This window comes from Paraburkholderia sp. 35.1 (assembly GCF_050436525.1).
Lineage (GTDB): Bacteria > Pseudomonadota > Gammaproteobacteria > Burkholderiales > Burkholderiaceae > Paraburkholderia > Paraburkholderia tuberum.
The window spans coordinates 568,807-626,477 of sequence record NZ_JBNDMJ010000001.1 but is presented as its reverse complement, the minus strand read 5'-3'; the positions used below and the strand labels follow the sequence as shown (position 1 = coordinate 626,477).

Annotated in this window: 50 protein-coding genes and 5 pseudogenes (2 of these 55 only partly in view); 25 read left to right on the top strand and 30 right to left on the bottom strand. The window is 61.2% G+C overall.

Going from position 1 to position 57,671, the window contains the following annotated elements; translation table 11 throughout:
* Together OKW27_RS03145 and OKW27_RS03140 are read left to right on the top strand one after the other, a co-directional pair.
* On the top strand, positions 1-571 hold the final stretch of the coding sequence (locus tag OKW27_RS03145; RefSeq protein ID WP_429332511.1) for a c-type cytochrome. The gene continues 791 nt to the left of window position 1, outside the view; only the last 571 of its 1,362 coding nucleotides appear in the window; the start codon falls outside the window, past its left edge; the stop codon is at positions 569-571.
* A 105-nt stretch (positions 572-676) separates the two neighbouring features.
* Complete coding sequence (locus OKW27_RS03140) at positions 677-955, top strand: DUF2934 domain-containing protein (RefSeq protein WP_090811720.1); 279 nt, start codon at positions 677-679, stop codon at positions 953-955.
* A gap of 15 nt (positions 956-970) precedes the next feature.
* Here OKW27_RS03140 and nadE read toward each other — a convergent pair whose 3' ends face one another.
* Both nadE and OKW27_RS03130 read right to left on the bottom strand, forming a co-directional pair.
* The gene (gene nadE, locus OKW27_RS03135; RefSeq protein ID WP_429332510.1) at positions 971-1,831 is read right to left on the bottom strand and encodes an ammonia-dependent NAD(+) synthetase; all 861 of its coding nucleotides are present in this window, start codon (positions 1,829-1,831) and stop codon (positions 971-973) included.
* A gap of 14 nt (positions 1,832-1,845) precedes the next feature.
* Positions 1,846-2,373 (bottom strand): CinA family protein, encoded by a 528-nt coding sequence (locus tag OKW27_RS03130; protein WP_429332509.1) that lies wholly within the window; start codon positions 2,371-2,373, stop codon positions 1,846-1,848.
* 255 nt (positions 2,374-2,628) lie between these two features.
* Here OKW27_RS03130 and OKW27_RS03125 point away from each other — a divergent pair, with 255 nt between their 5' ends.
* The 3 genes from OKW27_RS03125 to OKW27_RS03115 all read left to right on the top strand — a co-directional run bounded on the left by OKW27_RS03125 (position 2,629) and on the right by OKW27_RS03115 (position 6,965).
* On the top strand, positions 2,629-4,680 hold the full coding sequence (locus tag OKW27_RS03125) for a protein-L-isoaspartate(D-aspartate) O-methyltransferase (protein WP_429332508.1): 2,052 nt from the start codon (positions 2,629-2,631) through the stop codon (positions 4,678-4,680).
* Between the two features lie 330 nt (positions 4,681-5,010).
* The gene (locus tag OKW27_RS03120) at positions 5,011-6,315 is read left to right on the top strand and encodes a cation:proton antiporter (protein WP_429332507.1); all 1,305 of its coding nucleotides are present in this window, start codon (positions 5,011-5,013) and stop codon (positions 6,313-6,315) included.
* A 233-nt stretch (positions 6,316-6,548) separates the two neighbouring features.
* Positions 6,549-6,965, top strand: a complete 417-nt coding sequence (locus tag OKW27_RS03115) for an organic hydroperoxide resistance protein (RefSeq protein WP_429332506.1) — start codon at positions 6,549-6,551, stop codon at positions 6,963-6,965.
* A gap of 107 nt (positions 6,966-7,072) precedes the next feature.
* On the opposite strand, the gene OKW27_RS03110 is transcribed toward OKW27_RS03115, so the two are convergent.
* From OKW27_RS03110 to OKW27_RS03090, 5 genes are all read right to left on the bottom strand, one after another.
* Entirely contained in the window at positions 7,073-7,807 is a 735-nt protein-coding gene (locus OKW27_RS03110) for an ABC transporter substrate-binding protein (protein WP_429332505.1), read from the bottom strand.
* Positions 7,808-7,846: 39 nt separating this feature from the next.
* Entirely contained in the window at positions 7,847-7,969 is a 123-nt protein-coding gene (locus OKW27_RS03105) for a hypothetical protein (protein ID WP_409259271.1), read from the bottom strand.
* A gap of 66 nt (positions 7,970-8,035) precedes the next feature.
* A complete protein-coding gene (locus tag OKW27_RS03100; protein WP_429332504.1) occupies positions 8,036-9,325 on the bottom strand; it encodes an MFS transporter in 1,290 nt (429 codons plus the stop codon).
* Between the two features lie 52 nt (positions 9,326-9,377).
* Complete coding sequence (locus tag OKW27_RS03095; RefSeq protein ID WP_429332503.1) at positions 9,378-10,706, bottom strand: MFS transporter; 1,329 nt, start codon at positions 10,704-10,706, stop codon at positions 9,378-9,380.
* Between the two features lie 71 nt (positions 10,707-10,777).
* Positions 10,778-12,052, bottom strand: a complete 1,275-nt coding sequence (locus OKW27_RS03090; protein WP_429332502.1) for a glucarate dehydratase family protein — start codon at positions 12,050-12,052, stop codon at positions 10,778-10,780.
* 205 nt (positions 12,053-12,257) lie between these two features.
* On the opposite strand from OKW27_RS03090, the gene OKW27_RS03085 reads away from it, so the two are divergent.
* The 3 genes from OKW27_RS03085 (at position 12,258) to OKW27_RS03075 (ending at position 13,964) form a co-directional block, all read left to right on the top strand.
* Entirely contained in the window at positions 12,258-12,962 is a 705-nt protein-coding gene (locus OKW27_RS03085; protein ID WP_184023359.1) for a GntR family transcriptional regulator, read from the top strand.
* A 257-nt stretch (positions 12,963-13,219) separates the two neighbouring features.
* Entirely contained in the window at positions 13,220-13,477 is a 258-nt protein-coding gene (locus tag OKW27_RS03080; protein WP_429332501.1) for a hypothetical protein, read from the top strand.
* 139 nt (positions 13,478-13,616) lie between these two features.
* Positions 13,617-13,964, top strand: a complete 348-nt coding sequence (locus OKW27_RS03075) for a hypothetical protein (RefSeq protein WP_090811698.1) — start codon at positions 13,617-13,619, stop codon at positions 13,962-13,964.
* Positions 13,965-14,061: 97 nt separating this feature from the next.
* Here OKW27_RS03075 and OKW27_RS03070 read toward each other — a convergent pair whose 3' ends face one another.
* Positions 14,062-15,075 carry a Gfo/Idh/MocA family protein gene (locus OKW27_RS03070; RefSeq protein ID WP_429332500.1) on the bottom strand — a complete coding sequence of 338 codons (1,014 nt, stop codon included), beginning with the start codon at positions 15,073-15,075 and terminating at the stop codon, positions 14,062-14,064.
* A 425-nt stretch (positions 15,076-15,500) separates the two neighbouring features.
* A complete protein-coding gene (locus OKW27_RS03065; protein ID WP_429332499.1) occupies positions 15,501-16,358 on the bottom strand; it encodes a helix-turn-helix transcriptional regulator in 858 nt (285 codons plus the stop codon).
* Between the two features lie 104 nt (positions 16,359-16,462).
* Between OKW27_RS03065 and OKW27_RS03060 the strand changes: the two genes are divergently transcribed.
* The gene (locus OKW27_RS03060; protein WP_429332498.1) at positions 16,463-17,362 is read left to right on the top strand and encodes an SDR family oxidoreductase; all 900 of its coding nucleotides are present in this window, start codon (positions 16,463-16,465) and stop codon (positions 17,360-17,362) included.
* 62 nt (positions 17,363-17,424) lie between these two features.
* Here the strand turns inward: OKW27_RS03060 and OKW27_RS03055 are convergent.
* Positions 17,425-17,769, bottom strand: a pseudogene (locus tag OKW27_RS03055) (phosphatase PAP2 family protein); the annotation flags it as partial.
* Positions 17,770-17,904: 135 nt separating this feature from the next.
* Between OKW27_RS03055 and OKW27_RS03050 the strand changes: the two are divergent.
* The 3 genes from OKW27_RS03050 to OKW27_RS03040 all read left to right on the top strand — a co-directional run bounded on the left by OKW27_RS03050 (position 17,905) and on the right by OKW27_RS03040 (position 19,991).
* Positions 17,905-18,777 (top strand): endonuclease/exonuclease/phosphatase family protein, encoded by an 873-nt coding sequence (locus tag OKW27_RS03050; protein ID WP_429332497.1) that lies wholly within the window; start codon positions 17,905-17,907, stop codon positions 18,775-18,777.
* Between the two features lie 139 nt (positions 18,778-18,916).
* Positions 18,917-19,702, top strand: coding sequence for a COG4705 family protein (locus OKW27_RS03045; RefSeq protein WP_429332496.1), 786 nt, complete (start codon positions 18,917-18,919; stop codon positions 19,700-19,702).
* Between the two features lie 136 nt (positions 19,703-19,838).
* Positions 19,839-19,991: a hypothetical protein gene (locus OKW27_RS03040; protein ID WP_429332495.1), complete on the top strand. Its 153-nt coding sequence runs from the start codon at positions 19,839-19,841 to the stop codon at positions 19,989-19,991.
* Positions 19,992-20,316: 325 nt separating this feature from the next.
* Here the strand turns inward: OKW27_RS03040 and OKW27_RS03035 are convergent, their stop codons facing one another.
* Positions 20,317-21,501 carry a glycosyl hydrolase gene (locus OKW27_RS03035; protein ID WP_429332494.1) on the bottom strand — a complete coding sequence of 395 codons (1,185 nt, stop codon included), beginning with the start codon at positions 21,499-21,501 and terminating at the stop codon, positions 20,317-20,319.
* A gap of 1,882 nt (positions 21,502-23,383) precedes the next feature.
* Here OKW27_RS03035 and OKW27_RS03030 point away from each other — a divergent pair.
* From OKW27_RS03030 to OKW27_RS03005, 6 genes are all read left to right on the top strand, one after another.
* Complete coding sequence (locus OKW27_RS03030) at positions 23,384-24,028, top strand: SCO family protein (RefSeq protein WP_429332837.1); 645 nt, start codon at positions 23,384-23,386, stop codon at positions 24,026-24,028.
* A gap of 17 nt (positions 24,029-24,045) precedes the next feature.
* Positions 24,046-26,004 carry an RICIN domain-containing protein gene (locus tag OKW27_RS03025; protein ID WP_429332836.1) on the top strand — a complete coding sequence of 653 codons (1,959 nt, stop codon included), beginning with the start codon at positions 24,046-24,048 and terminating at the stop codon, positions 26,002-26,004.
* Positions 26,004-26,438, top strand: coding sequence for a hypothetical protein (locus OKW27_RS03020; protein WP_090811682.1), 435 nt, complete (start codon positions 26,004-26,006; stop codon positions 26,436-26,438). The genes OKW27_RS03025 and OKW27_RS03020 overlap by 1 nt, the downstream gene beginning before the upstream one ends.
* A gap of 461 nt (positions 26,439-26,899) precedes the next feature.
* On the top strand, positions 26,900-29,161 hold the full coding sequence (locus OKW27_RS03015) for a polysaccharide biosynthesis tyrosine autokinase (protein WP_429332493.1): 2,262 nt from the start codon (positions 26,900-26,902) through the stop codon (positions 29,159-29,161).
* 228 nt (positions 29,162-29,389) lie between these two features.
* A complete protein-coding gene (locus tag OKW27_RS03010) occupies positions 29,390-29,569 on the top strand; it encodes a hypothetical protein (protein ID WP_429332492.1) in 180 nt (59 codons plus the stop codon).
* Between the two features lie 80 nt (positions 29,570-29,649).
* The gene (locus OKW27_RS03005; RefSeq protein ID WP_244145196.1) at positions 29,650-29,814 is read left to right on the top strand and encodes a hypothetical protein; all 165 of its coding nucleotides are present in this window, start codon (positions 29,650-29,652) and stop codon (positions 29,812-29,814) included.
* A gap of 461 nt (positions 29,815-30,275) precedes the next feature.
* On the opposite strand, the gene OKW27_RS03000 is transcribed toward OKW27_RS03005, so the two are convergent.
* A complete protein-coding gene (locus tag OKW27_RS03000; RefSeq protein WP_429332491.1) occupies positions 30,276-31,274 on the bottom strand; it encodes a glycosyl hydrolase in 999 nt (332 codons plus the stop codon).
* Positions 31,275-32,576: 1,302 nt separating this feature from the next.
* Here OKW27_RS03000 and OKW27_RS02995 point away from each other — a divergent pair.
* Together OKW27_RS02995 and OKW27_RS02990 are read left to right on the top strand one after the other, a co-directional pair.
* Positions 32,577-33,173 (top strand): annotated as a pseudogene (locus tag OKW27_RS02995) (sugar transferase); the annotation flags it as partial.
* A 105-nt stretch (positions 33,174-33,278) separates the two neighbouring features.
* Positions 33,279-34,403, top strand: coding sequence for a glycosyltransferase (locus tag OKW27_RS02990; RefSeq protein WP_429332490.1), 1,125 nt, complete (start codon positions 33,279-33,281; stop codon positions 34,401-34,403).
* Positions 34,404-34,761: 358 nt separating this feature from the next.
* Here OKW27_RS02990 and OKW27_RS02985 read toward each other — a convergent pair whose 3' ends face one another.
* From OKW27_RS02985 to OKW27_RS02975, 3 genes are all read right to left on the bottom strand, one after another.
* Entirely contained in the window at positions 34,762-35,682 is a 921-nt protein-coding gene (locus OKW27_RS02985; RefSeq protein WP_090811675.1) for a glycosyltransferase, read from the bottom strand.
* 99 nt (positions 35,683-35,781) lie between these two features.
* Complete coding sequence (locus OKW27_RS02980) at positions 35,782-36,723, bottom strand: glycosyltransferase (RefSeq protein WP_429332489.1); 942 nt, start codon at positions 36,721-36,723, stop codon at positions 35,782-35,784.
* 257 nt (positions 36,724-36,980) lie between these two features.
* The gene (locus OKW27_RS02975) at positions 36,981-37,892 is read right to left on the bottom strand and encodes a polysaccharide deacetylase family protein (protein WP_429332488.1); all 912 of its coding nucleotides are present in this window, start codon (positions 37,890-37,892) and stop codon (positions 36,981-36,983) included.
* Between the two features lie 402 nt (positions 37,893-38,294).
* Between OKW27_RS02975 and OKW27_RS02970 the strand changes: the two genes are divergently transcribed.
* The 4 genes from OKW27_RS02970 (at position 38,295) to OKW27_RS02955 (ending at position 43,315) form a co-directional block, all read left to right on the top strand.
* Positions 38,295-40,556 (top strand): polysaccharide biosynthesis tyrosine autokinase, encoded by a 2,262-nt coding sequence (locus OKW27_RS02970; RefSeq protein WP_429332487.1) that lies wholly within the window; start codon positions 38,295-38,297, stop codon positions 40,554-40,556.
* A 68-nt stretch (positions 40,557-40,624) separates the two neighbouring features.
* On the top strand, positions 40,625-41,863 hold the full coding sequence (locus OKW27_RS02965) for a lipopolysaccharide biosynthesis protein (RefSeq protein ID WP_429332486.1): 1,239 nt from the start codon (positions 40,625-40,627) through the stop codon (positions 41,861-41,863).
* A gap of 82 nt (positions 41,864-41,945) precedes the next feature.
* Positions 41,946-43,094 (top strand): hypothetical protein, encoded by a 1,149-nt coding sequence (locus tag OKW27_RS02960; RefSeq protein ID WP_429332485.1) that lies wholly within the window; start codon positions 41,946-41,948, stop codon positions 43,092-43,094.
* Positions 43,095-43,192: 98 nt separating this feature from the next.
* Positions 43,193-43,315: a hypothetical protein gene (locus OKW27_RS02955; protein ID WP_429332484.1), complete on the top strand. Its 123-nt coding sequence runs from the start codon at positions 43,193-43,195 to the stop codon at positions 43,313-43,315.
* A gap of 34 nt (positions 43,316-43,349) precedes the next feature.
* On the opposite strand, the gene OKW27_RS02950 is transcribed toward OKW27_RS02955, so the two are convergent.
* The 5 genes and pseudogenes from OKW27_RS02950 to OKW27_RS02930 form a co-directional block, all read right to left on the bottom strand.
* Positions 43,350-44,180, bottom strand: coding sequence for an ATP-binding cassette domain-containing protein (locus OKW27_RS02950; RefSeq protein WP_018422193.1), 831 nt, complete (start codon positions 44,178-44,180; stop codon positions 43,350-43,352).
* Positions 44,180-45,184 (bottom strand): ABC transporter permease, encoded by a 1,005-nt coding sequence (locus tag OKW27_RS02945; RefSeq protein WP_090811666.1) that lies wholly within the window; start codon positions 45,182-45,184, stop codon positions 44,180-44,182. Before OKW27_RS02945 ends, OKW27_RS02950 begins: the two co-directional genes overlap by 1 nt.
* Positions 45,184-46,293 (bottom strand): sugar ABC transporter substrate-binding protein, encoded by a 1,110-nt coding sequence (locus OKW27_RS02940; protein ID WP_429332483.1) that lies wholly within the window; start codon positions 46,291-46,293, stop codon positions 45,184-45,186. The genes OKW27_RS02945 and OKW27_RS02940 overlap by 1 nt, the downstream gene beginning before the upstream one ends.
* 291 nt (positions 46,294-46,584) lie before the next feature.
* Positions 46,585-46,695: pseudogene (locus OKW27_RS02935) on the bottom strand (uracil-DNA glycosylase family protein); the annotation flags it as partial.
* Positions 46,696-46,788: 93 nt separating this feature from the next.
* Positions 46,789-47,337, bottom strand: coding sequence for a DUF488 family protein (locus OKW27_RS02930; RefSeq protein ID WP_429332482.1), 549 nt, complete (start codon positions 47,335-47,337; stop codon positions 46,789-46,791).
* 174 nt (positions 47,338-47,511) lie between these two features.
* On the opposite strand from OKW27_RS02930, the gene OKW27_RS02925 reads away from it, so the two are divergent.
* A complete protein-coding gene (locus tag OKW27_RS02925) occupies positions 47,512-48,912 on the top strand; it encodes an MFS transporter (protein WP_090811661.1) in 1,401 nt (466 codons plus the stop codon).
* A 33-nt stretch (positions 48,913-48,945) separates the two neighbouring features.
* Here the strand turns inward: OKW27_RS02925 and OKW27_RS02920 are convergent, their stop codons facing one another.
* From OKW27_RS02920 to OKW27_RS02875, 10 genes and pseudogenes are all read right to left on the bottom strand, one after another.
* A complete protein-coding gene (locus tag OKW27_RS02920; protein WP_429332481.1) occupies positions 48,946-49,911 on the bottom strand; it encodes a sulfonate ABC transporter substrate-binding protein in 966 nt (321 codons plus the stop codon).
* A 568-nt stretch (positions 49,912-50,479) separates the two neighbouring features.
* Entirely contained in the window at positions 50,480-50,920 is a 441-nt protein-coding gene (locus tag OKW27_RS02915) for a MarR family winged helix-turn-helix transcriptional regulator (RefSeq protein ID WP_018422184.1), read from the bottom strand.
* Between the two features lie 27 nt (positions 50,921-50,947).
* A complete protein-coding gene (locus tag OKW27_RS02910) occupies positions 50,948-52,843 on the bottom strand; it encodes an FAD-binding monooxygenase (protein WP_429332480.1) in 1,896 nt (631 codons plus the stop codon).
* A 137-nt stretch (positions 52,844-52,980) separates the two neighbouring features.
* The gene (locus OKW27_RS02905; protein ID WP_090811655.1) at positions 52,981-53,187 is read right to left on the bottom strand and encodes a hypothetical protein; all 207 of its coding nucleotides are present in this window, start codon (positions 53,185-53,187) and stop codon (positions 52,981-52,983) included.
* 16 nt (positions 53,188-53,203) lie between these two features.
* Positions 53,204-53,575: pseudogene (locus OKW27_RS02900) on the bottom strand (ABC transporter substrate-binding protein); the annotation flags it as partial.
* A gap of 144 nt (positions 53,576-53,719) precedes the next feature.
* The gene (locus OKW27_RS02895; RefSeq protein WP_090811654.1) at positions 53,720-55,039 is read right to left on the bottom strand and encodes a PQQ-dependent sugar dehydrogenase; all 1,320 of its coding nucleotides are present in this window, start codon (positions 55,037-55,039) and stop codon (positions 53,720-53,722) included.
* A complete protein-coding gene (locus tag OKW27_RS02890) occupies positions 55,032-55,418 on the bottom strand; it encodes a DUF2231 domain-containing protein (protein WP_244144947.1) in 387 nt (128 codons plus the stop codon). Before OKW27_RS02890 ends, OKW27_RS02895 begins: the two co-directional genes overlap by 8 nt.
* Positions 55,419-55,974: 556 nt before the next feature.
* Positions 55,975-56,053: pseudogene (locus OKW27_RS02885) on the bottom strand (ShlB/FhaC/HecB family hemolysin secretion/activation protein); the annotation flags it as partial.
* Between the two features lie 2 nt (positions 56,054-56,055).
* Positions 56,056-57,510: a TolC family protein gene (locus OKW27_RS02880; protein WP_244144946.1), complete on the bottom strand. Its 1,455-nt coding sequence runs from the start codon at positions 57,508-57,510 to the stop codon at positions 56,056-56,058.
* Positions 57,500-57,671: the 3' end of an HlyD family type I secretion periplasmic adaptor subunit gene (locus OKW27_RS02875; protein ID WP_429332479.1), read on the bottom strand. 1,253 nt of this gene lie beyond the right edge of the window; the window shows 172 of its 1,425 coding nt (coding positions 1,254-1,425); its start codon lies beyond the right edge, outside the window; it ends in the stop codon at positions 57,500-57,502. The genes OKW27_RS02880 and OKW27_RS02875 overlap by 11 nt, the downstream gene beginning before the upstream one ends.

Here is a 57,671-nt window from a genome sequence, read left to right as displayed (position 1 = left end):
CCGGCTCACCGCCGCGGACATCGCCGCGTTCCTGAAGACCGGCCACGGCGCGGGCGTCGTCGCGTACGGCAGCATGGTCGAACAGGTCGAGGACAGCACGCAGTATCTGACCGACGACGATCTGCATGCGATCGCGCATTACCTGAAGTCGCTGCCCCCGCAACAGCCGTCGGGCACCTATACGCACGGCGCCGATCCAGCGCGTTCTAGCGTGAACGGCAGCCGCGTGCCCGACTCGCTGAGCGTCGGCTTCAACGTCTACCAGTCTTTCTGCGCAAGCTGCCATCGCGCGGATGGGCGCGGCGTGCCGAACGTGTTCCCGGCGCTCGCGGGCAACCCTTCGGTGATCGCGGAAGACACCACGTCGCTGATCCGGCTGCTCGTCGAAGGCGGCAACAGTCCGGCAACGCGAAGCGGTCCGTCACGTCAGTCGATGCCGCCGTTCGCGGCGACCCTCGCCGTCGTCGAGATCGCGCAGGTCTTGACGTATATCCGCAGCGCCTGGGGCAACAACGCGCAGTCCGTCACCGCCAACGACGTCGCGACGCTGCGAAACGAGCTGCACAAATAGCAGCACACGCCGCGCGGAACAACGCTTGCTCGCCTGTCGCTCGCCGTCATTCGGGCACGGCGCGCATGGCGCCGTATTGCATCGCTCACGTTCACGGAGAGACACATGGACAAGGAACTCGAAGCCCGCATTCGCACGCGGGCGTATCAAATCTGGGAAAACGATCCGTCGCCGGAAGGCAGGGCCGACGACCATTGGGAAGAAGCGCGCCGGCAGATCGAGGCGGAAGGCGCGATCGATGGGGCTGCCGCGCCGCAGGAGCCGACCGATCAGTCCGCCGATCGCGACCGCGGCTCGCGCATCGCGCCCGAACAGCAACTGCAGGAAATGCCCGGCGAGGACATCGAACAGCCGAAGCGCGCCCAACGTCCGCGCGCCGGATAAGCGGGCGCCGCGCTTTCAGACCGACGCCGACGATGGCGTCGGAGCCACCGGCAGCGCGCGCTTGTGGCGCGTCGCCATGTAAAAGCGGCGGATCGTGGTCAAGACTTCTTCACTGACGGGCTTGCCTTCGAGGAAGTCGTCGATGTCCTGGTAGCTGATGCCGTAGCTGTCCTCGTCCGGCTTCTGCGGCGTCAGCGATTCGAGGTCCACGGTCGGCACCTTGTTGACGAGCCGCTCCGATGCGCCGAGCGCATGCGCGAGCGCGCGCACGCGGCGCTTCGTCAGACCGGCGAGCGGCAGGATATCGGCGCCGCCGTCGCCGAACTTCGTGAAGAAGCCCATCAGCGATTCGGCCGCGTGGTCGGTGCCTATCACCACGCCGACGCGCGCGCCCGCAATCGCGTACTGCGCGATCATGCGTTGCCGCGCCTTGATGTTGCCGAGCACGAAGTCTTCCTGAAAGTCGTCGACGTACTGCACGTTGCCGCGTTTGAGCGAAGACAGCATTGCGTCGGCGGGCTCCTTGATATTGACCGTCAGCGTTTCGTCCGGACGGATGAACGCGAGTGCGGCCGCGGCGTCCTCTTCGTCGCGCTGGCTGCCGAACGGCAGACGCACCGCGACGAAACGGGCTTCATAGCCGCCGGCGCGCAGACGTTCGACGGCAAGCTGCGCGAGGCGCCCCGCGGTCGACGAATCGACGCCGCCGCTAATGCCCAGCACGTAGGTGCGCAGGCCTTGCGACGCCAGGTAGTCGCCGAGGAACGCGACACGCCGCTCGCGTTCGCGGGCCACGTCGAAATCACGCTCGACGCCGAGTTCGTCAATCACTGCCTGTTGCCAGGCGTTGGCGTCGAAGGAAGATTGCAGATTCATCGTTCGGTCTCTCTTCAATGATGGTCCCGCTGGATGCGCGGGAGTTGATCGAAGTAATGCTCGACGCGCGACAGCGCATACAGCGCGGCGGCCGAACGCACGTCGTTGCGGTCGCCCGAAAAGCGCCGCGTCTCGGCGAACGTGACGAACTGATCGCCCGGCCGCCGGAACGCCCACGCGAAGCATTGCGTGCCCTGTGGCGGATCGTCATCCGAGCCGCCATGCGCGCCGCCATCGGCGAGCCCCGTGTTCGATACCGCGATGTCCGCGCAGCAGCCTTCCTGGCGCAACGCGCCCTCGGCCATTTCGCGCGCGACCGCTTCGCTGGTGAGTCCGTATTGCTTCATCGTGCTTTGCCGCACACCGAGAAACCCTGCTTTGCCCGATGGCGAGTAGCTGACGAAGCCGACGTCGAGACATGCGCCGCTGCCCGGCACGCTCGCGAGATAGGACGCGATCTGGCCGCCGGTGCAGGATTCGGCGGTCGCGAGCTTCAGACCTCGCGAGCTGAGGAAGGATACGACCTGCATGGGAATGCTCATGATTTTCGCCCTTGTCGTGCGACGCAATCGGACCGGCGTTTTGTTCGCTCAAGCGCTCGCGCCGGAACCGCAGCAAATATCGGTCCGCGCTCGCGGACCGCGGGCGCGTGACGGCGGCTTCACGTTTCGCGCATCGCCACCGGTCCCCGCTGGCGGTATGCTCGTTGCTGAAGCGTGGAACAGCAGTGCGCTCGCGCGCGGCCCCGTGGCAAGTGCGGAGCGCGCGCAGCGCTGCGCATTCGCGAGGAGGCGGCGATGAGCGATTTCGACGAAGCGCGCGCATGGATGGTCGAACGGCAGATCGTGCAACGCGGCGTGCGCGACGACTACGTGATCGAAGCGATGCGGCGCGTGCCGCGCGAGGCGTTCGTGCCCTCCGATCTGCGCGAATTCGCGTATGACGATACGCCGCTGCCGATCGGCGGCGAGCAGTCGATCTCGCAGCCGTACATCGTCGCGAAGATGCTCGCGGCCGCCGAGTTGCAGCCCGGCGATCGCGTGCTCGACATCGGCACGGGCTCCGGCTATGCGGCCGCGATCGCCGCGGAGATCGCGGGCCGGGTGGATTCCATAGAACGCGACGCGAGCCTCGCCGAGGGCGCGCGCGAGCGCTTGCAGCGGCTCGGCTACGAGAACGTCGAAGTGCATGTCGGCGACGGCACCGCAGGTCTTGCCGCGCATGCGCCCTATAACGCGATCATCGCGGCGGCGGGCGGACCGCGTGTGCCGCGAGCGCTGCGCATGCAACTCGCCGTGGGCGGACGGCTCGTGATGCCGGTCGGCAGCAGTCAGAGCCGTCAGCGGCTCGTGAAGATCGTGCGGCGCGACGAACACGACTACGACGAAGATGCGTTCGGCGACGTGCGCTTCGTGCCGCTCGTCGGCGACGATGGCTGGCCGGAGCCAGGCGGCGCGGCGCGCGCGGATTTGCGGCCTGCATCCACGTCCACGCCCATCCCGCTCACGCCTACGCCGGCCGCACCTATGCCGGTCGCGCCTAGGCCGGCCGCGCTCGAACTCGCGATTCGCGACGCGGCCGAACCGTTGCCCGACATCGATTCCGCGGAATTCGCGGCATTTTTCGACCGCTTCGCCGGGCATCGCGTCGTGCTGCTCGGCGAGGCCAGTCACGGCACGTCGGAGTTCTACCGTGCGCGCGCGGCGATCACGCGGCGCCTCGTCGAGCAGCACGGCTTTTCGATGATCGCGGTCGAGGCCGACTGGCCCGACGCCGCGATCGTCGACCGGCATGTGCGCGATCGGCCGATGCCCGGCGGGCGGTCCCGACCGTTTCGGCGCTTTCCGACCTGGATGTGGCGCAACACCGACTTCATGGGCTTGGTCACGTGGCTGCGCTCGCACAACGCCGCGCACCCCGAGCGCGAAACGCGCTTTTACGGGCTCGATATCTACAGCCTTTCCGAATCGATCGACGCGGTATTGCGCTATCTCGACAGCGTCGACCCTGCCGCGGCGCGCATCGCTCGCGAGCGTTATGGGTGCCTCAGTCCGTGGCAGAAAGATCCGGCCGTATATGGACGCGCCGCGTTGAGCGGCGGCTACGCGCAGTGCGAAGAACACGTGGTCGCGCAACTCGGCGATCTGCTGAAAAGCCGGCTCGACTATGCGCGCGAAGACGGCGAGCGCTTCCTCGACGCGGCGCAGAACGCGCGGCTCGTGGCGGTCGCCGAGCACTACTATCGCGCGATGTACTACGGCGGGCCGCAAAGCTGGAATCTGCGCGACACGCATATGTTCGACACGCTGCGTCATACGCTCGACAGCCGCGGGCCGCAGGCGCGTCTGGTCGCGTGGGCGCACAACTCGCATATCGGCGACGCGAGCGCCACGCAGATGGGCCGCATGCAGGACGAGATCAATCTCGGCCAGCTGTGTCGCGCGCAGTTCGGCGACGCGGCGGCGCTGATCGGGTTTGGCACGCACAGCGGCACGGTCGCCGCGGCGAGCGATTGGGGCGGACCGATGGAGGTCAAAACCGTGCAGCCATCGCTCGAGGGCAGCGTCGAATTCAGCATGCACGGCACGGGTCTCCCGCGCTTCCTGCTCGACCTGCGGCCCGGCATGCACGACACGCTGCGCGAACGGCTGCGCGCGCCGCTATTGGAGCGCTTCATCGGCGTCATCTACCGTCCCGGGACCGAGCGGCATAGCCATTACGCGCAAGCGTCGCTGGCCGAGCAGTTCGATGCGTTCGTGTGGTTCGATCGCACGAGCGCGGTGAGCGCGCTGCCCGTTTCCGCCGACGAAAAGAACCACGCGGCGGAGACTTTTCCATTCGGTGTGTGAGGGCGATCGGCACGCTCACGCCTTAGGCGAGGAACGCGGCTTGCAACGGAACGGACAGTGCATTCCAGCTGGTCCGAACCGAGGGGTCGCTCAGGAACAAGGATGTACAGCGCCTTGCCATCGCCGCGATGTCGGGTGTTGCCAGTGGCGTCGTCTGCGCGCAAGGCGCCCGGCGAGCTGAGCCGCGACCAGGCGAACCGTGAACATGCGGGGCGCGCGAACCAGGCCGCGGTTCAGCACGGACAGCGCCGCCGGCATGGCGCGAGCAGTGCGCGCTAGCGGCGACGCGGCCCGGCTGCCGCCACCGCCGCGCGTGCTCGCGATTCCGCCATGAAGGACGAACCAGTCTGGTTCCTGCTGATCGGCGCGCTGCTCACGTTCATGGCCGTCGCGCGCGGGCCGATCCGCCGCTTGCCGCTGACCGGCGCGATGATCTATCTGCTGGTCGGCGTGGCGGTCGGGCCGGCCGTGTCCGGGCTCGTCGGGGTCGATCTGCTCCGCAATACCGCGTTGCTCGCGATGCTGGCTGAAGTCGGGCTCGTCGTGTCGTTGTTTTCGATCGGCATGCATCTGCGCGTGCGGCTGCGCAATCCGCTGTGGTTGTTGCCGCTGCGGCTCGGCGGCCCGGCGATGCTCTTCACCGTCGCCTTGATGTTCGGCTTCACCGCTTTGGTGACCGGACGCGCGGACGGCGCGGCGTTGTTCCTCGCGGCCGCGCTCGCGCCGACCGACCCGGTGCTCGCCAACGAGCTGCGCGTGACGCAAGCTGGCGACGACGAGCCCGTGCGGTTCGCGTTGTCGGGCGAAGGCGGCCTGAACGACGGTGCCGCCTATCCGTTTGCGGTGCTGGGACTGACGCTTGCCGGCGCGAGGCTGTTCGGCTCGGGCAGTGGCGTGCATTTCGTCGGCTCGGTGCTGTGGGGGATCGTCAGTGCGCTCGTGATCGGTTGCGTGTTTGCGATCGTGTTCGCGCGCGCGATCTTTTTTCTGCGCACCCGCTACGGCGAAGCGATCGGTCTCGACGGGTTTCTCGCGCTAGGCCTGATGTCGACGTCGTACGGCGCGTCGCTGCTGCTGCACGCGTATGCGTTCGTCGCGGTGTTCGTGGCGGGCGTCGCCGTCCGTCACGAGGAACTGCGTGCGACGGGCGACAAGAATCCCTCGGAAGTGCTCGACGAGGTGCAGCACGGCGAACAGGTCGATGTCGCCCAGGATCCAGAAATGGCGCATGCGGTCCTCGCCGAATCGATGATGGGCTTCATGCGCGAAATGGAGCGACTCGCGGAGTTGTCGCTGATGCTGATCATCGGCTGCGTCGTGTCCGCGCACTGGCGCGAGATGTTCGATCTGCGCGCCGTGTTGCCCGCGGTGTTTCTGTTTTTCGTCGCGCGGCCGCTGTCCGTCGTCGTCGCGATGATGGGTGCGCGCATCGACAATAGCCAGCGGCATCTAATGGCGTGGATGGGGATTCGCGGCGTCGGCGCGTTTTACTACCTGATGTTCGGCCTCGAATACGTGCGTGGCGCGATGACGCTGCTGCTGCCCGCCGTGCTCGATGCGATCGTGTTGTCGGTGCTGCTGCATGGCTCGACCGCGAACTATCTGTTGCGGCGGTATTTCGACCGGCGTCGCTGAATGAAGCGACGGGCGCGATGGCGCGCGTGAGTTGTCGCGCCGCGCTCCGCATGGCTCCCGTTTGCCGCTCCTTGTATCGCAATGTATCCGCGCTGCCCGGGGATACGTGCGCTTACCAAACCCGTTGATCCAGACACATGCGAGATACGTCGGCGCGTTTAAATACGTGCACCGCAAGTTCGAGCCCGGATTTGCAGACCTGAATATCACTGGATCAACAGGAGTAAGCCACCATGACCCGCATCGAAGCAGTGCTGTACACCGGCAAAACCCATACGACCGGCGGCCGCGAAGGCGCCGCGCGCAGCTCGGACGGCCGTCTCGACATCAAGCTGTCGCCGCCCGGCACCTCGGGGGGTGGAACGAATCCCGAGCAGTTGCTCGGCGCGGGCTGGTCGGCGTGTTTCATCGGCGCACTCGGGCTGGCGGCGCGCGCGTTGCACCTGTCGTTGCCGGCCGATACCAGCGTCGATGCGGAGATCGATCTCGGCACCACCGATGGCGCTTATTTCCTTCAGGCGCGTCTGTTCGTCAGTCTTCCCGGTGTCGAGCGTGACGTGGCGCACGGGTTGATCGAGCGAGCGCATCTGACCTGCCCGTATTCGAAGGCGTTGCGCGGTAATGTGGATGTGCAGACTACGCTCGTTTGAGCGTCGCTGAAGGTGGTGGCGGGGCCGCGCCGAAGCATCGCGCGGCCTCGCGTATCTGCTATGCCAGCAGCTTCGAAAGCTACGCGGTGTCGGGTTCGTGCGGCCCGCTACGCCGCAGGCGCAACCGACGCTCCCGCGATCTTGTGCCGCGCGAGCGATTGCGCCACCAAGCCCGAGGCCTTCACCTCTTCGACAAACGAACGCAGCGCGTGAGCCGCCGCTTCGCCGCGGCTCTTCGGCACACCCATCGCCTGCCGGATCACCATGAAGCGCTCGTCTAGCAGCCGCAGACCGGGAGTTTGCTTCGCATCGGCCTCGAGTTGCTGCTTCACGCCTGCCGCCACTTCCAGATGCTGCTCGATAAACGTCGGCACGACGCTCGGCGAGCTCGGCGCGCGCACGATTTGCGCGGATTTCAGCTCGCGCGTCAGAAACAGATCGTATGCACTGCCTTTGCCGACGACGACCCGGTTGTGCGCCTGATCCACATCCTGATTCGAGTGTATCGGCGAGTCGTCGCGCACCAGGTAGAAGCCTTCGATCAACACATACGGCGCTGTGAACGCGATCGTCTCGCCGCGCAACGGATCGATCGCGAAGAAGCCGAAATCCGCGCGCTCCTCGCCGACGGCCTGCACCGATTTGCCGGCCGTATCGAAGACGACCAGCTCCAGTTCGACGCCCAGTTTCGCGGCGAACGCGCGCGCGAGATCGATCGATACGCCGAACGGCTCGCCGGAGTCGGCGTGACGGTTGGCGAGGATTGGATTGCCGAGATTGATCGACGCGCGCAGCTTGCCCGTGGGCGTGAATGCGGCGACGACGGAGGGATCGATGGTCATAACGGCTCTCGTGGCGATGGCGTTGGGGCGAGCGAAGTCTCAGGATTCAAGGATTTCGCTGATGCGGGATAGCGCGTTGAGAGTATGCAACAGATGCTCGCCCGTTGCTTCTGACACTTCTTCGTTGCGCTCGCGCTCCAAAAGTTCGGCAGGAAGCATCATTGCAAGGGCGGGGGACGCCAGTTATCCGTGCCACGTCCCGTCGCCCTTTCACCCGCCAGCGGCACTTCAATCGCGCAACTTCACCGCCGTCATCCGCGGCATCAACAGATGAATGATGCCCAGCGCAACCAGATACGCCGACGCGCCGACCGTAAAGAGCGCCCAATACTGCCCGGTGCGCTGCAAGGTCTCGCCGATCACGCCGGAAAAGAAGAACGAACCGACCATCCCCGCCACGCCGCCGATACCGACCACCGTGCCGACCAGCCGCTTCGGAAACACGTCGCCGACGATGGTGACTAGGTTCGCCGACCAGCCCTGGTGCGCCGCTGCCGCGAGACCAACGGCGAAGACCGCCCACCACAGGCTCTGGAAATACGACAACGTTGCGATCGGCACCACGCACAATGCACAAATGAGCATCGTGAGCTTGCGCGCGAAATTCGGCCTGTTGGTGCGGGCCATCAAACGCGACGACAGCCAGCCACCCGCCACGCTGCCGACCGATGACATCGTATAGATAGCGATCAGCGGCAGGCCCATGTTGCCGATGTCGATATGGCGCGACTCATTGAGCCACTTGGGCAGCCAGAACAGATAGAACCACCACACCGGATCGGTCAGCAGCTTGCCGAAGACGAACGCCCACGTTTCGCGGTACTTGAGCACCGACAACCAGCCGACTTTCTGCTCGACGACTTCCTCGCGATCCGCATTGATGTAGTCGAGTTCTTCCTTCGACACCGACGGATGCTCCGAAGGCTGCCGATAAACGAGCATCCACACCGCCAGCCAGATGAAACCGGTCGCGCCGCCCGCGATGAACGTCGCGCGCCAGCCCCACGTCACGGCAGCGATCGGCACGAAGGCCGGCGCCACGATGCCGCCGATCGTCGCGCCCATGTTCCAGAAGCCCGTCGCTAGCGCGCGTTCCTTCTTCGGAAACCACGTGGCGGTAGTGCGGATCGCAACCGGAAAATTGGCCGCCTCGCTGAAGCCGAGCAGACCGCGCACGGCCGCGAAGCCCGGCACGGTCGATGCCACCGCGTGGAGCATCGCCGCGAGACTCCACAGCGCCATCGCGCTGCCGTAGACCTTCTTCGTGCTGACGCGATCCGCGATGCGGCCGAAGATCGCGAGACCCACCGCATAGGCGACCGTAAACACCATCACGGTCTGCGCGTACTGCACCTGGCTCCAGCCGATATCCTTTTGCAGCAGCGGCGCGAGCAGCCCGAGCATCTGACGATCCATGTAGTTGATCGTCGTCGCGGCGAAGATCATCGCGCAGATGGTCCATCGGTATCGTCCGACGGCCGTGCGTGCGGCGGCCGTCGTGGCTTCTATCGTTTTCATCGTGTCTCCTTAAGGTTTCTGCAAATGGTGTCTATACGGTTGTTCGATGCAGTCAATGCGCGGAGGCGGGCACTCCTTCGCGCGGGCTCATGCGGGAGAAGAACACGACCCCGGCGGCCACCACCGACATCACCGCGAGTCCAGTGAGGCCGCCCTCGATCGAGCCGGTCTTCTGTTCGAGGAAGCCGAAGGCCGCTGGCGCGACAAAGCCGCCGAGGTTGCCGATCGAGTTGATCAGCGCCAGCACCGCGGCGGAAATCCGCGCGTCGAGATAGCCCTGCGGGATCACCCAGAACAGTGACGAGGCGGCCTTGAAGCCGATCGCCGCAAAGCAGATCGCGACGAACGAAAACACCGGGCCGCCCTGGCCGGCCGCATACATGCCGAGCGCGGCGATCAGCAGCGCGCACGCGACCCACGCCTGCTGGAACTTGAAGCGCGCCGCGAGCATCGCGAACAGATACATCGCCGCGATCGAGATCAGCCACGGAATCGAGTTGTACAGGCCGACCTGGAAATCGTTGAAATGGCCCATCTTGCGGATGATGCTGGGCAGCCAGAAGGTCGCGCCGTAGATGGTCAGCGATACCGCGAAGTAGATCAGGCAAAAGATCAGGATTTGCGGATCGCGCAGCAGCGCGCCTATCGATGGCTTGACCGGGTGCGCGGCGGCGCGCAGGCGTTGCTCTTCGTCGACCGCATCGAGCAAGGCGTCCTGCTCGGCGCGGGTGAGCCAGGCGGCGTCGCGCGGCTTCGAGTCGAGCCACAGCAGGATGAAGCCCGCGAGCACGACCGAGAACATGCCTTCGATGATGAACATCCACTGCCAGCCGCGCAGCCCCGCGCCTTCGATCAGCATCAGCCCGCCGGAGATCGGCCCGGACAGTACCGACGCGAGCGCCGAGCCGCTCAGGAAGATCGCCATCGCCTTGCCGCGCTCGTTGCTCGGCAGCCATTGCGTGAAGTAGTAGATGACGCCGGGAAAGAAGCCCGCTTCGGCCGCGCCGAGCAGGAGCCGCATCACATAGAACGACGTCTCGCCGCGCACGAACGCCATGCCGGCCGCGGCCAGCCCCCACGTGAGCATGATGCGCGCGAGCCACAGCTTCGCGCCGTAGCGCTGCAGCAGGATGTTCGACGGCACTTCGAAGATCGCGTAGCTGATGAAGAAGAGCCCCGCGCCGAGCCCATAGGCCGCCGCCCCGATGCCCAGATCGGCGCTCAGATGCTGGCGCACGAAGCCGATGTTCACGCGATCGATGTAGTTGACGATGAACATCACGACGAACAGCGGCAGCACGCGCCATTTGATCTTGCGCACCGCGCTCGCCAGCGCGCCGGCGCGCTCGGGCCGCGCCGTGTCGGCAATCGGGCTACTCATGGGGTTGTCTCCTTCGACGGCGACGCGCGTTGCGCGTCGCAGGGCTCGTAGGCGCGGATTGGAAGCGGGAGTTAAAAGCGCGGATTCTTGCCGGTGAAGCCCGGCTCGTACTTGCGCATCTGCGAGAGGTCATCGCGATTGCGCACGCCGCACGACAGATACTGCGCATGCAGTTCGGCGAGCCGCTCGCGGTCGAGCTCGACGCCGAGGCCCGGCGTGGTGGGCACGCGCACCGAGCCGTCGTCGAACGTCACGCGGCCGCCCTTGATGACTTCTTCCTCCTGCCACGGGTAATGCGTGTCGCACGCATAGGTCAGGTTGGGGATGCTTGCCGCGACGTGCGTCATCGCCATCAGGCTGATGCCGAGGTGCGAGTTCGAGTGCATCGACATGCCGAGATCCCACAGCTTGCACATGCGCGCGAGCGTCTGCGTCGCGCGCAGGCCGCCCCAGTAGTGGTGATCCGACAGCAGGACCTTGACCGAACCCATCTCGGCGCCGCGCCGGAAATCTTCCATCGTCGTGATGACCATGTTGGTCGCGAGCGGCAGGCGCGTGTGCTTCGCCAGTTCGGCCATTCCTTCGAGACCCGGGCACGGGTCTTCGTAGTACTCGAGCAGCTCGTCGAGTTCCGGTGCCGCCGCGATGCTCGTTTCGAGCGTCCAGTTGGCGTTCGGGTCGAGGCGCAGCGGCACGCCGGGGAACGCCTGATGCAGCGCGCGCATGCACGCGATTTCGTGTGCCGGTTCGAACACGCCGCCCTTCAGCTTGATGCTCTGGAAGCCATACAGCTCGATCATTCGACGCGCCTGCGCGACGATCTGCCCGGGGCTCAGGCCTTCGCCCCAGGCATCGGGCGCATAGGGCTTGTCGACGTGCTCGGCGTATTTGAAGAACAGATAGGCGCTGTAGGGCACGGCGTCGCGCACCTTGCCGCCGAGCAGGTCGACGACCGGCGCGCCGACGATCTGCCCTTGCAGATCGAGCATCGCGACTTCGAGCGTGCTGATGACTTTCGGCGCGTTCTTCGCCGAATGCGAGCCGGGCGCGAGTTCGAATTCGACCGCGCCCGGGCTCGCCTTGATCGACGCTCGCACGCGCTCTTCCATGCGATTGAGGTCGAACGGCGACAGGCCGGTCAGCAGCGACTTCGCCTGTTCGAGCACGCGCAGCATCGGTTCGTCGCCATAGGTCTCGGAGATGCCGACGCGGCCGTCGCTCGTCTCCAGCTCGACGATGGCGCGCAGCGCCCAAGGTTCGTGGATTCCGGCGGCGTTGAGCAGCGGGCCGTCGCGGAAGGCGATCGGGGTGATGCGCACCTTCGTGATGGTGATGTCGCGAGTCATGATGGCATTCGGCATAAGAAGAGTTTGATGGGACGGATGGTAAAGCACTAATGTATTAGTGCGTTACTGGGGTAAATACCCATCTGCACTTCTCGCGGAATTCCGCTCGCAAGCCCGCTGGAAGGGGCGCGCGTCGGCTATAGTACTAGTGCCTCAGCGGACCGCCATGCCGGGTCACGCCTGCTTCCATGCTTCAGTTTCTGCCATGAAAAACCACGCTCATTCGTCGACGGTAACCCGGCTCGACCGCTCCCGCCACGCCGCGCCGCAAGTGTTCGAACGACTGCGCGAAATGATCCTTTCCCTCGAACTCACGCCGGGTACGGTGCTGTCGCGCACCGAGCTGGCGAACCGCTACGGACTCAGCCAGACGCCCGTGCGCGACGCGCTGATGAAGCTCGGCGAGGAAGGTCTCGTCGACATCTATCCGCAGCACGCGACGGTCGTCAGTCAGATCAACGTGACGTCCGCGCTGCAGGCGCATTTCCTGCGCCGCTCGATTGAACTCGAAGTGGTGCGCACGCTCGCGGAGCAGCGCGACGCCACGCTGATCGCTGAACTGCGCCTGACGATCGCGCGGCAAACGGAACTGCTCGACCTGAAGAACTACGAGCAGTTCTCGCTGCTCGATCAGGCGTTTCATCGGCAGATGTACGAGGCGGCCGGCGTGCCGCAGCTATGGGATCTGGTGCGTAGGTTGAGCGGCCATATCGACCGGCTGCGGCGCCTGAATCTGCCGGTGGAGGGCAAGACGATAGCGGTCGTGCGCGATCACACCGAGATCGTCGATGCGATCGACAAAGGCGATGTCGAGGCGGCGCAGGCAGCGCTACGCAAGCATCTGTCGGGGACGCTGAGTCAGATCGATCAGATCCGCACAAGTCATCCGAATTTTTTGGCGGACGAGTGAGCGTTCGCTGATTCGCTGGCTACGGCTGGTTCACGGTCATTCTGAATGGACCGCCGTTCGCGGCCGCGTGGGGTACCGCTTCGTTGAGCGGATCGCAGCATCCTCGTTTTCATGTTCATCGAACCGGAAGCGCGGCGGCTGGTGGATCGCGCACGACGCGACAGCCCTAGGACCTTGGTCCGATTGACGCGACTGCCACGTGTGGCACCCTCGTACAAAGCCGGAATACTCATATTCAACCTGTCAGGGAGGTCGCCATGTTTTCATGGAGCCGGGAGTTCTCGGTCGCGGTCATGGCTGTGTCCGTGATGGCTAGCGCGGGAAGCGCCTGGGCAACCGAACAGGCTCAGCAGCGTCGCGCCGGACGTGACGTTCGCCAGGAGACACGCCAGGGTTCCCGCCACACGAAGCAGGAGTGTCGGGCCACGGACCAGAAGAGCAATTCGCAGTGCCGGCAGGACAAGCGGCAAACCAAGCAGAACGGCCGTGAGGCGGCCAGGAATATCAAGTATTGAGCGTTTGCGTTTGCGTTCGCGTGCGCCAGCTGGGCACTGAACCAGCGACAGCAGGGGATGGCAAACACCACGTCCACCAGATCAAGCGGGGAAGCTGATGCGAGCCTGCCGATACGTAGCGCTTTGCACCTTGCCGTTCATGATCGTCGGCTGTAACACGCCTCCGATCGCACCGGGCAAGCCGGTCGATATCCCGACTGCCCTCGAGCAGGTTCTCCAGGGGCTGTGCAATTTCCGCAAAGATCAGGCCAGCCGGAAGCAGGATCTGGGCGCTGCAATCGACTCTATCACCGTGGAACTCGACCTGACCGTCGACGGAGCGAGAAATCCCCCGGTGGCGGTGGCACCGGATATCCAGTTCATTCCCACGGTTAGCTATGGTCAGATCATGACGGCAAACAGAGGTAGCAGACTCGTGCTTACGCTGAAAAACACCGGCAGCGGTGCCCACGGCGGCGACTGCGATGTCACCGCGCCGGCCAGGTAGGGACCACTTTCGCTCGCCATAGTCTATGGCTTTGCGAATGCGGACAACTGGGCACTTGCCGCGCGTTGAACAGCGCGGCTCGCGCCAGCGTTGCACGTCAACCTTGGGCGATGCTCTCCCACGCGCCCGATTGAGCCGAGCGGAACACGGCATCGATCACCCGCATATTCGCGCGCGCATCTTCTAGCGGAATAGCCTGCGGGCTCCCACTCAGGATCGCCTCCGCGAACGTGGCGGCGGCTACGCCATATTGATCACACACCGCAAGCTCCAGCCAGCGATCAGTCGCGACACCGTCGCTATTGTGCTCACTGATTAGCAGGCGCGTCGGTCGATCGTTTGGTGCATTGAATGGAATTTCGACTTCGATTCGCCCCTTGGTACCGTGAAATTGCATCCGCTGGTACGGATAGGTCTGAGTCGAGTAAAAGAAACTCGCCTGCACGCCATCGAAGTCCATCAGCACGGAGCCGAGCCGGTCCACTTTGAAGGTGGGATCCTGCTCCACCAGCGCAACTACGCGCCGTGGCTCACGCCCGATAGTGAAGCGCGACGTCGTGATCGGATAACAACCAATATCGAGCAGACCGCCGCCACCTAGCTCGCTCTTGTTGCGGATATTGTCTTCGTTCGTGTTGTGATAGGTGAAACCGCCGGTCACTGCCCGCAATTCGCCGATCGCGCCTTCGTCGATCAAGGTCCGCACCTTCAACCATTGCGGATGCGTGCGAACCATGAACGCTTCCTGGATGTATCGGCCGTTCTTGTCGCGCGCGGCGATCAGCCGTTCAACCTGTTGAGCGTCCAGGCTGATCGGCTTCTCACACAGGACGTGCTTGCCCGCCTCGACCGATTTGATCGTCCATTCCACGTGGAGATGATTGGGTAATGGAATATAGACCGCGTCGATTTCCGGGTCCGCGAGGAGCGCCTCGTAACTATCGTATGCGACAGCCAGACCATACCTGGCCGCGGCTTCCCGCGCCTTCTCCCGAGAGCGTGACGCGATGCCTTTCACCCGACACTTCGGCGCGTTGTGCATGGGCACGACCACCTTGTCGTTGATCTTTGCGGCGCCCAAAATTCCCCAGACTATTTCATCCTTTGCCATGACATCCCTTTATTCGATTGCGTATCCGATGAATCGAGCAGGCTGAACATTCGCGTGAGTCGACAAGTCGCGTGAGTCCGCGAACGACCAGAAGCACGCGATCGTATCAGTTTAACCGTGTCGACCCGCGATACGCGGCGAACACTGCAGGCCCTGGAAGTCGCCGACGCCGTCGCCATTCGCATCCATGAAGGTGCCTGCCGAGAGGCAATAAATGATCGCGCCAACTTGCTTGCCGCCAGCGAGGCGGTCGTCGTGATTCTTACGCGAAGCTTGTCCGATGCCGTGCGGCCAATTAACCGGCCGAACGATGCAGTTCGGTAGTCGTCCCCAAGGTGCTTCAACCTCATTGGTTTCCACGAGCAATTGCGGAGTCGCCTGAGTGCGATCCGGCGGCCGCGCTCGCGGTGGAGCGTCAAAGCCGATCACGCAGCGGTCAAAGGCGCGGCGCTGGCACTCTCATCGATCGATGAAACGGTACTGCGGATGCGCGTGGCGATTCGCGCGTCGAGCGGCGTGTACACGAGCATGCTCAGGTCTGGCCGACCATCGACGGCGAACAGCGAATACTCCATTTCGATGGTCCCGAACGCAGGATGCAGCAGGCGCTTAACGTGCTGTCCTTCGCTGTGGCCGAATACCTGGTTTTCGCGCCACATGCGTTCGAAGTCCGGGCTCGCGCGACACAGATCGTCGACCAGATCGCCCACCTCGGAAGCGAGCCCCGCGCGGGCAACGTCCGCTCGGAACGTCCCCACGACGAAGCGCGCGACACTCTCCCAGTCGTGCTGTTTTGCCCGGACGGCCGGATCGCCGAACAGGAAACGCAGGATGTTGCGCTGGCCCGGCGGCAGCGCGCTGTAGTCGGTCAGCACGACGGCTGCGGCGCGATTCCACGCGACGACGTCCCACGTCGCGGTCTTGATGATCGACGGGCTGGCATCGAGTGAATCGAGCACGCGCTGTAAGCGCGGGTCCACTGCGTCGGTGGACCGGTAGCGCACTTCCGGGGGGCGTCCGAGGCCCAGCATGAAAAGATGTTCGCGCTCGGTATTCGTCAGCATCAGCGCCGCGCAGATGCGCTCAAGCACCGCGGCGGATGGCGCGCCGCCGCGGCCCTGCTCGAGCCACGTGTACCAGGTCGAGCTGATATTCGCGCGCTGCGCCACTTCTTCCCGGCGCAATCCGGGCGTGCGCCTGCGGCCCGAGAAGCCGAAGCTGGCCGGATCGAGCCGCGTGCGGCGACTACGCAGAAAGTCCCCGAGGGTTTGGGCAGTGTTCACTGGGATGATTAACCTGTTAGTCGCTTTACCGGGATAAGCTCACTACTTCAATAGCATAGTGAATGATCGCATAGTGCGTCGGTGGCTATTCTGGAGACTTGACCATGCGAATCTTTCTGACGGGCGCAACCGGGTTTATCGGCTCGGCTTTGGTGCCCGAACTTATCCAAGCCGGGCATCAGGTCATCGGCATGACCCGGTCCGATCAGGGCGCGCAGGCGCTCAGCGCAGCCGGTGCGCAGGTCCATCGCGGCACGCTCGAAGACACCGACAGCCTGCGCAGCGGCGCCGCGAAGGCGGACGCCGTCGTTCACCTTGCTTTCGACCACGATTTCTCGCACTTCGTGGAGAACTGCGAGAAGGACAAGCGTGCTATCGCTGCACTGGGCTCGGCGCTGGTCGGCACGGATAGGCCGCTTCTGATCACGTCGGGCACGGGCGTCGGCAGCCGCGATCACGGGCAGCCGGCCACCGAAGACGTGTTCAACACCAGTCACCCGAACCCGCGCATCGGCTCGGAGCTGGCCGGCAACGTGCAGCTGGAGGCGGGCGTCAACGTGTCGGTGATGCGCTTGCCGCAAGTGCATAACCCGTACCGGCAAGGCCTCATCACGCCGCTCATCCAGATCGCGCGGGACAAAGGCGTGTGCGCCTATGTGGAGGAGGGACGCAACCGCTGGCCGGCGGGGCATCTGTCGGATGTCGTGCGGCTGTACCGGCTCGCGATCGAGAGGGGCGAACGCGGTGCGCGCTATCACGCGGTCGGCGAAGAAGGCGTTAGCGCCCGCGAGATCGCCGAGGCGTTCGGACACGGCCTGAAGTTGCCGGTCGTCTCGATCGCGCGCGAGGAGGCGCAGGCGTACTTCGGATGGATGGCGATGTTCGCCGCGCTCGATATGCCGGCATCAAGCGCGCAGACGCAGGCGCGTTTGGGCTGGCGACCGACAGGTCCGACGCTTCTCGCGGATCTGAACGAAGCGCGCTACGTTCAGGTGTCCACGTAGCTTTCGCTGTCGCTGTCAGCCGCCGTCGCACGAGAACAAACCTGGACCAACCATCGCCGCCATCATAGGTGTTTCATTACGCCACTCGCCAGCTTGCGCAATTCGTCGAGCTGCGTGACGAGCTGGAGGCACAGAAGAAAGGCCAGCGTCGCTGCGGGCGCCGGGTGGCGTTCGGTCCATCGCAGCACCGGCGTCGCGTAGCGTACGCGGATCGTATCCCGCGTCATCACCAATGTAATCACGATTCCCACCGCGGCGCAAACCAGCAAATCGGTCGGATAGTGAAAGCCGGGATAGGCGCGCGGAAGGCAAATGAACAGCGCAGTATAGAGAAGCGCCAGCACGCCGACGCGCCGCGACATGAGGAAGATGCCGGTGGCGACCGCCATCCATAGCATCGCGAACTCACCGAGGTGTATGTTGGACAGATATGTTTCGATGGATAAATCGAAGCTATTCGTTGTTTTCTAAAGAAATTGAGCCGGTCGCGGATGAGGGGGATGCGGCGATACACTGTAGTCGGATCTTTCAAGGAGGCCGTCATGAAACTGGTCGACTGGAACATTCAGTGGGGATGCGGCGTCGACGGCCGCGTCGACCTCGGACGGATCGTGCGGGAAGCACGCGCGTTGTGCGACTTCGACGTCCTGTGTCTGCAGGAAGTCACGCGCGGCTTCAACGAAGAACCGGCGGCCGGCGGACTGAAAGGCGCGCCATCGTCCGATCAGTTCGCCGAACTTGCCGCTCTGCTGCCGGAGATGACCGTGCTCGATGCGATCGGCTCCGATCTGCCCTCGTTGGGCGCGAGCCGTCATCGGCGGCAGTTCGGCAATGCCATCGTGACCCGTTTGCCGGTTCGTCAGGTGCTGCGCCATTCTCTGCCGTGGCCCGCGGACCCCGCCAAGCCGTCGATGCTGCGCGTCGCGCTCGAAGCGGTGCTCGAAGCCGACGTCGGTCCGCTTCGTGTCATCACCACACACCTCGAGTTCTATTCGGAGAAACAGCGGCTCGCACAAGTAGCGAGACTGCGCGAGTTGCATCAGGAGGCGTGCGCTCACGCGCGCGCTCCCGCGCGTGGCGAGAAGCCGGACAGTCCGTTTGCCGATACGGCGCGCCCGGTCAGCGCGATTTTGTGCGGAGACTTCAACAGCGCATTCGAAGACACCGCCTTTTGCCGAATGCTCGAACCGATCACCGACGCTCCGGCGTTCGTCGATGCGTGGGCCCGCGCGCACCCCGGCGAGCCGCGTGCCGCGACGGTCGGCCTATACGATCACGAGCAATGGCCCGACGGAGCATTCGCGTGCGATTTCGTTTTCGTCACGGCAGACCTGAGCGCACGCATTGCATCGTGCGATGTCGATCAGCACAGCCGCTCGTCCGATCATCAGCCGATGTGGCTAGAACTGCGTTGAAGGGACTCGGGGTTACCGCCCCGTTATTGGCGCAGGAAAATCTGACCGCGTGATTCGGTGGGATGCTTAAGGTGCTGTTAAGCGTTGCTCTGCGATGGTTGAGCCTATGTTCAAGCCATGAGAATAGTGAGCACGTCACATGAATAGCAACCCGTCGCAAACTCGCGCGCATGCACTCAGTAAAGTCCCGCAGATCACGCTGGGCTTCTGGATCATCAAAATCGCCGCCACGACGCTTGGCGAAACGGGCGGCGATTGGGTGACCATGTCGCTCAAATTGGGTTATCTGATCGGCACCGCGATTTTTGCGGTTATTTTTATTGGGCTGGTCGCAGGGCAGATCAGGGCGCAGCGGTTCAATGCCTCGCTCTATTGGGCGACCATCGTTGCAACGACCACGCTCGGTACCACGCTGGCCGACTTCTTCGATCGTTCGGTGGGAGTCGGCTATCCGGGCGGTGTAGTCATCGTCTTCGCGCTTCTGCTTGCGAGCCTGGGCGTCTGGTACAAATCGGAAGGTACGGTGGCGGTGCAGAGCGTAACCACGCCCAAAGCCGAGTGGTTCTATTGGGTGACGATCCTCTTTTCGCAGACACTGGGTACGGCCTTGGGCGATTGGGTGGCGGGATCGGACGAAGGCGGTCTGGGGCTTGGCTATGAGTACGGCGCTTTGATCTTCGGTGAGGGGCTGCTGATCGTCGGTGCGCTTTATTACTGGTCGCGGCTGTCACGGACCGCTATATTCTGGGCGGCGTTCATCCTGACGCGTCCGCTAGGCGCGACCTTGGGGGACCTGCTCGACAAACCCATTTCTCAAGGTGGGCTTGAGATCAGCCGACTCTATGCTTCGGTGATTCTGGTTTCGTTCATGGCGCTCTGCGTGATTTTCTTACCGCAACGTCCTGCTGGGCGAGCGATGCGGTAGATGGCGCGAAGAGGCTACGAATGTTCGGGAATAGCCATTGCGTGCCCGCTTTCGCCGCGACACCGACGCGCAGAACGAGCGCGTCGACCTATCGGTAGCGCGCCCGCTCGACGTCCGAGGCCGACATGAAGAATCCGTGGACGAAGAAGAACCCGTTCCTGAGCATGTGGTTAAGCGGCGCCAATACCGTCGCCAACTCAGCGCGGGTAAGAACGACAGCGGCAGCCAAACGCGCGACCTCCGCATTCTGGAGCGCCGCACTCAGCTCACCGAAGCCGAAGAAAAGTAGAAAGACACGCCGCTGAGCGGACTCGTCCGCTGTCGGGCGAATATGCCGGCTGGCGTGCGCGTCCGGACGCACGGCGTATCAGGACCGGGCGTTTCTCGACTCTCGGGTGGCGCCGCGTTGTTTGCCGTGTCTGCTCCTTCGACTACGGCAGCGACGAGTTTGACGCAACGCATTGGCACAGTGCCAGTTCATCCTCGCGAAGCTCGGCCTCGGGAATTTCGCTGCGCCCTCAAACTGGATGCGGTCCTGTCAACCCGGCCAAACCGGAAAAACGAAGGAGCGCGATAGTCGCGCTCCGTTCATTCATGGGTTACAGCAGGCAGGCTTACTTGATCGCAGTCAGGTAAGAGCCGGACAGGAAGCGTTGCGAACGCGGAATGGTCGCCGTGTAGGCCTGAATCGCGGCTGCCAGCTGCGGACGAATCAGGTTACGGTTGTAGTCGTAGATCGAATAGCCGTCGCCTTCGCCATTGCTCGGATCGCCGTTACGCACGACATACCAGAACGCCTTTGCCACTGAACCGTTGTTCATCAGAACCTTCAACTGGTTGAATGCGGCCGTTTGTCCGGCGTCCGTACCGTTGGTGCCATTGTTGGTCTCGGTCAGCCAGATCGGCTTCGTGCCACTGCTAACGAGGTTCGACACCGTGGTCATGAATGCCTGCACCATCATGTCGTATTCGGCGCTGCCGAAGTAGGGGTGAACGTCGACGACATCGATCGTGGTGTTCAACGGGCTGGAAGCACTCTTCGTGTTGTTACCCATTGCCTTGATGTAGTCGGTCGCCTGGATCAGCTCGCTGCCCGCGGGCGGTTTCCAGCCGTTATTCGGGTACGCCGAGTTGTAGAAGTACGAGATGCCCTGAGTGTGCAGAACCGTTTTGTAGCCCGACTGGCTTTTCGTGTTCAGGATCTGCCTGGCTTCCGAATAGAGCGTCTTGCTGCGATTCAGAATGTATCCGGAGATACCGTTCGGATCGCCGTAAGACGGGTCCGAAGCGGAGAACGACCAGTTGGTCTCATTGAACAGTTCGATGTCAGCCGTAAAGGGCAGAACGACGTCCATGAGCGAGCCGAGATACTTCGTGAACGTCGCGTCGCAGAAGTCGAGTCGCGGTGACGATGCGCTCGGCGGATTCTTGGTGGCCGGGCATTGGTATGCGCTAGACGGCGCGTACATGCCCACCTGGAAAAGAATCTTCATGCCGCGCGTGCGTGCGGCGTTCAGAAGCGACTTCAGAAAGGCCACTTTGTTGGGATCCAGCGTGCTGCCGTCGGCCAGCGTCATGAAGTCCCACGAAACGCCGAGGCGAACCGTACCCACGCCCAATCCGGCAATCAGATCCAGGTCCTTTGAGCATTCGCTCAGCGCCGTCTGATCCGCACTCCAGAGATTGCAGTTCACGTCCATTGCAAAACGGTCGTTTCCGCTTCCGGTGGGCGGCGGCTGCAGCGCCGCGAGTTGCTGGGCGGTGGCGGCGGTCGAAGTCGTCTGGGAGAACGCTGGCATCGATTGCCCGCACAACAGGGCTAAAACGGCGAATAGTGAGTAGAGTCTGAGTTTCATGGCTTAGCTATAAATTGCTACTGACCGGGGATGGGCCGAGAACGTTGGAATTACGTTTGCCGATGACCATCAGTTCCTGAAGCGATGGCATACGTAACGCAAACACGTCAAACGCGTGAGTCAACGGTCGCTGACATCACGATTGAAAATGCTCTTGCACGGGATAGGCGGGTTTCGTATCGATCGTCGCGAAACGGTTCAATCGCCTTGTCCCGCCCGTTGCACCAGGGCGCGGTTATAAGGCTGACCGTTCGCCTGAACCGGCGGAGAGCCATTGTCGGGGGGCACTACGCCGTTGCTGTACGGATCTGTAGCCGCGTTCGCGACTGTGTCGGCAGGGAGGGAGTTGGCGGTCACGGACGCGGTGCTGCCATCATCGCCTGTTTCACCTCCACAACCTGCAAGGCTTAGTACGCCTGCGATGAATGCAAGCGCCGAAGCAGTTTTTGCGATCTGGGGAAGCCGACGAAATGACGGTTTCAGTCTTGGAGAGAGTCTGCTGGAAAAGGACATCTGTCTATCAAGGCCGATGGAACCTTGCCGCTAAAACGAACAACGTTCGCGTGATAAGGACGTCGCCACGAAAAAATACGCAACAACACGAAGTACAACTGAATAATGACCGGCTTTTGTCAAGCGCCGCCCGCTGCCGCACTCGCGTGGGGCACTAATCGCGTTTTAATCTTCAGATTTAATGCGACCTACTGAAAACCCGCTTTCATCATTTTCAATCGGAAGATTCGGTAATTCGTCGCAAATTGCGAAGTTTCTCCAATCGAATCAAAATCGACAAGGTTTTCCCTGAGTAATCTGATGAATACGAATGATACAGAAATGGAACAAATCTCGCGCCATCGGGCGTAACTAAGCGTAACAACGAAATTTGTGCTATGTGAGGCCATCGGCAACGTGTCCCTCCTCGCTTCCCACGCTTATCCAGAGGCGTTCTCGCGCCCGAGTTCGAGATTCACAAAGCAACAAAAAAACCGTTACAAAATTGTTACTTGTCGCTTTTAGACAGTCGGGGCACTTTAATTTCCGCCAATGTATGGTTCTTATCGGGATGGCTCGGGACCTAATTAAATGCTAATTAAATGTCTCGGTATGGTTTTAGAAAGAAAATAATGCTGCCGAGGCATTTATATGGGCCGTACCGGTCGCATCAAATAAATCGCGGAATGCGAATTTTGCCACGGTTTGACTTTGTGCTTTGGAACAAGGAGACGGCCGGGAGCCAACGGCGCGGAACCTGCATATCATCGCCAGCGAAACACGCGCAATGGCTCGCCGTGGTCGCGGCGAAACTCGAAGCCGCCGGACACCGGCGCTGCTTGCTATTCGCCATCGCGGACTTGCCATCGCGCCGATGCTGAGGCCTTGTTGGGCAACGCCTTCGTTGTAGGAGCAGGGCTTGGCAGTTCGGTAACGGTCAGCCGAGTCTCTTCGGCCGGGCCGACCTGGTCCGCCTGCCTGACGCGTCTTGCCGCCACGTTTGAGCGCGCAATCCATTTTCGCGACTTCGCCATTTCCGCCGCCTCACGACGAATCTCAGGACGACATAGGGTTTTGCTCGGGCTCTCTAAAACAACCAGTCTTTGAAGTTTCATTGTTATGTGGCCGACCTCACAAAGCGGAGCAAGTCGCGGGCCGGACGCTGTCATTTTCCGGAAGGTTCTCTGCTACGCTCCCGAATGCCGTTGATTCGCAATTAGAAAGCGAACGTAGCCGTCGCGCGACTCGTGCGCATTATCGCGCGGGTAACACGCAATAAAAGATGGCGACGAATGGTTCTGCGAGCCATTACCCGTTGCGGGAGATCATAGTCATGTTCCATCAACATGCGCCGACTCGCGCGGCGTTGCGTGCGTGCGCGCCGGTCCGAAGTCCGAGGCGCCGCGCGCTGCTGCGTGGCATATCGGCCGCGGCGTTAGCCGGCGTTTCTTTTCCGCTATACGCGCAGCACGCAAGCATAGGACTCGTCACGCCGCCCATTCGTCTCGACGACTTCTGGCTGGTCGATCAAAGCGGCCAGAAACGGTTGCTAACCGACCTGTTGCGTCAGAAAGTGACTGCGTTGCAGACGATTTACACAGGATGCACTTCAGTTTGTCCTTTGCAGGGTGCGCTGTTCAGCACCGTTCAGCAACGGATATCGCAGTTACAGCACCGCTACCCCGTTCAGTTGGTGTCGATCGGAATCGATCCGCTTTCCGACACGCCGCCCGCGCTGCACGCATGGCTCATGCGCTTCCAGGCCGGACCCGAATGGCGGGCGGCCACGCCGACGTTGCAGGACGTCGACCGGATGCGCAGAGCGCTTTCGGGCAGCACCCTGCCACTCGGCAACATTGCCGATCACTCGACCCAAATCTACTGCTTCGATGCGAACGCAATGTTGCGCTGGCGAAGTGACGACCTGCCTCGCGCGGATCAAATTTGCGATGTACTGGGCGCATTAGGGCGTGTGTAACCTACTGGACTGAGGCTATGTCACAAAACCGATCGTTTAGGATCCTCTCGCAATCGTTCGACGGGTGCGTGAAAGCGTTGCTGCTGATCACATTCATGGCGACGCTTTCGATGTTCTCCACAGCTGCCGACGCGCAGACATCGAGCACGCTCACCGTCAACGGCACGACCTTGTGCGCCGACGTGAACGCCGAATCGAAGACGCCTGGCGCCTCGGTTATCGAGTGGACGTGCAATGGCGGGAATAATCAGCACTGGACACTGACGCAGAACAACGGGCTTTATCAGTTCGTCAACGTCAACAGCAACCTTTGCCTCGACATATACGGTGTCAGCACGGACGCCGGCGCTGGGGCGGACCAGTGGACCTGCAATGGCCAGGCGAATCAAAGCTTTCAGCTGATCCCGCAAGGTGGCGGCTTTGCAATCGTCGCGTCGCAGAGTCACCTGTGTCTGGCTGCTGCCAGCCTCACGGCGAAGGGCTCGCAGATCACGCAGCAGCCTTGCAGCGGAACCGCTCTGCAGACGTGGCAGATCAGCGGCATGACCGCGAAAACATTGCCGGCGAAGTGGACTACACCCTATAACCTGTCGATCGTGCCGGCAGCTGCGGCGAATCTGCCCGATGGCACCGTGGTAGTGTGGTCCGCCGACCAGAAGCTGGACTTTACGGCTGGCGAAGTCACCCCCGGCAACACATACACCGCAATCTTTAACCCGACTACCGGCACGAGCAAACAGGTTCTCGTGTCGAATACCGGCCACGATATGTTCTGCCCGGGCATCGTCAATCTTCCGGATGGCCGTATTTACGTCACTGGTGGCTCGAGCAGCGACGCGACGAGTTTCTACACGCCTTCGACTGGAAAATGGTCGTCAGGTCCTCTAATGAATATTCCGCGCGCCTACCACGGCAGCGTAACGTTGAGCAATGGCAACGTATTCCTGGTGGGCGGCTCGTGGAACGGAGGCGAGGGCGGCAAGACCGGCGAAACCTGGTCACCGAGTACGGGTTGGCAGGTCAATAGCGCCATTCTCGCCGACTACATCCTCACGAATGACGCGGCTGGCATTTTCCGCTCCGACAATCATGCATGGTTGTTTGCGGTGGCAAATGGGCGAGTCTTCCACGCCGGTCCGAGCGTTGCCATGCACTGGTTCGATACCGCCGGCGCGGGCAACGTGACGCCTGCCGGCAACCGGGGCAGCGATACCGATGCGATGAACGGCAACGCCGTTATGTACGATATCGGCAAGATCCTGGCTGTAGGCGGTGCGCCGAGCTACGAGTATGCCAACGCGACTGCGGACGCCACCCTAATCGACATCAGCAGCGGCACCGCGGTGACGCAAACGCTTACGCCGATGAATTACCGCCGCGCCTTCAACACCAGCGTGGTCTTGCCGAACGGTCAGGTGGTAGTCCTTGGTGGAGAGGCGTACCCGATAACGTTTTCGGACGACACCGCCGTGCTGGCGCCAGAGTTGTGGGACCCTACCACCAAGACTTTCTCGGTGCTCCCGCCGCAAGCCGTGCCGCGTAACTATCACAGCATCGCACTGCTGTTGTCGGACGGTCGCGTACTGAGTGGTGGCGGTGGACTGTGCGGAACCTGCTCGACAAACCATACGAACCTCGAAATACTGACGCCGCCGTACCTGCTCAACGCGGACGGCTCGGCAGCAACACGACCGACCCTCACAGCCGCGCCCACTACGGCACAGCTCGGGACATCGATCGCCGTAACGGGCAGCAGTGGCATCACGGCCTTTGCGTTGATGCGCATGTCTTCGTCGACCCACGCGGTCAACAACGAGCAGCGGCGGGTACCCGTGACTTTCACGGTAGGAACGGCGGGCGAATATCTGATCAATATTCCTTCTGACCCGGGTGTCGTCGTGCCTGGCTACTACATGCTGTTCGGCCTGAACGCGAAGGGCGTGCCGAGCGTTTCGCGCACGGTGCAGATCCAGTGATGGCGGTACGGTCACGGCGAACCGCGGCGCGTGCGCTGGCGCTGGCGCTGGCGAACATCACGTATGTCGCGCATGGCGCGCCGCTTTGTGCGTCGAACGATCTCGGGTGTTCGATCTTCAACGGGCAGCATTCGGTTGAGGCGCAATTGCGCGACGACGATCGTCTGTTGCCCGGCTCGACCACGCGTTGTGCGAACTGCCATTCGCAAACCGGCTCGAGCGACGCATTCGCACCACCCTTGACCGCCGGCAACCTGTTTCCTGCGAAGAGTCGAAGGGACGGTCCGGCGAGCAGTTACGATCAGGCAACGTTCTGCAGGGCGCTGAGGGAAGGCATCGACCCGGTCAACGTGATGTTGCGCAAAGCCATGCCTCACTACCGGATATCCGAGACCGAGTGTGCGGCGCTCTGGCATTTCGTGACGAAGCGCTAGCACCTTTGCGTGCGGTTGCGCGAATTCGGCGCCGTTTGCTCCACCAGCTTTTGTCGGTGTTTTCACGCTATACGGGCGCTTGTTCGAAATGATCGAAATAGCGACATCGCAATTGCGCACGACCTTGTTGGTGCGAAAAACGCGAATGTGCGGCAGCGTACGGAGGTGCGGCAAGCCGTCAGATAGGCTGCGATGACTTCTGCTATGAATAACTCGATTTCTGTTTGCTGGCGCAATATATCGGATGCGGAAAAATTAGAAATCTGCGCCAGATCTGGCGGAAGTCTCTTTTAGACCATAAGACGATTCATTTCGAGCACGCTTGCGAGCAGGACTGACGTACTCGGCCTGTGCGTCCGATTTCAGCCGTCCCGTGACAAAAAGCGAGATCTGGCAACGCCGCATCGCCTGCACATTAAATCTAGCTTCCACCCTTTTCGTACACCCTCCCTGGGGTTTCGATGAATCAGAACTCTCTGCTTACGAATGCTGCCGTGCTCCGGAATAACGATGTAAGTCTTTCGCGTTATTTCGACGTTCTAATGGCCAACCGCTGGCTGGTCGGTGCAATCGCCGGCGGCGTGCTCGCCGTGGGCGTGGCCTACGCGTTTATCGCGCCGTCGGTGTACCAGGCCGATATTCTCGTGCAGGTTGAAGACAGCATTCCGACCAACAATTCAAAAAGCCCGCTGGGCGACGTCGCCAGCATGTTCGACGTCAAAACAGAGGCGACGGCTGAAATGGAAATCCTGCAGTCGAGAATGGTGGTCGGAAAAGCGGTCGACGATCTGCACCTCGACGTCAGCGCAAAGCCGAAGCGCTTTCCCTTGATCGGAGACTGGTTGGGCCGGCAAGCCCGGAGTCTTTCCGAGCCAGGGATCTTCGGATTTGGCGGATATGCATGGGGCGATGAAGCGATCAAGGTGTCCAGCTTCGACGTCCCGGAAGCATTCGAAGGCGAGAAGTTCGTTCTGACGGTTCTGGACGGCGGACGCTACCGGCTGGAGCAGTCGGATCTCAGCGAGCCGATCGAGGGTCGCGTGGGCGAAAAGCTCGACACGAAACTGCCCGATGGCGCGATCACGCTGCAGGTCGATTCGCTGAACGCAAAGCCGGGCACGCAATTCATTCTGGAGAGACAGTCGCGCGAGAAGACGGTGGAAAGCCTGCAAAACCGGCTGACGGTCTCGCAGAAGGGTAAAGACAGCGGCATCATCGGCGCGTCGCTGATGGGCTCTGAGCGGCTGCTGACGGCCAGCACGCTCGCCGAAATCGGCAATGCGTATGTTGACCAGAATCTGAAGCGCAAGGCGGCGGAAGCCGAGAAGTCGCTTGCGTTCCTGAGCGCGCAGCTGCCGCAACTCAAGAGCGACCTGGAGCGCGCCGAGGGACGCTATAACGACATGCGCAACCGCATGGGCGTGTTCAATCTGAGCGAGCAGGGCAAGGCCTATCTGGATCAAAGCGTAGCCACGCAGCGCAGCCTGCTCGAACTGAAGCAGAAGCGCGCGGAGATGGGCGCGATCTACGCGCCGGGTCACCCCGCGATCCAGGCGATCGATCAGCAGATCGGCATGCTGAGCAGCAGGATCGGAAGCTTGTCGCAGCAGGAACAGGCGTTGCCGGACCTGGAGCAGAATGCGGTGCGCCTGACCCGTGACATGAACGTGAACAACGAGCTTTACGTCGGCATGCTGAACAACATGCAACAGCTCAGACTGGTTCGCGCCGGCAAGGTCGGAACGGTGCGGTTGATCGATAACCCGGTGGTGCCGAAAGAGCCGATCAAGCCGAACAAGCTTCTGGTGATTGTCTATGCTGCGTTGGGCGGCCTGATTCTGGGCGTGGGTGCGGCGTTCGGGCGTACGGCGCTGTATCGGGGCGTGACCGACGCGCAGGAGATCGAGGAGCAAACGGGCCTGAACGTCTATGCGAGCGTGCCGCTGTCGCAGGCGAAAGTCGCGCGAATCGGCAAGACGCCGAAGCTGCCCGCTGGCGAGAAGTTCCTGCTGGCGAGCGAGTTTCCGCGCGACCCGTCGATTGAAAGCCTGCGCCGACTCAGAACCGCGCTTCATTTTGCCATGCTGGAATCGGAATCGGGCGACAATCGCGTGCTGCTGACGGGGCCGACGGAACAGGTGGGCAAGTCGTTCCTTTCGGCGAATCTGGCGGCGGTCGTATCGGCGGCCGGCAAGCGGGTGTTGCTGATCGACGCGGACTTGCGCAAAGGTCATCTCGAGCAATACTTTGGTCTCGACTCGACCCCCGGCCTGGCTGACTATCTGACGTCGGACGTGACGTCCGACCCGGTGATCATGCGTGACGTGCGTCCGGGCCTCGACTTCGTTGCGCGCGGAGCGATACCGGAGAACCCGGCCGAGCTTCTGGTGAGCGAACGCATGCAGCAATTCCTCGCGAAGACGAGCGAATACGATATCGTGCTGATCGACACGCCGCCGGTGCTCGCCGTCTCCGACGCGACCGCGCTTGCGGATAGCTGCGGCACCGTGTTGCTGGTGACCCGCTTCGAGACCACTTCCATTGCGCAGGTGCTGGAGGCGACCGCGCAGCTCAAGCAGGCGAATGCCCGGGTGAAGGGCGTGATCTTCAACGGGATCGATACGGATGTCTATCGCTATAGTCTCGGCGCGCGCGCAGACCTCTATCGCAGTGCTTCCTATCTCGATGCACTGCCGGCCAGTGGAGAGACAAAAAAAGACTAGCCTTCACGGCGCGAGGGCCGTCGTCACGAATGGCGATGAAAAATCAGCCGACTTTCGGCGTGAATGATTGGCGGATATCAAAGACTCATTCGTCAGTGTCGCTGGAGTTGTACTGAGTCAGGCGCTTAATTTCGTTTCGATTCTCTTGATCGGGAAGTTCTGCGGGCCGACGGCTATCGGGTACTTTTTATCCGCTCGTTAATCGGCTTGCGTCCGGACGTTGCGTGCATGGCGGCGGACAAGGCCCAGGCCGTGCGTGCAATGACGAGTTGCAGCGCCGTCGCCATACCGATCGGCCCCGCGCTTGGTGGCCACGATCATTTCCGCCCCTCCGATTCGATCCCGGTGATCGCCCTCGCATTCGGCGTATTTCCGCAACAGACGCTGGGTGAAGCGCTGACCAGCTGAGCGCACGGGCACCGGCGTCTTCATCTATGGCGGGATCTTTTCGACCTCTCTGTTTGTGCCGGCCGGCGTCTGCCATTTTGATGCCGATGATCTTCGTCCGTCGCGACGCCGGCAGCTTCGCGCTCGCCTACCGCGTCGGCTATTTTCGTGCGTCACGTTCTTCTGAACCCGCGCGCCGCCGGCGATGCGATGCGCTTGCCATTCTGAAGTTTGGCGCCGAAAGCGTGGCTAAACCCGTGGTATAGTGAGTTCGATTATTAGGTCGGCATCCATCCGCAAGCGGGACATTGCGCCCTTGTCAATCTCTGCCGGACTTTGGATCGCCTTCATCACACTGTCCGGTGCCGCTAGGGAAGATCTCAAGCCATAGCTACGCCACCGATGACATCGTGCTGTTCAACTTCTCAAAAATTCGATGTGGTCGTAAAGGGAGTGGAAGATGGTAACTTTCTTGACGCATGCCGCCTGTCTGCTGATCGGCGTGGCGATTGGGGTCTTCGCGTGTGCGCTTTGCGTTGCGCGCGCGAGAGGATCAAAGGAGGATAATTAGTCTCATCGCCCTCTTATGATTCATCCGTCATTGCGGATATCCGCTGCTTCCTCTTTGCAACACCATCAAGCGCTTTGGAGCAGGGCAGAACAGCAAAATGACGCAAACGGCGGAGTCGGCGTTCGCGTTCATCTCATCGATTGCAATTAGACGCCTTCACTGGACCGGGGTCAGGTAGGGACCCGATAGGAATCGCTGCGCTCGCGGGATGCTCGCGGTGTAGGCCCGAATAGCGGCGGCAAGCTGCGGACGAATCAGGTTGCGGTTGTAGTCGTAGATCGAATAGCCGTCGCCTTCGCCATTGCTCGGATCGCCGTTACGCACGACATACCAGAACGCCTTTGCCACTGAACCGTTGTCCATCAGCACCTTCAACTGATTGAATGCCGCGAGTTGTCCGGCGTCCGTACGGGTCGTCCCGTTGTTGGTTTCCGTGATCCAGATCGGCTTGGGACCGCTAGCGACCAGATTCGAAACGGTCGTCTTGAACGACTGCATCAGCGTTTGGTAGTCGGCGCTGCTGAAGTACGGGTGAACGTCGACGACGTCGATCTCGATGTTCAAAGGGCTGGAAGCACTCTTCGTGTTGTTACCCATTGCCTTGATGTAGTCGGTCGCCTGGATCAGCTCGCTGCCCGCGGGCGGTTTCCAGCCGTTATTCGGGTACGCCGAGTTGTAGAAGTACGAGATGCCCTGAGTGTGCAGAACCGTTTTGTAGCCCGACTGGCTTTTCGTGTTCAGGATCTGCCTGGCTTCCGAATAGAGCGTCTTGCTGCGATTCAGAATGTATCCGGAGATACCGTTCGGATCGCCGTAAGACGGGTCCGAAGCGGAGAACGACCAGTTGGTCTCATTGAACAGTTCGATGTCAGCCGTAAAGGGCAGAACGACGTCCATGAGCGAGCCGAGATACTTCGTGAACGTCGCGTCGCAGAAGTCGAGTCGCGGTGACGATGCGCTCGGCGGATTCCTGGTGGCCGGGCATTGGTATGCGCTAGACGGCGCGTACATGCCCACCTGGAAAAGAATCTTCATGCCGCGCGTGCGTGCGGCATTCAGAAGCGACTTCAGAAAGGCCACTTTGTTGGGATCCAGCGTGCTGCCGTCGGCCAGCGTCATGAAGTCCCACGAAACGCCGAGGCGAACCGTACCCACGCCCAATCCGGCAATCAGATCCAGGTCCTTTGAGCATTCGTTCAGCGCCGTCTGATCTGCACTCCAGAGATTGCAGTTCACGTCCATTGCAAAACGGTCGTTTCCGCTTCCGGTGGGCGGCGGCTGCAGCGCCGCGAGTTGCTGAGCAGTGGCGGTAGTCGCGTTCGTTGTCTTGGCGCGACCGTCCTTCGCGAAGGACGACATCGGCTGCCCACACAAAAGTGTTAAGACGGCGAATAAAAAGAAAATTGTGAGTTTCATTTCGCAACTATAAATGCTGTCGCCTGGAATTGGTTCCGAAAACGTCAGAGTTAAGTGTGGCGATGAACATCAATTGTTGACGCGACCGCATTGACGGCACGAATACGTCGAACACGCGCATCGAATACCGTGTCGACGTCAGAGTCCCGCACTGACACTACACTTCGAACAGAGCGACTCAATCTTCCTAAGGATGCGCCCCCTTGTTCGGCATTAGTCCAAGCTGAAGTTTGTTGTGTGACGCAATGCCTCACTATCAGATTTCCGACGCCGGTTGCGCCACGCTTGCCGGCGTATCACGAAGTCTTCGCGTCGAACTCCGCAATGAGCGAATCGTCCGGTCATGTACGGGAACGCACATCGATTCGTAGTGCCGAGCCGGGATACTTGCGACTTCGATGTGCAGCGCGAGTCATCGCATAGACCTTGCCGCGGTCAGTCATTACACAAGTTGTTCTTTCATCAAATGTTCTTTTTTCCTAAAGATAAAAATTGTCGTCTCTCTTTAGACAAATTCGAAATCACGAGCGTTCGAAAGAACGGTTACACGTCTGATAAAAGTATGCGTCTGACCTGAACGCTTTGTCATGATATTTACGAGTGATACCTGGCGATAAGACCAATCAAATAACGAAGCCATGATTCGAATTCTGCGTATTTGATTGTCAGAAGAACTGTTGGTGCACCCGATGAAGGCGACGTGTCGCGATCGAACAGTACGATGGCGACTTTATGCGCTATTGCTAACATTCGGTCTTTGAGTGAGATGTTACGCTCGTCGTGACTCGTCAGTGAATCAATGAAATTAGCTTCACTAAACGATTCACTTCCACACCAAAATCTGTTTTGCAAGCGCAAGGTGCCTACGCCGGCATCGTTTCCCACGAGTTTCCGAACTGAGGAGATAGTATGTTCGAATCCAACGCCACCGCGGATCCGAAACTGGAAGAGGCGTGCCTTGAGCCGAATTCAAAACCGGTCGCCCTGGATGACTCGAACCCGCAAAGCGAGAACATCTTCGTCGCAAGGTGGGACGATGCAGTGAAGAGAACGATGGACGTTTGCGGAGCGTCGGTTCTACTCATCCTGCTCTTCCCGGTTCTTCTGATAATTGCGCTGGCAGTCATGAGCGATCACGGAAACGCCGTATATGGTCATCCGAGAATTGGCCGAGGAGGACGTACTTTCAAGTGCCTGAAGTTCCGCTCCATGGTCAAGAACTCGGATGAAGTTCTCGCCAAACTGCTCGCAACCGATCCGCAGGCTCGTGCGGAATGGGACCGCGATTTCAAGCTTAAAAACGATATTCGTGTGACGCCAATTGGCCGCATTCTGCGCAAGACGAGCCTCGATGAGTTGCCGCAACTATGGAACGTGCTGCGCGGCGATATGAGCCTGGTGGGACCCCGTCCTATCGTGCAGAAGGAACTGGTGCGATATGGCCGCGATGTTCGTTACTACCTCGCGCTGAAGCCGGGAATGACAGGCTTATGGCAGGTCAGCGGCCGCAACGATGTGGACTATCCGACGCGGGTTTCGCTCGATGTTAAATACGCAATGAACCGCTCGCTGACATTCGATATGTCGATTCTTTTGAGAACCGTCAAAGTGGTGTTCGCCAAAGACGGCGCCTACTGACCCGGCTGAGGTCCTTGCCCTGTCGTCGGTTGCATGTCGTCGCGATCGCCGTGACCGATCGGGGATGTGTTCCGCTATTGCTGCGCAATTCACGAGAAACATGTTATGAGAGTGGTCCACGTAATCGAATCGACTGCTACAGGAACGCTTGCAGTTGTGAGCACGCTTGCGACGCGCCTCGCCAAGGAAGGTCACGAGGTGTATGTGATCTATTCAGAGCGCGAGGAAACACCGAAGAATTTGCGCGCGATGTTTCACTCTGACGTCGTCCTGCAGCATCTGCAGATGAAAGGGCCATCATTGGCTCGGATCATGTCTGTCTTGCGTCAACAACTCATCGAATTGAACCCGGATATCGTCCATCTGCACTCGTCATTCGCAGGTTTCCTGGGACGAATGTCGACCTTGTTTGCGTTGCCGTCAACGGCGCTTCTTTATAGCCCGCACTGCATCTCTTTCGTACGGCGAGACATAGGCAGGTTGAAGCGATACTGTTTCGCCGCGTTGGAGTTGCTTGCGTGTGTGAAGAACTGCACATACGTTGGCTGCTCCGAGAGTGAATGCGCCGCTATTCGCCGCTATCTTCGGCGAGATGCAGTACTGGTCGAGAACGCAATCGATCGGGCTGTCAGTGTCCAGGGCAACAATCGTTTGGAAAGCGCCGGAAAAGTCGGATCGACGAAAGGGCGAAAAATTGTGACTGTCGGCGGCATTCGTGTCCAAAAGAATCCGCGATTGTTCGCGGAGATTGCTCGCTCGTTTGATCGGGACGGCGTCGAGTTCGTATGGATCGGCGACGGCGACGCAGGTCTCAGGAGGACGCTCGAGGACGCCGGCGTGCGTGTGACCGGTTGGCTTACGCGTGCTGACGTAATCGCGGCTGTGGCGCAAGCGGATATCTATTTGTCGACAGCTTCCTGGGAGGGAATGCCGATTTCTCTGATTGAAGCAATGACGCTCGGCACACCCGTTGTGGCGTCAGATTGTCCCGGCAATATAGACACCATTCGTCACAATTCGACCGGCGTTCTTTATCGGACGGCTGCGGAAGCGACTTCGCTGATCCGGAAGATGATAGCCGAGGATAAATTTCGTGAAGGTTTATTGCGGCGCGCGCAGGAAGAAGCGCGCAACAGATTCAGTGAAGATCGTTTCTTCAACAACATCGCGCTGCTTTATTCGGCCCAGTTGAGAAGCATTCGCCAGGGCCGTTCGGTGCTGAGCGAGTGACTACGTGAAGCTGCACGGCGGGGCTTAGCGCGATTTTCCGGCGAAGAGGGACGCGGCGCCGGTTTCAGTTGCTTGCGCAGACTGCGCGATTTGCAGCAAGCCGTCGTCTGGGACCGATTGCGTACAGTGCTCTTGCCGAAGTGAAGAGTAGCGGACAAAAGCCTCTTCACGCGCGTGACCATCAACCCTTCATCGATTCGCGCAGTCGGGACGGGCGACGAACTGGCCCGAACGTGCCGATGGGGCGCGGCAAGAATCGAAGCACCACGCCGTAACCAACGTTCACGGAACGCCCATCGCAACGAGACTGACTTTGAGAAATGGTTTGCGCGTGTCATCGCGCAAACCATTTTAATTTTTAGAGCCGCGCGAGATATCGCTCCACGCCCGAGGCGGCGATTATATCTGTCCACCGCAAATGCAGCAGCGTGGAGGGGTCATTTTTCGGCACCATATCGCCGTGGAAATTGCAGATGCTAGAGAATACGTCTGGGCCCGTTACTTTACATTGAATTCCAAACTTGGCGGCGGCGTTCAGATTCGAAGGCGAGTCATTGCAGATGATTCTTTTGCCGAGCGCAGCATATTCCAGAAGCTTGGTCGGCGTCTGCACGTCGTACGGACGCTTGTACGGGATGGTTGAAATAGCAATCTCGCAGTTGCGAACCACCGCGAGGGCGTCGCGTTGCGCAAGACGTCCCGTGAACAGGATGCCGGGCGATCGAAGATATGCGTCGGAGATTTCCTTTTCAACAGGCCCAATCAGAACGAGGGTATCCGAGTCGCGCTTGGCGGCCAGGAAGTCCCTGATGAAGCCGACAAAGCCGCGTTCCCGCGTTATCTCGCCCAGATAACAATACGTTCCGGACGGAAGCGCCTGGTTGCGGTCAGCATCCGTCGCGAAAATCCAATCTGGTACGCCCATCGGCAGGAAAACGGTGTCTACGCCGTCGCGGAAGCCCATGACTGCACTCATTGAGTCGTTCTGAAATATTCGAAGATCGGGCCGTGATTGAAACGTTTTCTTGATGCTGTCCTTTAGCGCACTGTTACGCCCGACAGACAGCGAGCGGTAATCGTGGATAACGTATTTTGCAGCAGGGATCCTGGGGTAAAAGCCCATGATGCACCAGAGAACGTACTCCTCCGGATTCTTGACTTTTTTGTAATCATCCAGTGTCCCTGACGTTACCTTACAGTCGTTTCTCACAAAATACTTCGTGTAGGCGTCTATCTCTGGATAATTCGCCTTGCCGGGGTGAAGAATGAATATCTGCATGTCATTACCACCGTTCAAATGTCGTCTCTTCGGCTGACTCAGTGCTACCAAGGGCAGTTCGAGTCGCATTCGTTGAAATGTCGCACCTCAATGGATTGGTCAAGCATTGGTTAGCTTGATATCCGTTGGCAGAAATGTCGCGACGTTGGACTGCTCTATCACCCGGTCCCAAATGAGGTCTGCGAAGTCCGTCCGACGATTCGCTGTCGCACCGCGCGCGGCGTCTTCATCGATTCCGTCAAAGATGTTCGCCGTGGTGATCACACTATGGATGCCCATCTCTTCACAGCATCTGATATTCGACGGCGAGTCGTTGCACACGATTTTCTTGCCGAGCGCAGCATACTCGAGCAGCTTGGTCGGCGTTTGATAGCAGTGCGGCCGGTGATAGGGGAAATAGCACACCGCAACATCGGATTCGACCACGTGCTTCAGCGCCTCACGCTGCGGCAACGGCCCGGTGAAAATGATATTTTTTGCATTCGAAAATCTTTCGTAGATGCGCGGGTCCGGTTTTCCCACCAGGAGGAGGGAGACGTCGCGCTTCTGAAAGTTGTTTATAAATGCTTCCAGCACGCGATCGAAGCCCCGCTCGACGCTCATTTCGCCGATATAACAGAAATCAGCTTTCTTTTCGGTCTGACCGCCATCCTGTACCTCGAAGATCCAGTTCGGCACGCCCATGGGCAGGATCACACTGGGTACGCCGTAACCGAAACCCATGATCGCCTGTTGCCGTTTGTTCTGAAAGATCCGCAGATTCGGCTGGCAATTGAAATACCGCTTCGCGACGTCTTTCATCGCCGGCCAGCCGCCAACGGAGAGAGAACGGTAGTCATGGATGACAAAGTCGGATTCAAACCGGTTCGGATAAAAACCCATGATTTCCCACAAAACGAAATTTCGTTTGTTATCGAGGGCGCGGTAATCGCTAATTGTTCCGACCATCACATCCACGCCGCGCGCTTTAAAATAGTTTTGATAGGCAGTAATTTCCGGATAATTGGCGGTACCCGGAGACGTGATGAAGATTTTACGCATGCCGCCTTCCTTTTTAACCGTGGAGATAAGGAACAATAAGGCCGTTACGAGTAATGCACTGGCGGTCCGGTTGCGCCTTTGATTGACAGGTGCTCGAACGTTGACCGCTTGTTCTGCTCGAAGCCGAGATCGCGCGCGATAGTATTTTTATTAGCGAATACCTTATCGTGACGATTCGCCGCCCTGGGTTGGATGCAGCGCGGTGCACGACGGTGTCGTACGCCGCTGCGCGAGCTGTCGCGTCGGCGCTGTGCTTTCTACGCCTGGTTCAATGCACGTGGCCTGCTAAAGATGCGCTGAGCCAGGCGCCTGACGCGTCCCAGTCGCAGATAGCGCGGCACCAACGTCAGGCCCGTGAGCTGCGCGGCAAACCACGACACGGAAGAGTCATCGTCAATGTCGAACGCCTTGAGTCGGAACGGGTCGCTTCCTTCGTCATTCCAGCCCACGTCGGTCGTGCGTGCGGTCTTGTAGCCGGCGGCCTTCAGCAGCTCGACTTCGCGCGGACCATAAATGCCATAGGGATACGCGAAATGCTCGCAAGGCTTACCTACGATCCGTTCTACCTCCGACTTTGATAGCGCAAGCTCTTCAAAGCATTCGTCATCGTCACAGAAGGTTAGTGTCGGGTGATAGCGTGTGTGAGACTGAAAGTCGACATAGGGGCGCATCTCTTCAATATGGGCGGCGCTGAGGCCACTAATCGTCGCCGCTGGGTCTGGCAAGTCCTGACGAAAGCCTCGCGCGTCGAGTTCAGCCAGGCGCTCGTGGTTTTTCATGCGAATCAGCCGCTTCACACCTGCATCCCTTGCGACAGGATGCAGGAACCAGTGAGTACGATCGTGCGCCACGACACTGCTGCAGATGTAAATGGTCGGGTACACGCCGTACTTGATGAATACGGGCAGCAGATTTGCATTGCCGATATGGCCGTCGTCAAACGTGACGGCCACGCGCGGGCGACCACTACCTCGCGAATTTGCCTGCGACAACGGCACGAACTCGACCTTGTCTTTCAGGTACTCAAAATGAGCCTCGAGCGTGGCGGGCGACGGATCGTGATAGAGCAGAATCGCGGTGCGATCGCGCCAGAGAAAGGCTCGAATCGCCGCGGGGGTTCCACTGAAAAGCAGCGCGCGTGTGAACATCTCACGCATCAATTGTTTCATATGCATCCCAAGCTAACGGCGTTGAATGGGATTGTGCCGTCACGGCCACAAAAGCGATGTGCGTTAGCGTACGGAGGTGATGATCGTCTTCAGATAGTCTGCGATACCTGTTAGTGTGAAATCTACGCTAATTTTCCACCGAGGAATCTACTGCGGGGAAACAGTGGTTCAGCGGAGAATTAGGCAGTCTTATCTTTGTACGGTAAGACGATTATTCTGAAGTTGGTGGCGCGCAAAGCAGAGGAATTGTTGACAGATTGCGTTGCACACCGAACTGACGCGCGCAGCGCCCGCACCCAAAATGTTGCCGTCCCGTGACAAAAAGCGAGATCTGGCAACGCCGCATCGCCTGCACATTAAATCTAGCTTCCACCCTTTTCGTACACCCGCCCTGGGGTTTCGATGAATCAGAACTCTCTGCTTACGAATGCTGCCGTGCTCCGGAATAACGATGTAAGTCTTTCGCGTTATTTCGACGTTCTAATGGCCAACCGCTGGCTGGTCGGTGGAATCGCCGGCGGCGTGCTCGCCGTGGGCGTGGCCTACGCGTTTATCGCGCCGTCGGTGTACCAGGCCGATATTCTCGTGCAGGTTGAAGACAGCATTCCGACCAACAATTCAAAAAGCCCGCTGGGCGACGTCTCCAGCATGTTCGACGTCAAAACAGAGGCGACGGCTGAAATGGAAATCCTGCAGTCGAGAATGGTGGTCGGAAAAGCGGTTGACGATCTGCACCTCGACGTCAGCGCAAAGCCCAGGCGCTTTCCATTGATCGGAGACTGGTTGGGCCGGCAAGCCCGGAGTCTTTCCGAGCCGGGGATCTTTGGATTTGGCGGATATGCATGGGGCGATGAAGCGATCAAGGTGTCCAGCTTCGACGTCCCGGAAGCATTCGAAGGCGAGAAGTTCGTTCTGACGGTTCTGGACGGCGGACGCTACCGGCTGGAGCAGTCGGATCTCAGCGAGCCGATCGAGGGTCGCGTGGGCGAAAAGCTCGACACGAAACTGCCCGATGGCGCGATCACGCTGCAGGTCGATTCGCTGAACGCAAAGCCGGGCACGCAATTCATTCTGGAGAGACAGTCGCGCGACAAGACGGTGGAAAGCCTGCAAAACCGGCTGACGGTCTCGCAGAAGGGTAAAGACAGCGGCATCATCGGCGCGTCGCTGACGGGCTCTGAGCGGCTGCTGACGGCCAGCACGCTCGCCGAAATCGGCAATGCGTATGTTGACCAGAATCTGAAGCGCAAGGCGGCGGAAGCCGAGAAGTCGCTTGCGTTCCTGAGCGCGCAGCTGCCGCAACTCAAGAGCGACCTGGAGCGCGCCGAGGGACGCTATAACGACATGCGCAACCGCATGGGCGTGTTCAATCTGAGCGAGCAGGGCAAGGCCTATCTGGATCAAAGCGTAGCCACGCAGCGCAGCCTGCTCGAACTGAAGCAGAAGCGCGCGGAGATGGGCGCGATCTACGCGCCGGGTCACCCCGCGATCCAGGCGATCGATCAGCAGATCGGCATGCTGAGCAGCAGGATCGGAAGCTTGTCGCAGCAGGAACAGGCGTTGCCGGACCTGGAGCAGAATGCGGTGCGCCTGACCCGTGACATGAACGTGAACAACGAGCTTTACGTCGGCATGCTGAACAACATGCAACAGCTCAGACTGGTTCGCGCCGGCAAGGTTGGAACGGTGCGGTTGATCGATAACCCGGTGGTGCCGAAAGAGCCGATCAAGCCGAACAAGCTTCTGGTGATTGTCTATGCTGCGTTGGGCGGCCTGATTCTGGGCGTGGGTGCGGCGTTCGGGCGTACGGCGCTGTATCGGGGCGTGACCGACGCGCAGGAGATCGAGGAGCAAACGGGCCTGAACGTCTATGCGAGCGTGCCGCTGTCGCAGGCGAAAGTCGCGCGAATCGGCAAGACGCCGAAGCTGCCCGCTGGCGAGAAGTTCCTGCTGGCGAGCGAGTTTCCGCGCGACCCGTCGATTGAAAGCCTGCGCCGACTCAGAACCGCGCTTCATTTTGCCATGCTGGAATCGGAATCGGGCGACAATCGCGTGCTGCTGACGGGGCCGACGGAACAGGTGGGCAAGTCGTTCCTTTCGGCGAATCTGGCGGCGGTCGTATCGGCGGCCGGCAAGCGGGTGTTGCTGATCGACGCGGACCTGCGCAAAGGTCATCTCGAGCAATACTTTGGTCTCGACTCGACCCCCGGCCTGGCTGACTATCTGACGTCGGAGGTGACGTCCGACCCGGTGATCATGCGTGACGTGCGTCCGGGCCTCGACTTCGTTGCGCGCGGAGCGATACCGGAGAACCCGGCCGAGCTTCTGGTGAGCGAACGCATGCAGCAATTCCTCGCGAAGACGAGCGAATACGATATCGTGCTGATCGACACGCCGCCGGTGCTCGCCGTCTCCGACGCGACCGCGCTTGCGGATAGCTGCGGCACCGTGTTGCTGGTGACCCGCTTCGAGACCACTTCCATTGCGCAGGTGGTGGAGGCCACCAAGCAGCTCAAGCAGGCGAATGCCCGGGTGAAGGGCGTGATCTTCAACGGGATCGATACGGATGTCTATCGCTATAGTCTGGGCGCGCGCGCAGGCCTCTATCGCAGTGCTTCCTATCTCGACGCATTGCCCGCCAGCGGAAAAACGCAGAAAGGCTAGCCTTCAGACGACAACCATCGTCGTGTAGAGCGATGAAAAATTCACCCGGACTTCGACGTAGATAAATTGTGAATATCAAACATTCGATCGTCAGTATCGCTGGAGTCGTACTGAGTCAGGCGCTCAATTTCGTTTCGATTCTATTGATCGGGAAGTTCTGCGGGCCGACGGCTCTCGGGTATTTCAGCCAGCTCATGGCCGGTGGTCTTTTTATCGGGTCGGTGATCGGCTTGCGTCTGGAGGTTGCGTGCATGGCGGCGGACAAGGCCCAGGCCGTGCGCGCAATGACGAGTTCCAGTGCGGTCGCCATAGGGATCGGCGTGGCGCTCGTGGTGGCCACGGCAGCGGCCGGGCATGCGGAATACATACCTGTTATCGGTCTGGCACTTGGCGTGTTCCTGCAACAGGCGTTGTGCGGAGCACTCACCACCGAAAGAAAGTACGCGCAAATCGCGACGATCCGGTTCTTCCCTAATGCCGCGTTCGCCGTCTACTTCGTCTGCATGATGATGTTTTCGAAAGGGGAGTGCACAGGCACCACCGTATTCAACGTCTATAGCTGGATTTTTCTGGCCTCGACCGTTGTGCCCGCCGCGATCTGCCTTTACTCGGCGCGCCGGATGATCCCGTTGGCCTTCATCAGGTTCTCCGCGCTTCAGATCCAGTATGCAAAATTTGGTGTGCCGACCACTACGCTGAATTCATTCGTGATCTATGCGTCCGCCATTTTGATGCCGATGATCTTCGATCATCGTGAAGCCGGCATCTTTGCGCTGGCGTATCGTGTGGGGTACTTCCCTGCGTCCCTCTTGTCGCAAAGTTTGGGCGCTGTCTTCCGCCGCGATCTGATCGATTATTTCGACGGCCACAGAAAAGACAGAGTGAATCCCTCAAAACAGTTTTTTACTATGCTGACGTTTATCAGCATTTCTCTGGTGGCAGCGTGCTATGCAGGCCTTAGCCTCATTATCCACATGAAGATGGGCGACGAATGGGAACCGTCGATGTCTGTGTACCTGATCTTTGTTCCCTATTTCATCACGATGGCGATCTATGGCTCGATGGCTCAGGTATTCATTGTCGCGAACCGGCTGAAGATCGACTTGATGATTCAAGCAGTCAATGCCGTATCGATCTTCCTGATCTTTGCGACGGCTCAATTCCTCGGCGTCGGGTTCATCCACTCGCTTCTTCTGCTCAGCGTCTGTGGCACGATCGTGGCAAGTGCGGGTACTTACCAGGCGCTCAAGATCGGCAAGGAGCCGGACGCTTATTTGAATCGCCAACCTAGTTTTGAAGCGCCGTGATCTCTGCGCTCAAAAATCGGCGACGCTGCAAGTTTAGCTCCTCCACCGCGAGGCGAGTCGCTCACTTGTTCAGGGAAAGAGAATGCGCATTGTAAAACTCCCCGGCATCATCGGCAGGAATGCGAGTCCAGGCGTGTCGGCCGTGGTCTGGTTCATTCTGTTCATCGCACTTTATGCGATCTCCGCGTTTCACCAGAGCACGCTGCCGGCGCGTTTTCTGTTGGATGAACTAGTGATCTTCGACCGGATGAAGACCGTCACGGCTTTCAGGGCGTTTGGCGACTCATTTGACAATCTCGCGTGGCTGTTCAACTTCTTCGGTCTCCGGAGTTTCTCCATTTCTTTGATAGGATTTCTCGCATCGACTATCGGCATGTTTGTCGCCGTCTGGCGTTCCGGTGTCACTTCGCTAAAGCCGGCCGAGTTCTTTCTGGTTGCCTTCTGGCTCGCCAATCAGACCGTCTACATCGGCGTTCCATCGAAAGAAATCATCATTTCGGTTCTGGCTCTTTTGATGCTGTTTTACAGCTCGTCGCGTGCGATATTGGTTTTGTTTGTCGTCCTGGCAGCGCTGGTAGCCGTGTACTTCAGATCGTACTGGGGCATTACACTGGCCGCAACCGTGTTTCTTTATATCGCGCCAAACGGCTTCAGAAGGCCGGTTTCATTGATCTTTTTCGCGCTGGCCATGTTTGTGATGGTCGCCTTCGTGTTCCAGAAGGCCTATGGCGAATCACTGGATTTCGCAAGGCAGAACGCCAATGAGTGGCGGGACCCGGAGGAGGTGGGGTCGATGATCGTACAGTTCATTCCAGGCAGTGGTATGTTCATTGGCGTGGCGAACGTCGCCATCACGCTGGCGACCTTCGTTTTGCCGGTGCGGTTGATTACGTCGGGTTCTCCGCTGCAAATGCTGGGCGGCATTGGCGTGTTTTTCACTTTTGCGATGGCGTTTGTGCGTTATCGCTCCGCGGCGGCGCTATTTCCGATGGGCCGATTCGAGACGCTTTGTTTTTGTTTTCTGGTCAGTTTCCTGTCAACGCAAGCTATTTTCGAGCCGGACTACGGGTCATTTCTGCGGCATCTTTCGCCGGTGTCGCCAATGATCATGTTTCTCGTCCTGCGGCTCTCGTACGATGAACACATAACGGTATCGGCGCAGAGTGCATCGCGAGTGAACGACGGCGCCCATCACCAGTCCACATTGTCGAAGCATCGCAGCGCCTCCTGAATCGCAATGACGGTCCGCTGACTCAGTAGGCCGTCGATGAAGCACATGATCGTAAACATCGGGGCGAACTATCTGACGCGCATCGGTGGGGGCATGACGTGACGCTGCGCGCGGCGATTGGCAACATCACGAATCGTCGCTACTGGATGTTCCAGTACTCGGACTACATCGCGCCGGGCGATCCGCGCATGGTCAGCGTGAACGCGAAGATCGATTTCTGATCTGAGTTGCGCGGTGTCGCGGGCCGCGGCGGGCTCACTGTGCGCCGCCGGCGCGCATGGCCCGGTATTCCCGCTGCACGATGTCCATCAGCTCCGCCACCGAAGTCAGCGCGCTCTGTTGCTCGTAGGTCACGCGCCCTCGCTGCATCAACATGATGCGATCCGCGATATCGAGCGTCTGCGCATAGTTGTGCATGATCATGATGATCGAGAGGCCGCCTTTTTCCTTCAAGCGCATCAGTAGGTCGATGATGAGTCCCGCCTCGCGCGCGCCCATCGCGGCGAGCGGTTCGTCGAGCAACAGGATTTTCGCGTTCGAATGCACGGCGCGCGCCACGGCGATCGCCTGGCGCTGGCCGCCCGAAAGACGCTCCACGGGCAAATCCACCGAAGGCACGTGCACGCCGATATCGTCGAGGCATTGCGCCGCGCGCTCGCGCATCCGTTTGTGGTCGAGCAGCCTGAACGGCCCGCGCCGCACGATTTCGCGGTTCAGGAACATGTTGTGGTAAATACTCAGCGAATTCGCGAGCGCGAGATCCTGATACACGCATTCGATGCCGAGCGAACGCGCGTGATCGACCGAGCGCAACAGCGTCTCCTCGCCGTCGATGTGGAGCGTGCCGCTCGTTTGCTGATGAAAGCCCGTGAGGATCTTCACGAGCGTGGACTTGCCCGCGCCGTTGTCGCCGAGTATGCCGAGGATCTCGCCCTTGCCGAGCGTGAGCGAGACGCCATCGAGCGCCGTCACCGCGCCGAAGCGTTTGACGAGGCTGTCGCCGCGCAGCGCGAGCGGGGCGTTCGGCGCGCTGCGCGCAGCGGCCGTGGCATTGGCGCCCGCGGAGGAGGTTTGCGATTGGTCCATCATCGTCCACCCTTGCGGCGAATGCGCCCGACGTGGATGTTGAAGATCATCGCCGCCAGAATCGCGGCGCCAAGAATGATGTTGAACGTAAACGCGTTGATACCGATCAGTGTAAAGCCGTCGTTCAGAATACCGAGCACCGCTGCGCCGATGAGCCCGCCCACGATGGTGCCCGAGCCGCCCGTGAGCGGCGTGCCGCCGATCACGGCGGCGGCCACGGCAAGGAACATGATCTGGTTGCCGCCGGCCTGCGGGTCGATCGAGGTAATGCGAAAGGCTTCGAGCATGCCGGTGAAGCCCGCCAGCACCGCGGCGAGGACGAAGTTGCCGAGGCGCAGTCGCTTCACATGTATGCCGGCCTCGCTCGCGCCGAGCGGATTCGCGCCCGCGGCCTGCGTATGCAGGCCCCAGCGTGTATGTCGCAACAGCACGTGCATCGCGGCCGCGATCACCAGGGTCCAGATGATCTCGCTGTAGCCCCACGCGCCCATGAACGCGGCGAAGGTGGGCGATCCCGGCGTGGCGGCGGGCGTGCCGCGCGAGATCGTGAGCGTGATACCGTTGATCAGAAAGAGCGTGCCGAGCGTCGTAACGAACGAGGGCAGCCGCAGCCAAACCGACACCGCCCCGTTCACGAAGCCGACGATTCCCGCGGCCACGAGCCCCGCGATCACGGCCAGCCACATCGGCGCGCCCGCGTCATTCGCGAACACCATCATGAATGGCGCGAACGCGAACACCATGCCCGCCGACAGATCGATGTCGCCGCCGATCATCAACATGATTTCGCCGAACGCGATGATCGCCACCGGCGCGATGAACTGCGACAGGTTGACGAGGCTCGCGTTGGTGAGCAGGAAATCGTGGTTTGCGAATTCGAAGTAGGCGGCCAGCAACACGGCCACGAGCAGGATGCGCAGCTCGGCCGCCCATTGAGACGCGAAGGAAACGCCCGCGCGCCGGGACGCGCGGACCGCTTTGCTGGTTTCGTTCACTGTATTCATCAGGACTTGATTGCGCCGGATCTCGGAACGATTTGCTCCTTGTCGGTCTTGCCTTCATAGCGCGTCGAGGTATTCAGGTACGGCTCGACGTTATCCTTCGTCACGAATTTCAGGCCGGTGTTGATGTCGGCCGGGCCGACGAGGCCGCCGGAGCTGAGGAACACGAACGCCTCAATCACCGTATAGAAACCCTGGACGTAGGGCTGCTGATCGATGGTGAAGTCGAGGAAACCTTCGTGGATCAGCTGGATCGTGCTCGGCAGCAGGTCGAAGCCGCCGCCGTGCACGCCTTTGGACGGCAGGTTCGACTCTTTCATCACCTGCGCGACGCCCTGCGTGCTGCCCGCATCCACCGCGAACATGCCTTTCAGGTCCTGGTGGCCCAGGTAGAACGCCTTGATCTTCGACAGTTCCTCGTTGACGGTCGCGCCCGTGGCCACGGTCTGGATGTCGATCTTCTTGCCGGACTTCTTGATGGCGTCGCTCGCACCGTCCAGACGCGGCTGGATGTTGAGCTGCCCCGGCGTGGCGATGAACAGCCCGACCATGCCGCTGTCGATCAGACTGACGATGCGCTCGCCCATCTGGTAGCCCGACAGATACAGGTCCTGGCCGATATACGCGAGGCGCGGATTCTTCTTGCCGCGCGGCGCGTCGGCGTTGTACGCGAACACCGGAATTCCGGCGTCGAGCGCGGCCAGGATGGGCTTGTCGAAAGCGCTCGGATCGACGATCGGCACCGCGATGGCGTCGGCCTTCGCGGCAATCGCCGAGTTCACGGCGCGGACCATTTCGCCCGCGTCCGAAGTGGCCGAGCCGGTCCACTGATAATCCATGTCGAGTAGCGAGCAGGCATCCTGAATGCCGTACTGCGTGGGCACGAAGAACGGGTTGGTGGTGACGTGATTGACGAACACGATCCTCCACTTCTTGTGCGACGGAAAAGCCGTCTGCGCTGCCTGCGCGGTGCCGATCAGACCGCCCGCGCCGCCTAGCGCGCCCATCAGCGAAAGCGCTGCGCCGAGTCCCGCGCCCTGCATCAGCCCCCGCCGCGCCGTGCTGAAACCGTTGCCGCTGTTTTTCTGATCGTCATCCCGTTGCTGTGCCATCTGATCCTCCGGTTCTTGTCTTCATTGGTCGATGTGGTCGACGTTGCGTCGATTGCGTGCAGATGCTGGACGGCACCGGGAGTTCGCGGGGCAGCGCGAGAGTTTGGCGTGGGACGTGCAACCCCGATTCGGAAGCGCTCGATACGAGCCGTGCGGTACCGGAAAAATGTTAGTGCAGTGCGGTAGCGACTCCTAATCCATGTATACCCGTAACCGTTCCGAAGATTGGGACGCCGGGTCAGGATGCGTGTTTACCACGAGCGGCCGATCGCGCGGATGGGTGCGCGGCGCTCAAAGCTCGCCGCCCGCCAACACCGTCGCCACGTGCTCGCGCAACGTCGGCAGCACCGCGCCCTCGAACCAGGCATTGCGCTTGAACCACGCGATATTGCGCGGCGACGGATCGAGCGACGTGTCGAGTTTCGACGGACGTTTGGTGGTAACAGCCATAAAGCGGTGCGAGGTGACTGGTGCGCAGTCGTGTCGTGAGTCGGCTCAGTTCTGCGCCTGAGCCGGATAGATCAGCGTGCCGTCGGCCTGGGGCTCGGCGCCCGGTGTCATCGTGGCGGCGTTCGTGTGATGTGCGTCCATGATGTGCAGCACGGTTTCATCGTGCATCAGCAGATAGTCCGTAATGATACGCCGGTGGCAGCGCCACCAGACCGCCTCCGAGCACATGATCGCGCAGCGCTGCCGATGACCGAGCGTCAGAAGTTGCGCCAGCCCGTCGCGGAATGCGTCGCTCATTGCATAGTCGGCATAGTTGCGAAAGGCCGGATGCGTCCAGTACGCATTCGGCGACGGCGCGTCAACCTTGCGCCTGCTGCGGCGTCCGCCGAGCGCGGCGAGATGCATGTAGTCGATATGTTCCGGTGCGAGCGAGGCGGGCAGCGTGTCGCGATTGAACTGCGGGTTGGTCCGCGAGCGCGGGATGCTGCGCACGTCGACGAGCAAGGCGATCTGCTCGCCTTTCAGTAAGTCGACGAATTCCTGCAACGGACGCGTCGAGTGGCCGATCGTGAAAAAAGGGCGTTTCGTTTCCATGTGTGCTTCGCCGGCGCTGATAGCGGCGTCGATCCCTACAGACTTACAACGTGCGGCGCAGTAACGTCAACTGTGTCCCGATTCAGGTACGAGTCGAAGTTGCAACAATGCACCCGCGACGGCGCCCGCGCCGCACGCAGTCGCCCGCGCATTTTCTTTCGACCCGCTTGCACCATGACCGACGGCCTGCCCAATCCCCAACGTGCGTTTGCGTACATTGCGATCGCCATCGCGATGACGATGTCGGTGCTCGACACCTCGATCGTCAACGTCGCGCTGCCCACCATCAGCAACGACCTCGCGGTATCGCCCGCAAGCGCGATCTGGGTCGTCAACGCGTATCAGCTGGCGATCACGGTGTCCTTGCTGCCGCTCGCGGTGCTCGGGGACAGCCTCGGCTACAAACGGGTCTACTGCTACGGACTCGCACTTTTCACGCTGGCGTCGTTCGCCTGCGCGAATGCGCACACGCTGCTGGTGCTTGCGGTCGCTCGCGTGTTTCAGGGCTTCGGCGCGGCCGGCATCATGAGCGTGAATATCGCGCTGGTGCGCTTCGTCTTCCCGAAGGCACGGCTTGGCGTCGGCGTCGGCTATTCGTCGCTGGTGGTGGCCGTTTCGGCGGCGGCGGGGCCGAGTATCGCGTCGGCGATTCTGGCGGTCGCGCACTGGCAGTGGCTGTTCCTCGTCAACGTGCCGCTCGGCGTGCTGGCGCTGTCGATCGGCGCGCGCACGTTGCCCGCGACGCCGACCTCGGGGGCTCGCCTGAGCGGCCTGAGCGTCCTGCTCAACGCGCTCACATTCGGCCTGCTGATCTCCGGTCTCGCGGCATTCAACCAGGCGGGCGCGACGCAGCGCGGCGCCGTGATGGTCGCGATCGCCTTGGTGGCCGGCGTGCTGTTCGTGCGACGCGAAAGCCGGCTCGCGACCCCGATGCTGCCCATCGACCTGCTGCGCATGCCGGTGTTTTCATTGTCGATGGCGACGTCGATCTTCTCGTTCGCGGCGCAGACGATGGCGTACATCATGCTGCCGTTCTACTTCGAGCAGACGCTGAAGCTGTCGGAAACACAGACCGGCATTCTGCTGACGCCGTGGCCGCTCGTGACCGCGTTGATCGCACCGGTCGCGGGCCGGCTGTCCGATCGGTGGGCGCCGGGACGCATCAGCAGCGTCGGGCTCGTCGTGTTCGGGTGCGGACTCGCGATGCTCTGCCAGCTCGGCGAGACGGCGACGCGTTTCGACATCGTGTGGCGGCTCGCGGTCTGCGGCCTCGGCTTCGGTATCTTTCAGTCGCCGAACAACCGCGTGATCATCGGCAGTGCGCCGCGGCATCGCAGCGGCGGCGCGTCCGGCCTGCAATCGATGGGTCGTCTGCTCGGCCAGTCGAGCGGCGCGGTGGCGGTGTCCATCGTGTTCGGACTCGTGCATGGCCGGCACCTCACGTTGATTGCCGGCATTGCCGCGGCGCTCGCGTTGATCGCGGCCGGCGTGAGTTCGGTGCGGCGTATGACGGAGCACAGCGACGCCCCGCCGGAACAGCAGGCTACGCCAACGCGGCCGGTCTCCGAGCGTTGACGCGGCTGCGGCGTCGTTGCGCCGCCCATACGCCTACGCGAGATTCGAAGGCGCCGCCTTCAGCACGTCGACGTGCTTCGGAATCAGGCCGAGATCGAGGAACGTCTCGGCGATCTGTTGCTGCTCGCCGAGAATCGCGCGGGTAATCGGCTGCGTGCCGAACTGTTGACGCTGCACCGCCACGTCCACGACCTGCTTCGGCAGACCCCATAGCTGCGCGAGTTCGCTGGCGAGCTGATCCTTGTTCTGCTTGCCCCACTGATCGACCTTGTCGAGTTCTTCGATCAGGATCCGGACCACGTCGGGATTGTTCGCCGCATAACTCTGCGACGAGAAGTAGAACGCCCGATTGCCGACTACGCCGCTTGCATCGGCAATCACGCGAGCGCCGAGCGATTGCTCCGCCGCGGCGAAGAAAGGATCCCAGATGACCCACGCGTCGATCGACGCCCGCTCGAACGCGGCGCGTGCATCGGCGGGCGCGAGGAACACGAGCTTTACGTCGCCGTATTGCAGGCCATGCTGGCGCAGTAGCTTGACGAGAAAGTAGTGGACGTTGCTGCCTTTGTTGAGCGCGATCCGTTTGCCCTTCAGGTCCGCGACCGAGCGGATCGTCGATTGCGGCGGCACCAGCACCGCTTCCGACCGCGGCCGCTTGACGGTCGCCGCCACATAGGCCAACGGTGCGCCGGCGGCCTGTGCGAAGATCGGCGGTGCTTCGCCGACGTCGCCGAAATCGATCGAGCCGACGTTCAGTGCTTCCAGTTGCACGGGGCCCGCCGCGAACTCGGTCCATGTAACCGATACGTTCAGCGGCGCGAGCCGTTTTTCGAGGGTGCCGCGGCCCTTCAGCAGATTCAGGTAACCCTTCTGATTGCCGACGCGCAGCGTGCGCGCGTTGCCTTGCGCGAACGAAAGCGGTGCTGCCGCGGCCGCTGCGGCGCCGAGCGAAAGTTTCAGGAAGGTGCGACGGTCGTGGAGCGTTCTGTTAATGGACATGACGGACGATACGATCAGGAGGGCGATGAAGAAGGCAGGATGCGCGGCGGCCGAAGCGCCGCGGCGTGAGTCGCGCGTTGTTCGTGCGTCAGGTTAGTGCTGGGGCGCGCCATCCCATGCCGGCAGCGTGGCGCCGTGATAAACGGTCAGGATCGCTTTTGTCGTAGCCATGTTTTGAAAAGAGATCGAAGTGTAGGTCCGGAGATCGTAGAGAGGCGCTCGTTAGTGCACAAATAATATCGAGCGCTATCGTTATCGCGCTTGAGCGTAAGCGGCGGTACGACGTGCATGGCGCTGCTGGGAATAAGCCAAGCGCGATCGCCGCGCTGGCATGAAGCGAGCCGCAGCGGGGTTGGCGGATGCCGGATCGTGCGAATGTCCGCTGGCGCGGTTTTCGTTTCAGGTTGCGTGCCGGAACAGATGTGCGGGCTCGCGTGCGTCGTCCGTCATTTGTTCTGGAAAGGCACCCGGTTCTAACCAGGCGGCGGCGGGGAGGGGGCTATGGGAGCCGAAATGGAGGCGATGTCTGGCAGACCGCGACGGCAGGCGGTCTTCAGAAGCAAGCGCATCAAGCCCGCGGCGGCAACAGTGCCGAAAGCAGCCGGCGCAACTGCGCCAATTCGCTTGCCGTCAGCCTTTCAGTGAGAATGCGCTCGACCTGCTCGACGCGCGGACGCAAGGCCGAGAGCTGCTTCTTACCGGCAGTGGTGAGAAACAGCACATAACTGCGCTTGTCGACAGGATCGTCGGCGCGCTCGATCTGGCCGTTGCGCACCATGCGTGCAACGAGATCGGCAATCGTCGAACGATCCACGTCGAGTTTGTCTCCGAGTTGCCGCTGACTGACGCCAGGCGTCTCGTGCAAGACCTCGAGCGCCGCGTACTGCACGCTCGTGATCTCCGCGGAAACCTCGCTCAGCCAGACCGCTGCATGGCGCTGTTGGGCACGGCGCACCAGGCTGCCAGTAAATTTGGGGAGCGCGCCGGCGTCTTCGGGTTTGATCGGCAATTTCGGAGGTTTGGGTTTCGTTGTGGTTTAACGCACGCGAAAGATGGGCCGAAAGAAGGCGTTCAACTCCGCATACGCATTCAATGGGAGAACATGGGCCACGTATTGATCGGGACGTACCACGACGAGTGCACCTTGTTCGCGATCGATGCCGCGCTCGTCGAAGATATCAGTCGTCGCGTCGCTCGTAAATGCCTTTTCGTAGTCGATGAGGCCGTGGCGACCCTTGCGCGGCAGCAGGAGGGCGGGGACGTCTTCGAGGCGGACTTCGCGATGCGGCTGTTGCAGCACCGCGCGCAGATCGAGAACGCTGTCCACGTCGGCGTCCTTCGGCGTGAAGAGCCTCAAAACGGAATCGGGCGACTTGTCGAGATGCTCGCACAGCGCATCCAGCGCACGACGCGACGCGTCCGCGAAAGCGTACAGGCGCCAGCGGCCGTCCGCCTGCGCGGCATGCCCTAGATTGAACGGTTTTGCATCAGCGAGGCGAACGACAGGCGACGAGTGAAAGCGCGTACCGATCGCGAAGCCTTTGGCGAGCGCCTGATGCGTCGCTTCACCGGTCAGGGTGGCCGGCCGGTAACGCGTTGCGACGCCAGCCGTGTAGCGGCCAGCGCGAACGAAGTACGCCTGAAGCTCCGCGGGATCGACGCCGCCCGCCTCGGGCCGGTTCGGATCCTTCGGCGGCGCGGCCATCATCGCCGACCATCCCTTGTCGAAATCGATCAGCTCCTGCGCAATAGGTTGGCGCTCGTCCGAATACGTGCGCAACAGAGCGGCGTCGCTGCGGCCCTCCAGCACCGCGCCGAGCTTCCAGCCGAGATTGAAGCCGTCCTGCATCGACACGTTCATGCCCTGGCCCGCTTTGGCGCTATGCGTGTGGCAGGCGTCGCCCGCGATGAACACGCGAGGCTCGCGCGAAGTGCCGTCGGCGGCGATGGCATCGTCGAAGCGGTCGGTGAGGCGCTGCCCGACCTCATAGACCGAGAACCACGCCACTTCTTTTACGTCGAGCGTATAGGGATGGAGGATGCGCTGCGCCGTCTCGATGATGCGATCGACCGTGATCTGCTTGATGCTGTCGCGGTTCTCCGGGGTGACGTCGCCGAGGTCGACGTAGAAGCGGACCAGATATCCGCCTTCACGCGGAATGATCAGCAGGTTGCCCCTGCTCGCGGACTGAATCGCCGCTTTCAGCCGGATGTCCGGAAAGTCGCTGACCGCCAGCGCATCCATCACGCCCCACGCATGGTTGGCCGCGTCACCGCGCAGCGTTTGTCCGATGGCGGTGCGTACGCGGCTGCGAGCGCCGTCGCAACCGACGACATAGCGCGCACGCACGGACACGGTCTCGTCGAGCCGCGCGGGATCGGTCTGGCGCAGCGTGACCAGCACCGGGTATGCGTGCGTATCGTCGCGCTGAACGTCGACCACTTCGAGGCCGTAGTCCGGTTCGATCCGTCGCGCGGAGCGGCGCATCACGTCGAGCAGATATTCCTGGATGCGGGCCTGATTGACGATGACGTGCGGAAATTCCGAAAGGCCTGTTTCGGTATCCTGAACTCGGCCGGTACGACTGATCGCGCCGCGGTCATTTGCATCGGGTCGCCAGAATACTGTTTCATTGACCCAATAGGCTTCTTGCAGCAGGCGGTCACTGAGGCCGAACGCATTGAACATCTCGACGGTACGGCACGCCACGCCATCGGCCTGACCCATCTGCAACGGTCCGTCGCGACGCTCGACGACGCGCGTGCCGATCGACGGGAATTGCGACAGCTGCGCCGCCAGTACGAGTCCGGCAGGGCCGCTGCCGACGATCAGCACGTCGACCGTCTCGGGCATCTGCGCCGCATGCGCATTGCCGATGACTGGCTCGATCGTCGGATCGCCGACCCGGAAACCGTTGAGATGAAATTGCATGACGTCCTCCTCCGTTCAGTAGATATCTGCTGAACGCGAATATACTCCGTACCCCAACTATTTTGAAGTACTTCGTGGGAGGATGGATGTTTACCCTGGTTCGGTAGAGCGCTCGTGAACTTTCGGGAACGGCTGTTTCAATGACCGTGCCAATGGCCCCCATGGTCACCCCAGTAGCCGCCAATGCCGATGCCGAGGCTCACGGAGGGCGCGACGTAATACCCGGGGGCATAGCCATAGGCGGGCGCTGGCTCATAACCGTAGCCAGAGCTGGGCGGCGGCGGGGCGACGACGCAGCCCGCCAGGCCGACTGCCACGATGATTGCAAAGAGTAGTCTGGTCATGATCGTGTTCCTCCAATCATTGTGGAGACGCAAGATTCAGTCCAGCCGTCTTCTGCCACCACGGCGACAGTAGCCATTCGTCGGCGGCGAAGTAAAGCGGCAGCTTCGCCGGATAGACGAGGTTGTTCCGGTACGCGATGCGATGAACCGCGGAATACCAGTGCGGAATCACGTAATAGCCGTTCATCAGTACCCGGTCGAGCGCGTGGGTCGCGTCGACGAGCTGCTCGCGCGTTTGCGCGCCCAGCACCTTGCGCAGGATCGCGTCGACGGCCGGCGATTTCACGCCCGCGAGATTATCGGAGCCCGGCTCGTCCGCGTACTTGCTGCCGAAGCGCGACAGCTGCTCGGTGCCCGGCACCTGCACGTCGGGCAGGCGCACGGTCGTCGGCATACCATATTGCCAATCCGCTCAGCACGAGCATGATCAGCAAGCGCCGCCGGTTGGACCAGTGGATCGCCGGGGAAGTCATCACTGGGTCGCGGTGTCCGCAACGGTGCATCCACGCGGCAGGCGATTGCGATGCGCGCATCAGCCGCCCGCGCCCGTCACGCGCCACGCCGTGTTGCCGACGTCATCGGCGATCAGTAGGCCGCCGTCGCGATCCTTGGCGACGCCCACGGGCGCGCCATACAACTCCTTCTGATCCGGCGACATAAAGCCCATCACGACGTCTTTCGGCGCACCGGCGGGCTTGCCGTTCTCGAACGTCACGTACGACACCACATAACCGCTCAACGGCGAGCGGTCCCAACTGCCATGCGCACCGATGAACGCGCCGCCGCGATACTGCGAGGGCAGGCTGTTGCCGGTATAGAAGGTCAGTCCTGGCGGCGCGACATGCGAGCCGATCGAGAAGTCTGGGGCAATCGCCTTCGCGACGAGGTCGGGACGCTGCGGTTGAGCACGCGGATCGACGTGCTGGCCGTAATAGCTGTACGGCCAGCCGTAGAAAGCATTCTCCTTCACCGACGTCAGATAGTCGGGCACGAGATCGGGGCCGATCTCGTCGCGCTCGTTCGCGATGGCCCAGAGCCGGCCCGTCGTCGGTTCCCATTGCAGGCCGGTCGGATTGCGAATGCCCGCCGCGTAAATGCGGCTTGCGCCCGTCGCCGTATCGATTTCGAGTACGTCCGCGCGCCGGTACTCGACCTCCAGCCCGTTCTCGCCGACATTGCTGTTGGAGCCGACTCCCACATAGAGCTTCTTGCCATCGCGACCGGCGAGCAGGGCTTTGGTCCAGTGATGGTTGATCGTATCGGGGAGATCGGCGAGTTCGACGCCGCGCTCGCTGATGGTGGTTTCGCCCGTCTTGTATGGAAACTTCAGGATCGCATCGGTATCGGCGACATAGAGTGTGTCGCCGACGAGCTGCATGCCGAACGGGGAATGCAGATGGTCGATGAACACATACCGCTCCCATTCGCCACTGCCGTTGGCAGGCTTTCTGAGCAGCGTAATGCGATTCGCGCCGTCGGCCTTCTTTCCCGATCTGGCTTCGATCAGCCCGGCGATGACCTGCTTCGGCGTGGTAACGGCCCCCTCGTTCGGGCTATTGGCTTCCGCGACGAGAACGTCACCATTGGGAAGCGTATAGATCTGGCGAGGGTGCACGAGTCCCGAGGCGATCTTCTCGATCTTCAGGCCGTCGGCCACCTTGGGCGTCGCGCCATTTTTCCATCCCACGTATTTCGGCACCTGCATCGGCGGTGCGAAGAAGTTGCGTGCCCGCGGTATCGACGGATTCGCTCCGGCCTGCTGCGAGGGGTCGTACTCTGCCCGTACGTGGCAGCCGCTCATCAACACGGAGATGGTGATGACGAACGCGCTGCCGGCGATCAGCTTAGCCATGAGTCACCTCGGGGAGATCGAGCCTGTTCATTGCCATCGCGACGTGGGCGATGCTCAGCAGCACGACGGTGATGACCGACAGAATCACGTTGTCCGGGACCATCGCATAAGCGTCGCGGCTGTGCACGAATGCATTGACGATCGCCGCGATGATGGCGAGCAGATTGAGCCAGAAGTCGATTCTTTCGATACGCGTGACGCGGCGACGTCGCTGCAACCAGACGTGACCGAAATTGAGCAGGCGCGGAATGATGGCAATGATCAGGCCCACCGTAATGAGCCACGCGGCGCCCTTGCCCCAGAACACGTTACGTGTGCTCATGTAGGTCAGGTCAAAGATCAACGCGCCGACGAACATTCCATACGAGATGGGGTTCAACAGTCCGAAGATCGCGGGGCGCGAGTTTCGATGGATGTGTGGCGGGATGTCTGATAGCGGACGGCGTGGTGGACATAGCTTCTCCTTTCGATGTGGGAGCCGACGTCGTCTTGCCGCGCATTAGCCATGCCTGAACGTTTCGCTCGACTTTCGGTCGTCGCGGCGGGTGCGGGTGGGCATGCCTAGTGCTGCGGTTACGGGTTATGCGTTGGCGGCGTTACCAATGATCGACGCGAGGAGCCGAGATGAAACGATTCATATTGGCTGTGTTACTGCTTACGCCATTGATCTCCGGCGTGGCGGGTTGTCAGAAAGCGCACCAGGCCGGCAACGACAGCACGAGTGCGGGTGGTGCGAAGATGGGTGTTGCGGCGTCGGGGGATGGGGCTTCTGCGGGGGCGCGGCAGTAGCGGCCGTCAACGTCAGCCCGCCAAGCACAAGCGGTCCCGCAAGAAGGGAGCAGCGAGATCCGTGCTGCTCAAATGGACGTTGCTCCCCGCCAGGCAACTTGAACTGGTTGCTCCGTACGGGTATTCAGAATTGAGCAGTTTCAGGCGTCGACCGTTGCGCCAGAAGAAACCGCGTTCGGCCGCGAGCATCGTTTCGCCGTCGAAGCCGCGCACCGTATGGCGGCTTATCATTCATCCCCAACGCTGTTCATGTCAAGGCGGCCGAGCCTCGATGCCAGTTGCAGTTTCGCATTGTGCCAGTCAGCGAGCGTCTGAACGCGCCGTTGCTGAGCCGTGGCAAGCGATGTCTGCGTGTTCAGTACTTCGAGGATGTTCCCCACACCTGCCCGGTAGCGATGCTCAGCGGCGTCGAATGAGCGTCGGGCAATCGCGAGCGCCGTCTCGCTATGCATCGCGTTTCGCGTGGCAGTGCGCAGCGTCTGATAACCCGCCCAGACATCAAGCGCCACCTGCTGCTGTGTTTCCGCGGCCGCGTCGCGTTGACGTTCTGCTTCAGCCTCGGCTTGCCGGATCTGGTAATGCCGCCCGAACCCTTCGAAAAACGGAATACTTACCTGCACGCCGATGTAGGCATCACGCCCGGTTGCCGGAAACGTTTGAACACCCAGACCCAGGCTCGTCGGTTGGTTGTTACGGCTGTACTTCGCAATGAGACTGACGTTCGGTAACCCTTGCGCACGTGTCTGGGCGATGGCGGCGTTCGCGGACTCGAACTGCGCCTGCGCCGCCAGCACGCGCGGGTGCGCCCGTTTGACATCGTCGATCATCGCCGCGACCGAGCGGCTAAAGGTCTCGTCGGGACTGGCATTCTCCGTGACGGAGAGCACAGCAAGCGGTACGTTCGGGTTAAGCCCCATGTCTGAGGCCAGCGTGCCCAGCGCCGTCTGCGTGTCTCCTTCGGCCTTCGTGAGATTGAATACCGCGTCGTCGTGCTGGGTCTGGGCCTGTAGCGCGTCGGTGACCGGAGCGACGCCCCGATCAACCCGTGCCTCCGCCGCGACGACGATTTCGCGCGTCATGCGTTCGATCTCGCTGGCCGCAGCGAGCGCCCCCTGCGCCGCCTGGGCGGCATAATAATCTCTGGCAATCGTCGCGAATTCCGCCAGCACGGCTGCGTCCTGCGTCGCCCTTGCCGCAGCGAGCAGGTCGGACGCGCTATTCAGTGCGGCAGCCCGACCGCCGAAATCAAAAAGCACCCAGTTCAGGTCTACGCTGGCCGAGCGGATGGTAGCGGCAGTGTTCGAACTGAGTTGTGGTTCGCCGCTCACGCGGGTCTCGGCATTGTCCCGCACGCCCTGCCAGTTGCCTGAAATGGTCGGCAGGAATGCCGCGCGCGCGACGCCAACGGCAGCCGCCTGCGCTTTCACGCTAGCCCAGGCGGCACGGGTTTTCGGGTTGTTGCATAGCCCGCGCGCGATCGCTTCGCGCAAACTCAGTGGTTGTTCCCGCGCGCCAAAGTCGCAAGCCTGCTCATCCGGCGTCATGTTCAGTTCCATCCCGGCGACTGGATTGGTGGGAATGCCGCGCTGCGCAAGCAGCGGGTCGAAAGCGAGTGCGGGTAACGCGAATGCCAGCACAATCCCGGTCACGGCGATTCTTTGCATCATACGTCTAGCGTTCACGCATGCTCTCCTGTACGCCCTCAACCAACGGCCCGAGGAAATAGTGCGCTACGCTCTGTTTGCCCGTCCTGATTTCGGCGCTCACGGCCATCCCTGGCGTGAGCGTGATCCATCTGTTCTCGATCCATATCCGGTTCGTCTTCAGGCGCACGCGCGCGGTG

Excerpts from the sequence above, each read along its gene's own strand:
- OKW27_RS02970 (WP_429332487.1), top strand. The coding sequence starts at position 38,295 with ATGAATCAGAACTCTCTGCTTACGAATGCTGCCGTGCTCCGGAATAAC.
- OKW27_RS03130 (WP_429332509.1), bottom strand. The coding sequence starts at position 2,373 with ATGAGCATTCCCATGCAGGTCGTATCCTTCCTCAGCTCGCGAGGTCTG.
- OKW27_RS03075 (WP_090811698.1), top strand. The coding sequence starts at position 13,617 with ATGATCGTCGGCTGTAACACGCCTCCGATCGCACCGGGCAAGCCGGTC.
- OKW27_RS03085 (WP_184023359.1), top strand. The coding sequence starts at position 12,258 with ATGAAAAACCACGCTCATTCGTCGACGGTAACCCGGCTCGACCGCTCC.
- OKW27_RS03095 (WP_429332503.1), bottom strand. The coding sequence starts at position 10,706 with ATGAGTAGCCCGATTGCCGACACGGCGCGGCCCGAGCGCGCCGGCGCG.
- OKW27_RS03015 (WP_429332493.1), top strand. The coding sequence starts at position 26,900 with ATGAATCAGAACTCTCTGCTTACGAATGCTGCCGTGCTCCGGAATAAC.
- OKW27_RS03035 (WP_429332494.1), bottom strand. The coding sequence starts at position 21,501 with ATGCCAGCGTTCTCCCAGACGACTTCGACCGCCGCCACCGCCCAGCAA.
- OKW27_RS03060 (WP_429332498.1), top strand. The coding sequence starts at position 16,463 with ATGCGAATCTTTCTGACGGGCGCAACCGGGTTTATCGGCTCGGCTTTG.
- OKW27_RS02930 (WP_429332482.1), bottom strand. The coding sequence starts at position 47,337 with ATGGAAACGAAACGCCCTTTTTTCACGATCGGCCACTCGACGCGTCCG.
- OKW27_RS02895 (WP_090811654.1), bottom strand. The coding sequence starts at position 55,039 with ATGGCTAAGCTGATCGCCGGCAGCGCGTTCGTCATCACCATCTCCGTG.
- OKW27_RS02985 (WP_090811675.1), bottom strand. The coding sequence starts at position 35,682 with ATGCAGATATTCATTCTTCACCCCGGCAAGGCGAATTATCCAGAGATA.
- OKW27_RS03070 (WP_429332500.1), bottom strand. The coding sequence starts at position 15,075 with ATGGCAAAGGATGAAATAGTCTGGGGAATTTTGGGCGCCGCAAAGATC.
- OKW27_RS03050 (WP_429332497.1), top strand. The coding sequence starts at position 17,905 with ATGAAACTGGTCGACTGGAACATTCAGTGGGGATGCGGCGTCGACGGC.
- OKW27_RS03100 (WP_429332504.1), bottom strand. The coding sequence starts at position 9,325 with ATGAAAACGATAGAAGCCACGACGGCCGCCGCACGCACGGCCGTCGGA.
- OKW27_RS02980 (WP_429332489.1), bottom strand. The coding sequence starts at position 36,723 with ATGCGTAAAATCTTCATCACGTCTCCGGGTACCGCCAATTATCCGGAA.
- OKW27_RS03140 (WP_090811720.1), top strand. The coding sequence starts at position 677 with ATGGACAAGGAACTCGAAGCCCGCATTCGCACGCGGGCGTATCAAATC.
- OKW27_RS02940 (WP_429332483.1), bottom strand. The coding sequence starts at position 46,293 with ATGGCACAGCAACGGGATGACGATCAGAAAAACAGCGGCAACGGTTTC.
- OKW27_RS03080 (WP_429332501.1), top strand. The coding sequence starts at position 13,220 with ATGTTTTCATGGAGCCGGGAGTTCTCGGTCGCGGTCATGGCTGTGTCC.
- OKW27_RS03110 (WP_429332505.1), bottom strand. The coding sequence starts at position 7,807 with ATGACCATCGATCCCTCCGTCGTCGCCGCATTCACGCCCACGGGCAAG.
- OKW27_RS03025 (WP_429332836.1), top strand. The coding sequence starts at position 24,046 with ATGTCACAAAACCGATCGTTTAGGATCCTCTCGCAATCGTTCGACGGG.
- nadE (WP_429332510.1), bottom strand. The coding sequence starts at position 1,831 with ATGAATCTGCAATCTTCCTTCGACGCCAACGCCTGGCAACAGGCAGTG.
- OKW27_RS02910 (WP_429332480.1), bottom strand. The coding sequence starts at position 52,843 with ATGCAATTTCATCTCAACGGTTTCCGGGTCGGCGATCCGACGATCGAG.
- OKW27_RS02920 (WP_429332481.1), bottom strand. The coding sequence starts at position 49,911 with ATGTCCATTAACAGAACGCTCCACGACCGTCGCACCTTCCTGAAACTT.
- OKW27_RS03115 (WP_429332506.1), top strand. The coding sequence starts at position 6,549 with ATGACCCGCATCGAAGCAGTGCTGTACACCGGCAAAACCCATACGACC.
- OKW27_RS03125 (WP_429332508.1), top strand. The coding sequence starts at position 2,629 with ATGAGCGATTTCGACGAAGCGCGCGCATGGATGGTCGAACGGCAGATC.
- OKW27_RS03090 (WP_429332502.1), bottom strand. The coding sequence starts at position 12,052 with ATGACTCGCGACATCACCATCACGAAGGTGCGCATCACCCCGATCGCC.
- OKW27_RS02975 (WP_429332488.1), bottom strand. The coding sequence starts at position 37,892 with ATGAAACAATTGATGCGTGAGATGTTCACACGCGCGCTGCTTTTCAGT.
- OKW27_RS02950 (WP_018422193.1), bottom strand. The coding sequence starts at position 44,180 with ATGGACCAATCGCAAACCTCCTCCGCGGGCGCCAATGCCACGGCCGCT.
- OKW27_RS02960 (WP_429332485.1), top strand. The coding sequence starts at position 41,946 with ATGCGCATTGTAAAACTCCCCGGCATCATCGGCAGGAATGCGAGTCCA.
- OKW27_RS03105 (WP_409259271.1), bottom strand. The coding sequence starts at position 7,969 with ATGATGCTTCCTGCCGAACTTTTGGAGCGCGAGCGCAACGAAGAAGTG.
- OKW27_RS03120 (WP_429332507.1), top strand. The coding sequence starts at position 5,011 with ATGAAGGACGAACCAGTCTGGTTCCTGCTGATCGGCGCGCTGCTCACG.
- OKW27_RS03045 (WP_429332496.1), top strand. The coding sequence starts at position 18,917 with ATGAATAGCAACCCGTCGCAAACTCGCGCGCATGCACTCAGTAAAGTC.
- OKW27_RS03010 (WP_429332492.1), top strand. The coding sequence starts at position 29,390 with ATGGCGGCGGACAAGGCCCAGGCCGTGCGTGCAATGACGAGTTGCAGC.
- OKW27_RS02905 (WP_090811655.1), bottom strand. The coding sequence starts at position 53,187 with ATGACCAGACTACTCTTTGCAATCATCGTGGCAGTCGGCCTGGCGGGC.
- OKW27_RS02990 (WP_429332490.1), top strand. The coding sequence starts at position 33,279 with ATGAGAGTGGTCCACGTAATCGAATCGACTGCTACAGGAACGCTTGCA.
- OKW27_RS03030 (WP_429332837.1), top strand. The coding sequence starts at position 23,384 with ATGTTCCATCAACATGCGCCGACTCGCGCGGCGTTGCGTGCGTGCGCG.
- OKW27_RS03020 (WP_090811682.1), top strand. The coding sequence starts at position 26,004 with ATGGCGGTACGGTCACGGCGAACCGCGGCGCGTGCGCTGGCGCTGGCG.
- OKW27_RS02925 (WP_090811661.1), top strand. The coding sequence starts at position 47,512 with ATGACCGACGGCCTGCCCAATCCCCAACGTGCGTTTGCGTACATTGCG.
- OKW27_RS02945 (WP_090811666.1), bottom strand. The coding sequence starts at position 45,184 with ATGAATACAGTGAACGAAACCAGCAAAGCGGTCCGCGCGTCCCGGCGC.
- OKW27_RS03005 (WP_244145196.1), top strand. The coding sequence starts at position 29,650 with ATGCCGATGATCTTCGTCCGTCGCGACGCCGGCAGCTTCGCGCTCGCC.